General features: G+C 63.1%; 48 protein-coding genes and 1 pseudogene. 25 read left to right on the top strand and 24 right to left on the bottom strand.

Annotation, left to right across the window (positions count from 1 at the left end; all coding sequences use genetic code 11):
- From lpdA to DM806_RS24395, 7 genes are all read right to left on the bottom strand, one after another.
- On the bottom strand, positions 1–1,112 hold a 1,112-nt coding region (gene lpdA, locus DM806_RS24365), incomplete at its 3' end, for a dihydrolipoyl dehydrogenase (RefSeq protein ID WP_179042389.1).
- A 51-nt stretch (positions 1,113–1,163) separates the two neighbouring features.
- Complete coding sequence (locus DM806_RS24370; RefSeq protein ID WP_179045741.1) at positions 1,164–2,324, bottom strand: acetyl-CoA C-acetyltransferase; 1,161 nt, start codon at positions 2,322–2,324, stop codon at positions 1,164–1,166.
- A 2-nt stretch (positions 2,325–2,326) separates the two neighbouring features.
- A complete protein-coding gene (locus DM806_RS24375; RefSeq protein ID WP_256869477.1) occupies positions 2,327–2,467 on the bottom strand; it encodes a hypothetical protein in 141 nt (46 codons plus the stop codon).
- Positions 2,467–3,228 (bottom strand): SDR family NAD(P)-dependent oxidoreductase, encoded by a 762-nt coding sequence (locus tag DM806_RS24380; protein WP_179045742.1) that lies wholly within the window; start codon positions 3,226–3,228, stop codon positions 2,467–2,469. The genes DM806_RS24375 and DM806_RS24380 overlap by 1 nt, the downstream gene beginning before the upstream one ends.
- 2 nt (positions 3,229–3,230) lie before the next feature.
- The gene (locus DM806_RS24385; protein WP_372859750.1) at positions 3,231–4,124 is read right to left on the bottom strand and encodes an enoyl-CoA hydratase; all 894 of its coding nucleotides are present in this window, start codon (positions 4,122–4,124) and stop codon (positions 3,231–3,233) included.
- Positions 4,125–4,128: 4 nt separating this feature from the next.
- Positions 4,129–4,953 (bottom strand): SDR family oxidoreductase, encoded by an 825-nt coding sequence (locus DM806_RS24390; RefSeq protein ID WP_179045744.1) that lies wholly within the window; start codon positions 4,951–4,953, stop codon positions 4,129–4,131.
- A gap of 13 nt (positions 4,954–4,966) precedes the next feature.
- The gene (locus tag DM806_RS24395; protein ID WP_179045745.1) at positions 4,967–6,553 is read right to left on the bottom strand and encodes a long-chain-fatty-acid--CoA ligase; all 1,587 of its coding nucleotides are present in this window, start codon (positions 6,551–6,553) and stop codon (positions 4,967–4,969) included.
- Between the two features lie 143 nt (positions 6,554–6,696).
- Between DM806_RS24395 and DM806_RS24400 the strand changes: the two genes are divergently transcribed.
- Positions 6,697–7,650: an aldo/keto reductase gene (locus DM806_RS24400; protein WP_179045746.1), complete on the top strand. Its 954-nt coding sequence runs from the start codon at positions 6,697–6,699 to the stop codon at positions 7,648–7,650.
- Here the strand turns inward: DM806_RS24400 and DM806_RS24405 are convergent.
- The gene (locus tag DM806_RS24405) at positions 7,633–8,436 is read right to left on the bottom strand and encodes a sugar phosphate isomerase/epimerase family protein (protein ID WP_179045747.1); all 804 of its coding nucleotides are present in this window, start codon (positions 8,434–8,436) and stop codon (positions 7,633–7,635) included. The two genes, DM806_RS24400 and DM806_RS24405, sit on opposite strands and share 18 nt — an antisense overlap.
- Before the next feature lie 99 nt (positions 8,437–8,535).
- On the opposite strand from DM806_RS24405, the gene DM806_RS24410 reads away from it, so the two are divergent.
- On the top strand, positions 8,536–10,155 hold the full coding sequence (locus DM806_RS24410) for a GMC family oxidoreductase (RefSeq protein WP_179045748.1): 1,620 nt from the start codon (positions 8,536–8,538) through the stop codon (positions 10,153–10,155).
- A gap of 71 nt (positions 10,156–10,226) precedes the next feature.
- On the opposite strand, the gene DM806_RS24415 is transcribed toward DM806_RS24410, so the two are convergent.
- On the bottom strand, positions 10,227–10,985 hold the full coding sequence (locus tag DM806_RS24415) for an SDR family NAD(P)-dependent oxidoreductase (RefSeq protein WP_179045749.1): 759 nt from the start codon (positions 10,983–10,985) through the stop codon (positions 10,227–10,229).
- A 169-nt stretch (positions 10,986–11,154) separates the two neighbouring features.
- Here DM806_RS24415 and DM806_RS24420 point away from each other — a divergent pair, with 169 nt between their 5' ends.
- The 3 genes from DM806_RS24420 to DM806_RS24430 are packed head-to-tail and all read left to right on the top strand — an operon-like array spanning position 11,155 to position 13,320.
- Positions 11,155–12,138: an NAD(P)H-quinone oxidoreductase gene (locus tag DM806_RS24420; RefSeq protein WP_179045750.1), complete on the top strand. Its 984-nt coding sequence runs from the start codon at positions 11,155–11,157 to the stop codon at positions 12,136–12,138.
- Positions 12,139–12,161: 23 nt separating this feature from the next.
- Complete coding sequence (locus DM806_RS24425; RefSeq protein ID WP_179045751.1) at positions 12,162–12,917, top strand: TetR/AcrR family transcriptional regulator; 756 nt, start codon at positions 12,162–12,164, stop codon at positions 12,915–12,917.
- A 16-nt stretch (positions 12,918–12,933) separates the two neighbouring features.
- Entirely contained in the window at positions 12,934–13,320 is a 387-nt protein-coding gene (locus DM806_RS24430; RefSeq protein ID WP_179045752.1) for a Rieske (2Fe-2S) protein, read from the top strand.
- 103 nt (positions 13,321–13,423) lie between these two features.
- Here the strand turns inward: DM806_RS24430 and DM806_RS24435 are convergent, their stop codons facing one another.
- A complete protein-coding gene (locus DM806_RS24435) occupies positions 13,424–16,255 on the bottom strand; it encodes a TonB-dependent receptor plug domain-containing protein (RefSeq protein WP_179045753.1) in 2,832 nt (943 codons plus the stop codon).
- Positions 16,256–16,727: 472 nt separating this feature from the next.
- Between DM806_RS24435 and DM806_RS24440 the strand changes: the two genes are divergently transcribed.
- The 4 genes from DM806_RS24440 to DM806_RS24455 all read left to right on the top strand — a co-directional run bounded on the left by DM806_RS24440 (position 16,728) and on the right by DM806_RS24455 (position 20,157).
- Positions 16,728–18,071, top strand: a complete 1,344-nt coding sequence (locus DM806_RS24440; RefSeq protein WP_179045754.1) for an MFS transporter — start codon at positions 16,728–16,730, stop codon at positions 18,069–18,071.
- Between the two features lie 82 nt (positions 18,072–18,153).
- A complete protein-coding gene (locus tag DM806_RS24445) occupies positions 18,154–18,555 on the top strand; it encodes a nuclear transport factor 2 family protein (protein WP_179045755.1) in 402 nt (133 codons plus the stop codon).
- Positions 18,552–18,905, top strand: coding sequence for a putative quinol monooxygenase (locus DM806_RS24450; protein ID WP_179045756.1), 354 nt, complete (start codon positions 18,552–18,554; stop codon positions 18,903–18,905). Before DM806_RS24445 ends, DM806_RS24450 begins: the two co-directional genes overlap by 4 nt.
- 25 nt (positions 18,906–18,930) lie before the next feature.
- Positions 18,931–20,157 (top strand): aromatic ring-hydroxylating oxygenase subunit alpha, encoded by a 1,227-nt coding sequence (locus DM806_RS24455; RefSeq protein ID WP_179045757.1) that lies wholly within the window; start codon positions 18,931–18,933, stop codon positions 20,155–20,157.
- A 39-nt stretch (positions 20,158–20,196) separates the two neighbouring features.
- Here the strand turns inward: DM806_RS24455 and DM806_RS24460 are convergent, their stop codons facing one another.
- From DM806_RS24460 to DM806_RS24470, 3 genes are read right to left on the bottom strand one after another with little or no spacing between them, the layout of a single operon-like run.
- Positions 20,197–21,330, bottom strand: a complete 1,134-nt coding sequence (locus DM806_RS24460) for an L-lactate dehydrogenase (protein ID WP_179045758.1) — start codon at positions 21,328–21,330, stop codon at positions 20,197–20,199.
- Between the two features lie 43 nt (positions 21,331–21,373).
- On the bottom strand, positions 21,374–21,901 hold the full coding sequence (locus DM806_RS24465) for a VOC family protein (RefSeq protein WP_179045759.1): 528 nt from the start codon (positions 21,899–21,901) through the stop codon (positions 21,374–21,376).
- Positions 21,901–22,668 carry a ThuA domain-containing protein gene (locus tag DM806_RS24470; protein WP_306294799.1) on the bottom strand — a complete coding sequence of 256 codons (768 nt, stop codon included), beginning with the start codon at positions 22,666–22,668 and terminating at the stop codon, positions 21,901–21,903. Before DM806_RS24470 ends, DM806_RS24465 begins: the two co-directional genes overlap by 1 nt.
- Positions 22,669–22,800: 132 nt before the next feature.
- On the opposite strand from DM806_RS24470, the gene DM806_RS24475 reads away from it, so the two are divergent.
- The 3 genes from DM806_RS24475 to DM806_RS24485 are packed head-to-tail and all read left to right on the top strand — an operon-like array spanning position 22,801 to position 25,494.
- On the top strand, positions 22,801–24,003 hold the full coding sequence (locus DM806_RS24475; RefSeq protein ID WP_179045761.1) for an acyl-CoA dehydrogenase family protein: 1,203 nt from the start codon (positions 22,801–22,803) through the stop codon (positions 24,001–24,003).
- A gap of 23 nt (positions 24,004–24,026) precedes the next feature.
- Positions 24,027–25,160, top strand: coding sequence for an acyl-CoA dehydrogenase family protein (locus DM806_RS24480; RefSeq protein WP_179045762.1), 1,134 nt, complete (start codon positions 24,027–24,029; stop codon positions 25,158–25,160).
- A gap of 31 nt (positions 25,161–25,191) precedes the next feature.
- Positions 25,192–25,494 carry an NIPSNAP family protein gene (locus tag DM806_RS24485; RefSeq protein ID WP_179045763.1) on the top strand — a complete coding sequence of 101 codons (303 nt, stop codon included), beginning with the start codon at positions 25,192–25,194 and terminating at the stop codon, positions 25,492–25,494.
- A 1-nt stretch (position 25,495) separates the two neighbouring features.
- Here DM806_RS24485 and DM806_RS24490 read toward each other — a convergent pair whose 3' ends face one another.
- Both DM806_RS24490 and DM806_RS24495 read right to left on the bottom strand, forming a co-directional pair.
- Entirely contained in the window at positions 25,496–26,449 is a 954-nt protein-coding gene (locus tag DM806_RS24490; RefSeq protein WP_179045764.1) for an NAD(P)-dependent oxidoreductase, read from the bottom strand.
- Positions 26,450–26,457: 8 nt separating this feature from the next.
- The gene (locus DM806_RS24495; RefSeq protein WP_179045765.1) at positions 26,458–27,222 is read right to left on the bottom strand and encodes a class II aldolase/adducin family protein; all 765 of its coding nucleotides are present in this window, start codon (positions 27,220–27,222) and stop codon (positions 26,458–26,460) included.
- Positions 27,223–27,460: 238 nt separating this feature from the next.
- Between DM806_RS24495 and DM806_RS24500 the strand changes: the two genes are divergently transcribed.
- The 4 genes from DM806_RS24500 to DM806_RS24515 all read left to right on the top strand — a co-directional run bounded on the left by DM806_RS24500 (position 27,461) and on the right by DM806_RS24515 (position 31,737).
- Positions 27,461–28,432, top strand: coding sequence for a thiamine pyrophosphate-dependent dehydrogenase E1 component subunit alpha (locus DM806_RS24500; protein WP_179045766.1), 972 nt, complete (start codon positions 27,461–27,463; stop codon positions 28,430–28,432).
- 13 nt (positions 28,433–28,445) lie between these two features.
- Entirely contained in the window at positions 28,446–29,456 is a 1,011-nt protein-coding gene (locus DM806_RS24505) for an alpha-ketoacid dehydrogenase subunit beta (RefSeq protein WP_179045767.1), read from the top strand.
- Positions 29,457–29,467: 11 nt separating this feature from the next.
- Positions 29,468–30,898 (top strand): dihydrolipoamide acetyltransferase family protein, encoded by a 1,431-nt coding sequence (locus DM806_RS24510; RefSeq protein WP_179045768.1) that lies wholly within the window; start codon positions 29,468–29,470, stop codon positions 30,896–30,898.
- A 131-nt stretch (positions 30,899–31,029) separates the two neighbouring features.
- Entirely contained in the window at positions 31,030–31,737 is a 708-nt protein-coding gene (locus DM806_RS24515; protein ID WP_179045769.1) for a TetR/AcrR family transcriptional regulator, read from the top strand.
- Between the two features lie 64 nt (positions 31,738–31,801).
- On the opposite strand, the gene DM806_RS24520 is transcribed toward DM806_RS24515, so the two are convergent.
- The 4 genes from DM806_RS24520 to DM806_RS24535 are packed head-to-tail and all read right to left on the bottom strand — an operon-like array spanning position 31,802 to position 35,859.
- Positions 31,802–33,151: an aromatic ring-hydroxylating oxygenase subunit alpha gene (locus tag DM806_RS24520; protein WP_179045770.1), complete on the bottom strand. Its 1,350-nt coding sequence runs from the start codon at positions 33,149–33,151 to the stop codon at positions 31,802–31,804.
- An 18-nt stretch (positions 33,152–33,169) separates the two neighbouring features.
- Positions 33,170–33,946 (bottom strand): SDR family NAD(P)-dependent oxidoreductase, encoded by a 777-nt coding sequence (locus tag DM806_RS24525; RefSeq protein ID WP_179045771.1) that lies wholly within the window; start codon positions 33,944–33,946, stop codon positions 33,170–33,172.
- A 19-nt stretch (positions 33,947–33,965) separates the two neighbouring features.
- Positions 33,966–34,490 (bottom strand): nuclear transport factor 2 family protein, encoded by a 525-nt coding sequence (locus DM806_RS24530; protein WP_179045772.1) that lies wholly within the window; start codon positions 34,488–34,490, stop codon positions 33,966–33,968.
- Entirely contained in the window at positions 34,483–35,859 is a 1,377-nt protein-coding gene (locus DM806_RS24535) for an aromatic ring-hydroxylating oxygenase subunit alpha (RefSeq protein ID WP_179045773.1), read from the bottom strand. The genes DM806_RS24530 and DM806_RS24535 overlap by 8 nt, the downstream gene beginning before the upstream one ends.
- Positions 35,860–36,092: 233 nt before the next feature.
- On the opposite strand from DM806_RS24535, the gene DM806_RS24540 reads away from it, so the two are divergent.
- Complete coding sequence (locus tag DM806_RS24540; RefSeq protein ID WP_372859752.1) at positions 36,093–37,844, top strand: FAD-dependent oxidoreductase; 1,752 nt, start codon at positions 36,093–36,095, stop codon at positions 37,842–37,844.
- 64 nt (positions 37,845–37,908) lie between these two features.
- Here DM806_RS24540 and DM806_RS24545 read toward each other — a convergent pair whose 3' ends face one another.
- The 3 genes from DM806_RS24545 to DM806_RS24555 all read right to left on the bottom strand — a co-directional run bounded on the left by DM806_RS24545 (position 37,909) and on the right by DM806_RS24555 (position 42,853).
- Positions 37,909–39,531, bottom strand: a complete 1,623-nt coding sequence (locus tag DM806_RS24545) for a thiamine pyrophosphate-binding protein (protein ID WP_179045774.1) — start codon at positions 39,529–39,531, stop codon at positions 37,909–37,911.
- Positions 39,532–39,624: 93 nt separating this feature from the next.
- Entirely contained in the window at positions 39,625–41,892 is a 2,268-nt protein-coding gene (locus tag DM806_RS24550; protein WP_256869478.1) for an arylsulfatase, read from the bottom strand.
- Between the two features lie 556 nt (positions 41,893–42,448).
- Positions 42,449–42,853 (bottom strand): MerR family transcriptional regulator, encoded by a 405-nt coding sequence (locus tag DM806_RS24555; protein WP_179045775.1) that lies wholly within the window; start codon positions 42,851–42,853, stop codon positions 42,449–42,451.
- Between the two features lie 65 nt (positions 42,854–42,918).
- On the opposite strand from DM806_RS24555, the gene DM806_RS24560 reads away from it, so the two are divergent.
- Positions 42,919–43,575, top strand: coding sequence for a cation transporter (locus DM806_RS24560; RefSeq protein WP_179045776.1), 657 nt, complete (start codon positions 42,919–42,921; stop codon positions 43,573–43,575).
- Between the two features lie 564 nt (positions 43,576–44,139).
- On the opposite strand, the gene DM806_RS24565 is transcribed toward DM806_RS24560, so the two are convergent.
- Positions 44,140–44,331 (bottom strand): hypothetical protein, encoded by a 192-nt coding sequence (locus DM806_RS24565; RefSeq protein WP_179045777.1) that lies wholly within the window; start codon positions 44,329–44,331, stop codon positions 44,140–44,142.
- A gap of 164 nt (positions 44,332–44,495) precedes the next feature.
- Positions 44,496–45,569: a LacI family DNA-binding transcriptional regulator gene (locus DM806_RS24570; RefSeq protein WP_179045778.1), complete on the bottom strand. Its 1,074-nt coding sequence runs from the start codon at positions 45,567–45,569 to the stop codon at positions 44,496–44,498.
- A 255-nt stretch (positions 45,570–45,824) separates the two neighbouring features.
- Here DM806_RS24570 and DM806_RS24575 point away from each other — a divergent pair, with 255 nt between their 5' ends.
- The 7 genes and pseudogenes from DM806_RS24575 (at position 45,825) to DM806_RS24605 (ending at position 56,827) form a co-directional block, all read left to right on the top strand.
- Entirely contained in the window at positions 45,825–48,200 is a 2,376-nt protein-coding gene (locus DM806_RS24575; RefSeq protein WP_179045779.1) for a TonB-dependent receptor, read from the top strand.
- A 62-nt stretch (positions 48,201–48,262) separates the two neighbouring features.
- Entirely contained in the window at positions 48,263–49,969 is a 1,707-nt protein-coding gene (locus DM806_RS24580) for an arylsulfatase (protein ID WP_179045780.1), read from the top strand.
- A 71-nt stretch (positions 49,970–50,040) separates the two neighbouring features.
- Positions 50,041–51,675, top strand: coding sequence for a glycoside hydrolase family 3 protein (locus DM806_RS24585; RefSeq protein WP_256869479.1), 1,635 nt, complete (start codon positions 50,041–50,043; stop codon positions 51,673–51,675).
- Complete coding sequence (locus DM806_RS24590; protein ID WP_179045782.1) at positions 51,669–53,597, top strand: glycoside hydrolase family 3 protein; 1,929 nt, start codon at positions 51,669–51,671, stop codon at positions 53,595–53,597. Before DM806_RS24585 ends, DM806_RS24590 begins: the two co-directional genes overlap by 7 nt.
- 23 nt (positions 53,598–53,620) lie before the next feature.
- A pseudogene (locus tag DM806_RS24595) lies at positions 53,621–53,896 on the top strand (SUMF1/EgtB/PvdO family nonheme iron enzyme); the annotation flags it as partial.
- On the top strand, positions 53,893–55,536 hold the full coding sequence (locus tag DM806_RS24600) for a sulfatase family protein (protein ID WP_179045783.1): 1,644 nt from the start codon (positions 53,893–53,895) through the stop codon (positions 55,534–55,536). The pseudogene DM806_RS24595 and the gene DM806_RS24600, both read left to right, overlap by 4 nt.
- 34 nt (positions 55,537–55,570) lie before the next feature.
- Complete coding sequence (locus DM806_RS24605) at positions 55,571–56,827, top strand: MFS transporter (RefSeq protein ID WP_179045784.1); 1,257 nt, start codon at positions 55,571–55,573, stop codon at positions 56,825–56,827.
- Positions 56,828–57,671: the final 844 nt, after the last annotated feature.

Here is a 57,671-nt window from a genome sequence, read left to right on the forward strand (position 1 = left end):
TTGGCTTCGGTCAGGCCGACGCTGGCGATCTGCGGATGGCAATAGGTGCAGCCCGGAATGTTGCGCACATCCATGGCGTGCGGATGCACATCCTTGTTGCCCAGCGCCTGCGCGATCGTCTCGGCGACGATCACGCCCTCATGGCTCGCCTTGTGCGCCAGCCATGGCGGCGCGGTGACATCGCCGATCGCCCACATGCCGTCGACATTGGTGCGGCCATAGGCGTCGGTCTTGATGTGATAGCGCTGATCCGGCTCGATGCCGACATCTTCCAGACCCAGATTCTCGACATTGGGGACAATGCCGATGGCGACGATCACATGGCTATATTCGACCGTGACGTCCTTGCCGTCCTTGCCCTTGATCGTGGCGGTCACGCCCTTGTCGCTCGCGGCGATCTTTTCGATCTTCGCACCGGTCATGACGGTCATGCCCTGCTTCTTCACCGCCTTTTCGAGGAAGGCGGAAACGTCCGCATCCTCGACCGGGACGATGCGGTCCATCATCTCGACCACGGTCACGTCAGCGCCCATGTCGTTGTAGAAGCTGGCGAATTCGATACCGATCGCGCCCGAACCGACAACCAGCAGCTTCGTCGGCATTTCCGGCGGCGTCATGGCATGGCGATAGGTCCACACCCGCTTGCCATCCGCCTTCAGGTTCGGCAGGTCGCGAGCGCGGGCGCCGGTCGCGATGATGATATGCTTGGCGGTCAGTTCCTCGGTCTTGCCGTCCTTGGTGACGCTGAGCTTGCCCTTCGCCACCAGCTTGCCGTCGCCCATGTGGACGCTGATCTTGTTCTTCTTCATCAGGTGCGTGACGCCCTGATTGAGCTGCTTGGCGACGCCGCGCGAGCGCTTCACCACCGCCTCGATATCGGCGCTGATCTTCTCGGCGGCCAGGCCATAGTCGCCCGCATGCTGCATATAGTGGAAGATTTCCGCAGACCGCAGCAGCGCCTTGGTCGGGATGCAGCCCCAGTTAAGGCAGATGCCGCCCAGATTCTCGCGCTCCACGATCGCGGTCTTCAGACCCAGTTGGGCTGCGCGGATCGCGGCCACATAACCGCCAGGGCCGGAGCCCAGAACGATGACATCGTAATTCTCAGCCATGGATGCTCACATTCTCTTAGTTAATCGGATCGGTCGGGCGCGAAGCTTCGCTTAAAGCGCTTCCACGATCGTGACATTGGCGATGCCGCCGCCCTCGCACATGGTCTGAAGCCCATAGCGCTTGCCCTGCGCGCGCAGCGAATGAACCAGCGTCGTCATCAGCTTCGTGCCTGTAGCGCCCAGCGGATGGCCCAGCGCGATCGCGCCGCCATACATGTTCAGCTTTTGCGGGTCCGCACCGGTCGCCTTCAACCAAGCCATAGGGATAGAGGCGAACGCCTCATTCACCTCGAACAAGTCGATATCTTCCAGCTTCAGCCCCGACCGCTCAAAGGCGCGACGGGTAGCGGGGATCGGTTCCTCCAGCATGATGACCGGATCACCTGCCGTCACGGTCAGGTTCACGATCCGCGCGATCGGGGTCAGATTGTGACGCTTCAGTGCGGCCTCATTGGCAACCAGCACGCCCGACGCACCGTCGGTCATCTGGCTGGCATTGCCCGCCGTGATCGTCCCGCCTTCCATCAACGTCTTCAGCCCGGCCAGCCCCTCCATAGTCCCATCAGGCCGCACGCCTTCATCCTGCACGACGCTGCCGTCGGCGGTCGCGAACGGTACGATCTCCCGCGCGAAAGCGCCCGCTGCAATCGCTGCCGCCGCCTTGCGATGGCTCTCCAGCGCATAGGCGTCCATATCCTCGCGGGTGAAACCATATTTGTCCGCTATCGCCTGTGCGCCATGAAATTGGCTGAATTCCTTGACGCCATAGCGCTGCTGAATGCTGTGCGGCCATGGCCCCTCGCCCATTCCAGCCTTCGCATGCAGCGTGTAGTTCGATCCCATCGGCACGCGCGTCATACTTTCCGCGCCCGCTGCGATGATCAAATCCTGCGTGCCGGACATCACCGCCTGCGCGGCGAAATGCAACGCCTGCTGCGACGATCCGCACTGCCGATCGATGGTGACGGCGGGTACGCAGTCGGGCAGGGACGAAGCCAGCACGACATTGCGACCGAAGGCGAAGGATTGTTCGCCGCCTTGCGTTACGCAGCCCAGGATCAGGTCATCGATCGCAGCCGGATCCACGCCCGACCGGGCTATCAGCGCATTGACCACCGCCGCGCCGAGATCGGCGGGATGGACGCCAGCGAACGCACCCTTGCGCTTGCCGCCCGCCGTGCGCGCGGCTTCCACGATATAGGCCTCTGCCATGGTCATGTGCTCCTGAAATTGGCGGGACGCCTGGCGAGCAGCGCGCTCAGTCCCTCTTCACTTTCCTTGTTGACACCGGCAGCGACCATCGACCGCAATTCCCGGTCGAGTTGCACCTCCAGCCCATGGTCGAAGCCGTCCATCAGCGCGGCGCCATGCGGATGGCGCCATCCAAACGGATCACTTCACCATTCAGCATCGGATTGCGGATGATGGATTCGACCAGCTGGGCATATTCCTCCGGGCGGCCAAGGCGGCTGGGATGGGGCACCTGCGCGCCGAGCGCATCCTGTACATTCTGGGGGAAGGCCGCCAGCATGGGAGTCAGGAAGATGCCCGGCGCGATCGTCATCACGCGGATCTTGTGCTGGGCCAGATCGCGGGCAATCGGCAGGGTCATGCCGACCACGCCGCCCTTGGACGCCGCATAGGCCGCTTGTCCGATTTGCCCGTCATAGGCCGCGACCGATGCCGTGTTGATGATGACGCCGCGCTCCCCGTCGACCTCTTCGGCCGCGGCTAGGCGGGACGAGAATTTGGCGATCATGTTGAAGCTGCCGATCAGGTTGACCGTCACCGTTTTGGCGAAGACATCCAGCGAATGCGGTATATTTGCTTTGCCCACCGTCTTCACCGCAGGCGCAATGCCCGCGCAGTTCACCAGGATGCGCGCCACGCCATGCGCCGCCTCGGCAGCATCCAACCCTGCCGCGACGCTAGCGTCGTCCGCCACATTCACATTGACATACATGCCGCCCAACTCAGCGGCGGTGGCGCGTCCGGCCTCTTCATTCAGGTCGAAGATCGCGACCTTCGCCCCCTGCCCCGCCAGCCATGCCGCCGTGGCCCTGCCAAGACCCGATGAAGCGCCGGTTACAATCGCGGCTGCACCCTTGATATCCATGTCTATCCTTTTGCCTCGGTTGAGCGTTCATTTGGCAAGGGATGCTCTTTCCCCCCGGCCGCCATCGATCGCGCGTCCTGTCCGCCGATCGCGCTGCCCGTCGTCATCCGGGCATGGGCGTGAGCGAGGTGGTGGAGGTTGAACGCCGCGTCGGTGGCCACACGCTTGCCCATCGCATCCTCCGCCTGATTCAGCGCCTGCTTGGCGAGCGTCAGTCCGAAGGCGGGAAGGGCAGCCAACCGTTCGGCGATGGCGCCCGCCTCCGCCTCCAGCGCGTCGCGTTCGACCACGCGGTTCACCATGCCCAATGCATAGGCCCGCTCGGCAGGCATGCGGTCGCCCAGAAACAGAAATTCGCGCGCGGCGCGCGGGTGCATTTCAAATGCGTGGGCGAAATATTCGACGCCGGGTATCCCCATGCGCAGCACAGGGTCGGAAAAGAAGGCGTCGCGCGACGCGATGATAAGGTCGCACACCCAGGCCAGCATCAGCCCTCCGGCGATGCAGGCGCCATGAACGGCGGCGATCGTCGGCTTGGGAATGTCGCGCCAGCGGCGGCAAAGCCCGAGATAGAGTTCCTGTTCGCGCACATAGGTCGATGCGGCGCCATCCAGTTCGCTATGATCGCCCCATAGCGAATGACGCGCCGCCGCTGGCAAATCCGCGTCGCGGCCCGGCGTGCCGATATCATGGCCGGAGGAAAAATGCTTGCCTTTGCCGGTCAGGACGATCGCGCGCACCTGCGGGTCGTCGACGGCCCGCGCAAAGGCGGCATCGAGGGCGTAGAGCATCTGCCCATTCTGCGAATTGGCGAAGTCAGGCCGGTTGAGCATGATCCACGCCGTCGCATCGCGCCGTTCGTAAAGTATAGGTTCGTCGGTTTCGTAAGTCGCCACGCCTTCAGCCCTCCTGCTTTTCCCAAGGCCGCGGACGCGGCTTGCCGGTGGCGGCGATGACGGCGGCATCGACCTCCGCGCTGGTGGGATTGCCGCGCAGGGTCAGTCCGCCATTCACCTGAAGATTCTGCCCGCTCATGAAACAGCCATCGCTCGCCAGCCAGGCGACGGCGTCGGCGATGTCGTCCGCCGTACCCGCGCGGCCCAGCGGATAGTGTTTTTCATAGGTTTCCCAGACCCCCGGCACCAGCTTCGCTCCCGCGCCCATCGGCGTGGCGGTAATGCCCGGCGAGATCGAATTGGCGCGGATACCCTGCGCGCCATATTCATTGGCAATGCAGCGCACGACATGATCGATGCCCGCCTTGGTCCCCATATAGGCCGTGTGATTGTCCAGCATGATGGTAGCCGTGGCGGAGCTGATCTGAATAAGCGAACTGCCCCGCCGCATCAGCGGCAGCATAGCCTGAAAGAACTGAAACGGGCCGATGAACTGAAGATCCGTCATCCGCCGCAATTCGGCATCGGTGGTAAGCGCGAACGGCTTGAGCAACCCCCAGCCCGTCGCGTTGACGACGATATCCAGCCCATCCGCCTGCGCTCGCACCGTCTCTGCCAGCGCCGCCAGCGATGGCTGACTGGTGATGTCGCAGCTCGCGGCGACCCCGCCGACCTCCTGCGCGAACCGTTCCAGTTCCGCCGCGTCGCGGCCCACCACGATCATGCGCGCGCCCTCATCGGCCAGACGGCGGGCAATGACCTGCGCCATATTGTCGCGCGTGCCTGCGCCGATGATAAGGCCGGTCTTGCCGATCAAACTCTGGGCCATGTCTGCTTTCCTTTCATGCCACGGACCGGTCATGCCCCGTCCAATAGGGCGCGCGCAATTCCCGTTTCAGCACTTTGCCCGATGCATTGCGCGGCAGCGCATCGATGAAGTCGACCGTCTTGGGCACCTTGTAGCCTGCGATGGTGCGCCGCGCCCAGGCGCGGATCGCCTCCCCATCGGCGATTGCGCCATCGGTGAGAACCACAACCGCCTTCACGGCCTCTCCCCAAAGCGGATCGGGTACGCCGATCACCGCGACGTCGGCGACGTCGGCATGATCGCGGATCGCATTCTCCACCTCGACAGGAAAGACATTCTCGCCCCCGCTCACGATCATGTCCTTGATCCGGTCGCGCAAATGGAGATAGCCGTCTTCGTCAAGATAGCCCGCATCGCCCGACCGAAAATAACCCTGCGCGTCAAAGGCTTCCGCCGTGGCTTCGGGCAAGTTCCAATAGCCGGTCATGGCGGTCGGCGATCGGATCACCACCTCGCCGCTCTCCCCACGGCCAAGGCGACGCCCGTCGGGATCGACGATGGCGATCTCCACCCCGTCCAGCGCCCGCCCGGCCGAGGTCATCCGGGAATTGCCATTCACCTCATGATCTTCCGGCGGCAGGACCGATATGGTGCCGCACATTTCGGTCATGCCATATTGCTGCACGAAACCGCAGCGGAATATGTCCATCGCCTCGCGCAGGACATCGAGCGGCATGGGCGAAGCGCCGTAGACGATGGTACGGATACGGCCGTAGTCCACCTGCCGCACACGCGGATGCCGCATGACGAGTTGCAGGGCGGAGGGCACGGTGAACAGCTTGCTGAGGCCCTGATGCTCGATGGCGTCGAGCACCAGATCAGCGCTGAATTCCTCCGCCACCAGCCCGGTCGCGCCCGCGCATAGCGTCTGAAGGCCAAAGCCCGTGCCCCCGATATGGAATTGCGGCATGACGATCAGGCTGACATCGTCCTGCGTCCAGCGGTTCCATTCGGGCTGCGCTGCTTCGGGCAGGGACCGAAAGACCAGCAGGGCGCGCTGGCTGAGCAACGCGCCCTTGGGGCGACCCGTCGTGCCCGACGTGTATATCTGAACCGCGATCGCTTCGGGATCGCGCGCCTGCTCCACCGCAATCCCGCCGCCGGACGCCCGCCAGTCCGCATAAGCGGTGGCCGGATCGTCGCCATCCACGATCACGACCGGCGGACGGAGCGGCAAGCTTTGCGCCAGTTGCGTTATATCCTGCGCATGGTCCGGCGTGACGAAGATGATGCGGCAGTCGGCATCTTCCAATAGCCAGGCGGCTTCCTGGGCGGCGAGCCGCCAGTTGACCGGGACCAGCGTTACGCCCGCCCACGCCGCGCCGAGCAGCAGTTCATAATAAACATCGCTGTTCTTGCCGAAATAGGCGATGCGATCGCCCGCCGCGCACTCCGAAGTTTTCAGCGCGCCCGCAACGTCCCGGGCATGGCGCGCCAGATCGGCATAGCCTGTTTCCCGTCCGCGAAACCGCAGCGCGGCCTTGGTCCCGTGACGCGATGCCTGTGCCTCTATCATGTCCGCAAGGGATGTGAAGCGCGGCCGGACCAAATCGCTCGCCATGTCAGTCAAGACCATCCTCTCATCACAATTACGCAACGCGTCTTCATTTCACCTTATCGACAAAGGGGATGGCGCGCCAGAGCGATTCATGCTTCAAGGCATAAAAATAATACTCGTTATATATTGATGGAGGATCATCAGTCATGACCGGCAATCCCGCATGGACCCCCGGCCAACGGCCAGCCTTGCCCCTGATGCTGGGCGGCAATGTCTTCGGCTGGACCGCCGGCCGCGCCGCCAGCTTCGCCGTGCTGGATCGGTTCGCGGATGCGGGCGGCACGTTGATCGACACGGCGGACTATTATGCCGCCTGGGCGCCCGGCAACAGCGGCGGCGAATCGGAACGCATGATCGGCGAGTGGCTGACGGCGACGGGCCGGCGCAACGCCATGACGATCGCCACCAAAGTAGGCCTGCTGAAAGGGGCAGCGGGCAACGGCCTGACCCCGGCGCGCATAGTCGAAGCCTGCGACGAATCCCTGCGGCGCCTGCAGACCGACGTCATCGACATCTACTTCGCCCATATCGACGACCCGGCCACGCCGCTGGAGGATTCGCTCGCCGCCTTCGACGCGCTGGTACAGCAGGGCAAGGTCCGCATGCTCGGCGCGTCGAATTTCACCGCGGAACGGCTGGCCGAAGCATTGCAGATCGCCGATGCGAACGGGTTCCACCGGTTCCAGATGATCCAGCCCAAATATAATCTCGCCGTGCGCGACAGCTATGAAGGGCCGCTGGAACAGCTGGCGCTGGCGGAGGGGCTGGCGGTGGTGCCCTTTTACGGCCTTGGCGGCGGCTATCTGACGGGGAAATACCGCACGGCCGCCGACATCATGGGCACGCCGCGCGAGATGTGGCTGCGCCCCTATATGGAGGGCGACGGCCCCGCGATCCTCCAGATCATGGACGCCATCGCCGCCGAAACCGGCCTCAGCCTGCCCGATATCGCCATGGCCTGGGTACGCGGCAAGCCGGGCATATTGGCTCCCATCGCCAGCGCGACGAGCGCGGACCAGATGGAGGCCCTGATCGCGGGTACGCGGGTCGGCCTGACCGCCGATCAGATGCAGGCGCTCGATTCAGCCGTCCCGGCCTGAACGCCGGGCGAACCACGCCTCCGTCCGTTCCCGCAGATGCCGGGCGCGCTCCGTCGGGTCGGGAAAGGCCTCACGCAGCGTCTTCGACCGCAATTCGATACTGAGCGGCAGGTCCGCGGGCCAGCCGCGCAGCAAGGCATCGAGCGGCAAAACACCCTCGCCCGGCAACAGCCGACCGTCCAGCGCCTCCGCCCTGATCGCGGCGATGTCGGTCGGGTCGGGCACATCCGGGCCGGCATCGCAAAACTGGGCATAGCGCAGCAGCGTCCCCGGTATGGCCGCCGCATCCGAAGCGGTCCCGCCCGATCGCGACAGGTGCAGAGGATCGACCAGCACATGACCGTTGGGCCGGTTGGCCACGCCCACGACCGCCTGTGCATCGGCTAGGCGATGCACTGCGGTAAAAAGGCCAAATTCAAGCGCCACCGGCACCCCGGCCGGTGCAGCGCGATCGCATAAGGCCCCAAACTTTTCAGCCGTGGCCTGACGATCCGGATCGGAACTTACCGCTAGTAAATTGCACGCGCCTAGCGCCGCAGCGACATCGACCAGATCAAGCAACGCGGGATCGGGTTCACCCGGCCGAATCCACAGCACCTCCGCATCCAACAGGATGAGATCCAGTTCGGCGATCCGCGCCTTCAATGCCCCGATCCGCTCGCCCGTCCAGTCCTGTCCATCGATGCGCAGCCCAACAGCCGCAAAGCCAGCCGCCGCGCCAGCCTCCACCACCTCTTCAGGTGATTGATCCGGCAGCACGCCAGCGGCCAGAGACAATATCCGCATACCTTCCTTCTCCTTCCTACCAGAGCCTCGAAATACGGTTGCACAAAAGAATATCGTGTTATACTTTTTTATGCAATTGAGGATCGGGAGAGAAATGCGGTGACGGAAAGCTGGGACTATATCATCGTGGGCGCGGGCTCCTCCGGCTGCGTGCTGGCCGAACGGCTGTCCGCCAACGGTTGTCACAGCGTGCTGGTGCTGGAGGCGGGCGGCAATGACGACAGCCCGTTGATCCACATGCCCAAGGGGATCGGCAAGGTCGCCGCCAAACCCCGCTACGCTTGGCATTATCAGGTGGATCAGCGCCGCCTGCCCGATGTCCCCTCGACCGAAAGCTGGGTGCGCGGCAAGGGACTGGGCGGCTCCTCCTCCATCAACGGCATGATCTATGTGCGCGGCCAGCCGGAGGATTATGAGACATGGGCGCGGCGCGGCGCCACCGGCTGGGGCTGGGACACGATGAAACGCGCCTTTCAGGCGATCGAGGATCATGAGTTGGGCGCGGGCGACGGCCGGGGCGTGGGCGGCCCGCTGCACATCAGCAGCGGCGCCTATCGCTATCCACTAGCCGAAGCGATGATCCGCGCGGGCGAACAGATGGGCCTTGCCCGCAAGGAAGATCTGAACGGCGAGGATCTGGAAGGCATCGGCTATTATTCCCACAATATCAGGAATGGCCGACGGCAGAGCGCGGCGCTGGTGTTCCTGAAACCCGCCAGCCGACGCCCCAACGTCAGGGTCGTGACGGGCGCGCAGGTCGACCGCATCCGCTTCGACGGAAAACGGGCGATCGGGGTGGAGGCACAGGTCAATGGCCGTCCGACATTCTTCGCCGCGACGGGCGAGGTGATCCTGTCCGCGGGCGCCGTCGTGTCCCCGCTGATCCTGCAACGATCAGGCGTGGGCGCGGGCGGACGGCTGGCTTCGCTGGGCATCGACGTGATCGCCGACAGCCCGGCGGTCGGCCATCGCCTGCTTGAGCATCTGGGCATTTCGCTGCCCCACCGCCTGCGTGGCGTCCCGGGCAACAATCGCGAATTCAGGGGACTGCGGCTGGTCGGCAACGTGCTGCGCTATTATCTGACGCATAAGGGACCGATGGCGACCGGTCCCTATGAGATCGGCGCCTTCGTGCGCAGCCATGCCGACGCGCCGCGCCCGGACCTTCAGCTATTCTGGAGCGCCTTCACCTTCAAGCGGGTGACGAACGCCAATGCGCCGGTCCAGCTTGCGGCGGTCGAGGACGAGCCGGGGATGACGCTCTACGGTCAGCTAGTGGGCCTGACGTCGCAGGGATCGGTCGAAATCAGCAGCGCCGATCCCGCCGCCCCGCCAGTCATCCGCCCCAACTGGCTGACCACGCCGGAGGATGTAAAGACCGGCATCGCGTCCATCCGCTATATGCGCCGCATCCTGCAACAGGGGGCCATCGCGCCCTATGTCGGGGACGAATTGCTGCCCGGCCGCGCCTACGAAACGGACGCCGAGATCGAGAAGGCGCTTCGGCTGTACGGCCGCTGCGGCACCCATGCGGTCGGCACCTGCGCAATGGGTGACTCGCCCGATGCCGTGCTGGACGCAGAGTTGCGGGTTCGCGGTGTCGAGGGGGTTCGGGTGGTCGATTGCTCTTCCATGCCCGGCCTCATTTCCGGCAACACCAACGGTCCGGCCATGGCGCTAGGCTGGCATGCGGGCGAAGTGATCCAGCGCGGCCGCTGACCCGCCGCGCCAACGAAAAAGGCGCCCCACGATGAAGCGGGGCGCCTTGTCATGCGTTCAAAACAGGACGGTCAGAACTGGACGCGCTTGGTGTAGCCGCCATCCACCACCAGATTGGCACCGGTCGTGTGCGACGAGGCCGGGCTGGCCAGAAACACGATGCTGCGCGCCACTTCCTCCGCCGTGCCGAAGCGACCAGCGACCATCTTTGCCGCCGTCGCATCATAAAGCTCGGGACGGGCCGCCTTGATCTTTTCCCAGTTACCGCCGGGGAAGGAAATCGGCCCAGGCGACACGGTGTTGACGCGAATGCCCTTCGGCCCCAGCGCCTGCGACTGCTGTTTGGCATAGGTGATGAGCGCGGCCTTCAGCGCGTTGAAGGCATTGGCCGACAGGAAGGTTTCCAGCGCAGCGGTGGATGACATCAGCACGACCGACGCATCGGCGGACTTCTCCAGATAGGGTTCCAACGCCTCGAACCCGGCCACGGCGCCCATGATATCCAGCTGTAGCGTGACGTTCCAGTCGCCCCCTGCCCCAGCGCCCGATGCGCTGACATTATGGACGAAGATGTCGACCCCGCCCAACTGCTGCGCCGCCTTGTCCAGCCAGCCCTTATAGGCTTCGATATCGTCCAGGGTGAAGGCCTCGCCAAACACCTTGCCGCCATGCTGTTCCAGCACCGCCACCGTTTCGGCCACCTGCCCGGCATCGCGGGAGAAGAAAGCGACATCGCAGCCTTCCTGCGCGAACAATTCCAGCGCAGCCCGCCCCAGCCCCCGGCTGCCGCCGGTCAGGATCACTTTTTTGCCCTTCAGACCAAGGTCCATTGCATCCACTCCATCCTGCTGCGCCCAACGGCGCAATTTCCGCATCTGGAATAGGCGACCCGCCTGCCAGCGTCAACAAACTATATCGCGTAATATATTTGGAACATATGCAATTGCAGAGGAACACGCGTGATATTATGATCGCCGAAAATCATCGAATGGAGCTTTCATGACCGACCTCATGCGTGCAATCGGCGTCCGCGGCGGCACTGGCCCGGCCAGCGCGCTTTTCGTGGAGCAGCTTGCCCGTCCGATCCCCGCTGCCGGGGAGATATTGATCCGCGTCGTGGCCGCCGGGGTCAACCGGCCCGACATCTCGCAGCGGGAGGGCAATTATCCGCCGCCGCCGGGCGCGTCCCCGATCATCGGGCTGGAAGTCGCGGGCGAGGTCGCCGCGCTGGGCGAAGGCGCCAGGCGCTGGTCGGTCGGCGACCGGGTGACGGCGCTGCTGCCTGGGGGCGGCTATGCGGGCTATGCGGTGGTCGATGCGCGCCACGCCTTGCCTATTCCCGACAGCATCGGTTTCGAACAGGCAGCCGGATTGCCGGAAACCGTCTTCACCGTCTGGGCCAACCTGTTCGAACGGGGCCGGCTGATCGCGGGCGAAACCGCGCTGATCCATGGCGGCAACAGTGGCATCGGCGTCACCGCGATCCAGATGGCAAAAGCGGCGGGCGCGCGCGTCATCGCCACCTGCAGGGGGCGGGAGAAGGCCGAAAAGGCGAAGCAGGTCGGCGCGGACATCGCCATCGACGTGCGCGAACAGGATTTCGTCGCCATCGTGACGGACGCCGGGGGTGCCGACGTGGTGCTGGACATTGCCGGCGGCGCTTATTTCGAAGGCAATATCGCCGCGCTCAAGCCCGATGGCCGACTGGCGCAGATCGCGCTGCTGGATGGCGGCAAGGTAGCGTTGGACCTGATGCCCCTGCTATTCAAGCGGCTGACCATCACCGGGTCGACGCTGCGCGCGCGGCCCGCCGACGAGAAGGCGCGCCTGACCCGGGCGATCGAGGAGACTGTCTGGCCCTGGGTCGCATCGGGCCAGCTATGCCCGCCGATCAACCGTGTCTTCCCCCTGGAAAATGTGCAGGACGCGCACGAATATCTGGAAAATGGCAATCAGTTCGGCAAGGTAGTATTGGCATTGTAGCGCGCGCATGCATATGGTTATGAATGAGACAGGCCAGGACGTTGAACGAAGAGATATTAGCACCCCATCCGGAAAAGCAGCTCGTCTATTCGAGCAGCATGATCCATGAACGGCGTCAGCGCATTCTGCATGAAACGCGCAAGATGATCGTCGAGGACGGGATCGACAAGTTCAGCATCCGAACCCTCTGCCGCCGCGCCGATGTCGCGCAGCGCACGCTTTATAATGCTTTTCACAGCAAGGACCGGCTGATCGCGCTGGCCATCCGCGAAACCTATGAGGGCGTGAACAGCTATATCCGCTATCGCACATCGGCGGACACGATAGAGGGCATTGTGGACCGCCTGATTTCGGTCAACCGGCGCAACCTGAAGGCGCGCAACTATACGCAGGCGGTCACGTCCATCTATTTTTCGCCCAACACCAGCAAGGATGTATGGAACGCCTTGCGCGACATGGTTTTCCTCAATCTGCGCCAGTGGCTGGATCGCGTCGCTGCGGACGGGGAATTGCAGCCTTGGGTAAGGCTGGAGGAAGTGGGCGGCAGCTTCGCCAATATCGAATATGCGGCGATCAATGATTGGGCCTGCGGGCGGATCGCGGATGAGGCCTATTTGCGGCATCTGATCACGGCCATGCTGTCGCTGGCGTCGGGTGTCACCCGAGGCGACACACAGGCGAAGGCGAACCAAATGCTGGAGGAGATCGCCCGCACGGGCGAATTGCCGGAATTTCCCAAGCCCGTGCTCAGCCCGCCGGAGGTCAGCGACGCCGGATGAGGCGCCCCCTGTTTCGATGGCCGTAATCGTGGACGGAACGGATGGGGATGCCGACGGCTTCGTGCCGCTGATCCAGGAAGATGCGCTGGGGCTGGATCGGATCCGCGCCTTTACCGTGCGTGACTGGCCAATCATCGTGGTCCGCTCCGCCATTGGCGTCCGCGCCCTGCTCAATCGGTGCAGCCACGCTGCGGCGCCGCTTGAGAATGGCAGGATCCGTCGCGATACCATCATCTGCCCGCTGCACGGCGCGCAATTCGACCTTTCGACCGGCGCCTGTCGATCGACCGGCAGCGGCTATCTGCCGGTCCGAACATTTCCTGTGCGTATCGGGAACGGCATCATCGCCGTGCAGGTGCCGGATGGGCCGCCAGCGGTCGATGACCTACCGATCCGGCCCTGAACAAAGCTCTGCCCCCCAAAAAAAGCCCGCCGCCCATGGAGCGGAAGGCAGGGAGAGAGGAAGATTTTGGCAGGCGGCCTATCCCGGCCGCCTGCCTGAAAGTTCAGAATTCGAAGCGGAAGCCCGCCCGGATCGTCGTGCCAATCACGTCATAGAGGAAGGGATTGGTGCCCGAAGCCTGGGTATTGGCCGCATCAAGCTGCGTCACGATCGGCGGATCGGTGTTCATCAGATTGTCGACCGCCAGGAAAAACTCGCTCTTGGGCGCGAGCGAACTGGTCTTGATACCAACGTAGGCGTCGAGATAGACGATCGTGGGAACCGTGCGCTTGTCGATGACGGTCGGCCCCCAATTATCGTCGAAGACCGCTGAACCGATCAGGCGTCCACGCAGCTGCGCGGTGAAGGCGCTGCTGTCATAGGTCGCCGTCGCCGTCCCGCGCCAGTGCGGCACGCCTTCCGCCGCGCCGACATTGTTGCTGACCTCGCCCGCCCGCGTGATGACCGAGGTGGGCAGCACGATGTCGAGCTTATCGACATAGTTGGCCAGTACGCGCAGGTCCAGCGTCCCGTCGGCAACGGGCAGCGTGTAGGACACCTCTATATCGATGCCGCGCGCGCGTTCCTGCAACGCATTGAAGGGCTGGAGGCGGATGCCGGTGATCGTATTGGCGCTGTTGCGGGTGATCGCCGTGCAGAATTGCAGGTCGCCAGCCGCACAGCGATCGACGATGAACTGCGCTGAATTAGTGGCGATCGCTTCCTTGATCTTGATGTCATAATAGTCGACCGACGCACGGAAACCAGGCAGGAAGGACGGGCGCAGCACAATGCCGCCCGTCAGCGTATCGGCATTTTCAGGCGTCAGGCCCGGATTGCCGCTGACCGTGGCAAAAGCGCGAACGGGCGTATTGCCATTCGATGTGTCGTTCACCAGCGTATTGGTCACAGCGCCGGTCTGGAACAGTTCCTGGAGATTGGGCGCCCGAATGTCGCGAGAGCGCGTTACGCGGAGTTCTACCCCGTCGATCGGCTCATAACGGAAACCGGCCTTCCAGGTCTTGACCGATCCGCTGACGCTATAGTCGGTCAGACGACCAGCGACGTTAAGGTCGAGCGAACGGCCGATGGCGCTGTCCTTAAGCACAGGTATGCCCAGTTCGCCATAGAGTTCCTTGACGTTGATCTTGCCATCGAACGCCTTGAAGTTGCCGGCCCAAAAACCCGTGCGCTGGGAAATCGGATCGGCCGTCGCATGCGCCTTTTCCTCACGATATTCCGCGCCTGCCGCGAAGCTGACCGGGCCGGCCGGCAATTGGAACAGATCACCGGCGATATTGGCTGTAGCCACCTGCTGCTCATAGCGGATGTCCTGCGATGAGACGCCGATCACATTGTTGAGTACGGCCTGGCTCAGCGCCGCCGATCCGAACGGATTCATCGGCACGCAGCCATTAGTCGGATCGGTCAACGTCGAACGGCAGATCGGTTGCGATGGATTGGCTGGATTGGCGACCGCATCGGTCGCCAGATTATACTGGTCCGGGCGCGGCATGCCGGTTGCGCGGATCTTCGAATCCACCCGGCCATATTGGTAGGAAAGGCCCCATTTCCAATCATTGCCGAAGCTGCCGTCGACGCCAATCAGCCCGCGATAGTTTTTGCGGCTGTTGCCGACGCCGATCACGCCCATCTTCGTGTTCTGAATGTTGAGGCGGAGCGGGTTGGCGGCAGTCCCCAGGCCAGCGGCGGCCATTGCGTCACGTACCTGGGTAGGCAGATAGAAATTGTCGATCAGGATCGGCGTGAAGGAAGCGCCGCTACGGCCATAATTGGCGCCGCGGGTATGCGCCTTCGATGTCGCGAACGACCCTTCGGCATAGAAGCTGATGTCGTCGGTCAGATCATAGGATGTACGCGCATAGATCGACTTCTGAGTCGTGGGAATACTCGATTGGGTCAACGGAGCCTGATCATACAGACGGTCGAATACCGCCTTGTCACCGAAATAATAGGTTCCGCCGCCTGCAACGCCCGTCAACGGGAAATTGGTGCCGGCCAGATTGCCGGCGGCGTCGAAATAATAGCCCGCCAGCGGGCCGCTGGGCACCAGACCGGTCTCATTGAGGAATTGGGCAGACCAGGGTGCGGCGAGAAAGGTCGTCTGGCCGGGCTGGCCTGCCAGCGGGTTGTTGACGGTCTTGTAGGCCTTGAACCATTTGCGGCTGCCATAAGTGGCCGAACCGTTGCGGGTATATTGACCGCTGACGATGAAATGACCCTTGCCGTCCGCAAAGGCCGTGCCATAGCTTAGCGCCCCCGTCAGGTTGCTGGCGTCGCCCTCGGTCGAGATACCGGACTGAAAATTGCCCTTCAGCCCTTCATATTTGGTGTCGAGGACGAAGTTGACCACACCAGCGACAGCATCCGAACCCCAGGCGGCCGACGCGCCGCCGGTGACGATATCGACTCGCTTGACCAGCGCATTGGGCAGGGTATTGACGTCCACGGCGCCCGTCAGCGTCGTCGGCGTTACCCGCTTGCCATTCATCAGCACCAGCGTGCGCGAAACGCCCAGATTGCGCAGGTTCAGCAGGTTCGCGCCAGCCAAACCGTTGCCGATCAGCGCCTTGTTCGTGCGCGGCGTGTTGCTGCCCGAAAGCGCGGGCATCTGGTTGACGAAATCCGAAATGGTCGCCGGAGCTGCACGTTCAATCTGCTGGGCGGTGACGACACTGACCGGAGTCGGCGCATCGAATCCGGCGTTCTGAAGGCGCGTGCCCGTGACCACGATGTCCTGTGACGAAGGCTGTTCGCTTGCGCCCTGCGCCGGGCCTTCCTGTGCATCCTGTGCGGCCGCCGTCATCGGCTGCCACAGGACCAGCGCCATCAGCGATACGGCACACATGGACTGAGCGCGATTGATCCTTACCATTCGATCCTCCCCAAAATGGTGGGCACGATTTTTACATTCGATAACCCGTGTCATTTTCTTACGCTTTATCGATCGTTCCGGCAAGTGGGATTTGAGATTATAATGCGTGAGATATTTTTAAAGACTCTTCACCCGAATCATTTTCCGAAATGCGCACCTCTCGGCCGACGATCTCCCCCGAACGCAACAGCCATCATAAAGCAATTTGGATAAGGCTGTCGGCAAGCAGCCGCCCTTAACGCCAACGTTCCCGAACAGCATTTCCCCCAACCCCAGACTTGATCATCGGCTTCGAGATATCGATGCCGTGTTGCGCAAAATAGAAAGCCGTCTGCCCTCTCAAGACCCCATATCCCGACGATGCAAATTCAAACGATATAACGCGTGCGATAATTTGACTTGGCCAGAGAAGAGCTTATCATGATCCCGTTACAGAATGACCCTCCATGTGCGGGGGACGGGCGAGGTGAGGATGAAAATGAACGCGGGCGGCCAGATTTTTCAGGCGCAGACATATCCTTCACCTCGCACAAGCTGGCGCGCCGTCGCTGTCCTGACCGCACTTTACTGGTTCGGGACATTGGACCGCCAGGTGGCGGCGCTGCTGCTCCCTTTGATCAAGGCCGATCTCCAACTCACCGATTCGCAGGTAAGCCTGATTCCAGGCCTCGCTTTCGGGCTGGCTTTCATGGTGATGAGCCTGCCGATCGGCTGGCTGGTGGATCGGGTCAGCCGCCGCGCCATTCTGTTCGCGGGCGTATTGATGTGGAGCCTGGCGGCGATGGGATCAGGGGTCAGCCGCACTTTCGGCCAGCTGCTAGGGGCGCGCGCAGTGGTCGGCGGCGCGGAAGCGACGATCAACCCGTCCGCCTACAGCCTGATGAGCGACTTCTTCCCCCCCGCCAAGCTCACTCTGCCCATGTCGATCTTCACATTGGGCGGCAATCTGGGCAGCGGAACATCCTTCATGCTGGGCGGCGCGGTGATTGCGCTGGTAAGCAGCGCGGGCGGCGTCACCTTGCCCGTCGTCGGTACGCTGGCAGGCTGGCAGGCCGCCTTCGTCATCACCGGCCTGCCCGGCCTCATCCTCGCCTTCCTCGTCTGGACCTTCCCCGAGGCGCCACGGCAGAAGCCAGCGACGCCTGTCGCGGACAATGCCACCTTCGGGGAATTGGGGCAGCAGTTCCGCCGCCATCCCGGCTTCTACCTGATGCACAATCTGGCCTTTGCAATGATCATGGGTTTCGCGGTCGGCCTGCAAAGCTGGAATTCGGCCTTTTTGACCCGCCACTACGGCATGCCGCTCGCGCAGATCGGCTTCTGGCTGGGGCTGACGCAGGTATTGTCTTCCCTGATGGGCCTGTGGTTCCACGGATGGGCGGTGGACCGCCTGTTCGGCCGGGGTCGCCACGACGCGCACCTCATCTATTTCGGCGCCATGTGCCTGCTTGCCTGCCCCTTCGGCGTGGCCGCCTATCTGGTCGACAATGCCGTCGGCACCATCATCTGCTACAATATCGCTTATTTTCTGGTGATGGCCTTCGCCAGCATCGGTCCTGCCGCGCTCCAGATCGCAACGCCCGGTCGTCTGCGCGGCAAGGCGACGGCGGTCTATATGATCGTCCTCAGTCTGCTCGGCACGATATTGGGTCCGATCGTCATCGCCGCCTTCACCGACGGCCTGTTCCAGGATGAAGCGATGCTGGGCCATTCCATGGCCTTGTTCGCCGGCATCACAACCCTGCTGGGGGCGCTGTTCTGCTGGTTTGGGCGAGGGCCGATGCGCCGTGCCGTCGCGCAGCAGATGGGCGCGTGACGCACGGGACAAAACAATCCATATGGACTTTTTTAGGTCGGCAATCGATACTGCGACGGCCCCCGGAATAAAGGAGAAGAGGATGTTCGCAGGGCCGGAGCAGGACAGGCTGCTCATTCGCGAATTGATCGACAGCTATGGCGACGCCGTGATGATGCGCGATGCCGACGCCTGGGCCGCGACCTGGGCGGAGGACGCGGTCTGGCGCTTCGCCGGCCGGGAACTGCGCGGGCGCGACACCATCGTCGCCGCATGGAGCGGCGCGATGGCGGGCTATGCCACCATCGCCTTCATGGCCTTCCCGGGCGCGATGACGATAGAGGGCGACCGCGCCACGCTGCGCACCCATACGTTCGAACATCTGGTGCCTGTGGACGGCCCCACCCGCGTGCAGGCCGGTATTTACGAGGATGAACTGGTGCGCCGCGACGGCCGCTGGATGTTCGCCTCTCGCAGTTTCAATCCAAGGGAAATCAAGCAATGAGTATGATCCTCATCTGGGCGCAGATGGACCTGCCGCCCGAACATGCCCACGTCATCATCGAAGAAGCCAAGCCGTTGATCGAGGCTGCGCTGGCAGAGCCGGGTTGCGAAATCTACACCTGGTCGCATGATCCCTATGTTCCCGGCCGCGTCAACGTGTTCGAACGCTGGACCAGCGAGGCGGAACTGGCGGCGCATTTCAAGAACCCCGCCTATACCGACATGGGCAAGCAATTGCGGTCACGCGGACCCATCGTGGCGCAGAGCCGCAAATATCGCGTCGACGCCCAAGGGCCGATCTATGACGAAACGCGCACGCCCCGTGCCGATTTCTTCGATCTGGTTTCCTGACGTCAATCTTCAAGGACGAGGCCCCATGGCAGACGATATCGTCACCCTGCCCCCGCTTGGCCGACCGGATGCGGAGGCGACCGCGCGGCGGACCCAATCCCATTACGGTCTGCGCCGCCGGACGCTCGACCGGATGCGCAGCAAATCGACCGACATGGATGCAGCGCCGATGCGGATCGATCCGCGCGTCTATACCGACCCCGTTTATTTCGAGCGGGAACGCAAGACGCTGTTCCGCGAAACGCCCATATTGGCGGGCCTGTCGATGGACATCCCCGAACCGGGGAACATGATGCTGTTCGACGCGCTCGGGCCGTCCATCCTCATCACCCGGGACAAGGAGGGGAAGGTCAACGCCTTCCTCAACATGTGCATGCACCGAGCGGCCAAGCTGGTGACGGACTGTTCCAAACGCACGCGCATGACCTGCCGCTTTCATGCCTGGACCTATGATCTGACCGGCAAGCTGATCGGCCTGCCGGGCAAGGAGGGGTTCGAGGGGATCGAAAAGGCGGATCTGGGCCTGATCCCCATTCCCGTGGCGGAATGGAAGGGCTTGATCTTCGTGCGCGGCACGCCCAACGGCGCGCCGATCGACGTGGCGGATCATCTGGGCGACTTTGGCGACGAACTGGCGGCCCTGGAACTGGACAAGGCGCGGCCGATCGCGTCGAGCCGGCTGGATTGCGCGGCGAACTGGAAATATGCCTATGATACCTACGGCGAAAGCTATCATTTCGCCTCGCTTCATCCGACCACCATCGGCGCGCTCGCGATGAGCAACATCATGGTCTATGACAGGTTCGACAATGGCCATTGCCGCCTGGGCTTCCCGCGCGAAGAGTTCATGGCCTATGCCGATCAAGACGAAACCGACTGGCCGCACACCGATTATGGCGGCCTCTACATGCTGTTCCCCAATGTTTCGATCAATGTGAACAGCATGAAGGACGGCGGGCAGTTTTACGGCATTTCCCGCGTCTTCCCCGGCGAGACGGTGGATCGCAGCTATTCGCTGCACACCACCTATCAGCCGGCCCACACCAGCCGCGCGGACGAGGTGGAACGGTGGAAGGACATGCACGCCTTTATCGATCATGTGATCTCGACCGAGGATTACAGCGTCTCAGCCGACGGTCAGGCGAACCTCAACTGGGCGCCGGAGGGCTTTGCCAGCACTTTCGGCCGCAATGAAATCGCGCTCCAGCATTTTCATCGCCGGTTGGCCAATATCATGGACCATAACTGGTAAGGATATGCTCCCGCGCGCATGATGCGCGCGGGACGCCCATCAGAAACGCAGTATGTCCCGGCTGATATCCTGCACGCTCCTGCAACCGCACAGCGCCATGGCGATACGCAGTTCCTGCTCCAATATGTCGATCAGCCGCTCGACACCGGCCTGCCCGCCCGCCGCCAGCGCATAAACCCAGGGCCGTCCCAGCATCACGCCGGTCGCGCCAACGGCGAGCATGCGAAGCATATCCAGCCCCGTCCGCACGCCGCCATCGACCAGGAGCGGCAATCGCCCCTCCAGATGATCCACGACGCGCCGTAACGCCCGCACAGTCGACGCCGCGCCGTCCAGTTGGCGGCCGCCATGGTTGGATATGATGATGGCGTCAGCGCCGCCACCCAGCGCCAGCCGGGCATCCTCCCCTTCCATGATGCCCTTCACGACCAGCGTGCCGGGCCAGCGATGGCGCACCCAATCGAGCGCGCTCCAGTCGAGGCAGGCTTCCATATTGGCGCTGGTATAGGCCATGCAGTCCGCCAGCGACGCGCGCCGCCTGCCAAGATGATGGGCGATGTTGCCCAGATTATGCGGCCCGCCCGTGACACCGACCTGCGCCGCCCATCGCGGACGTGCCAGCATCTGCCCATAGCGGCGCAAGGCACCCGTCAGCCCAGCCTGATTAAGGCCCGAACGATGATCCCGCCAGCGCGTGCCCAGCACCGGCAGATCGACCGTAAACAGCAATGTCGTGCAGCCCTGCGCCACCGCCCAGTCGAGCATGTCCGCAACAAAGCCACGGTCGCGCACCATGTAAAGCTGGAACCAGGGCGGTTTGACCGCCGCGACTTCATCCAGCGGACAGACGGAGGTGGTGGACAGGGCCATGGGAATGTTGCGGCTGCGGGCCGCCTTTGCCGCCAGCACTTCGCCGCGCCGTGCAGCCATGCCGGCAAGCCCCACAGGGCTGAGCGCCAGCGGCAGCGACACAGCCTCCCCCAACAGGTGCGTGGCCGTGGAAATGCCCGAAACGTCGCACAGCACCCGCTGCCGCAATTCCATCGCGTGCAGGTCATGACGGTTGCGCTCCGCCGTCAACCCGTCAAATGCGGCGCCGTCATAATATTCGAACAGGAAATGCGGCAATTTCCGTCGGGCGCGCGCGCGGAAATCTTCAGCCGATATCATCATATGCCCATTTCCCCCGATGCCGACGAACGCCGTCAGGTGCCGCTCAGTCGAACCGGCGCACCGGATCGCTGCCGTCCCAGCCGATCGAGTCGGCCTTTATCCGGGCAAATCGGCCCAGCATGCCCGGGTTGGGCTGGACGATTTCCGTCATCGTGCCTGGACCGCCGCCGGTGTCGACATAAAGGACGCCCCAGCCTTCCGCGACGATTTCCTGCGCGACGATCATCCCTGCTTCCTCGGCGACGCGGCGCGCCTCCTCTATGTCCTCCACCATGATGCAGATATGATGCACGCCTTTAAGCCCGGCCTCTCGCCAGTCGCGGTAGATGGAGGGCGCTTCATTATGCTGTACGATCAGTTCGATCTGTATGTCGCCCCAATAAGCGATGGCCACGCTGAACACCGCGTCGGTCGGTTCGCCCCGATAGCGGAGCGTTGGAATCGACAGATTGGGCTGAAGATAGAATGGTCCCACCCCCATCGTCTGCGTCCAGAACCGGATCGCCGCGTCGAAATCTTCGGGAACATAAGCGATCTGCATCACCTGCCCCAGTTGCGCAAAACTCTTCATCACGCCTCTCCCTGCTCTGCCGGGCCATGGCTCGCCCAAGCGAGGCCGCGCCGTAGCAGTTCGTAGAATATCGGCTCCTCCCAGGAGCAGCGATCCGTGCTGGGCCAATGATCGAGCAACGGCCGCATATCGTGCGGGCCGCGGCAGTGGCCCAGCGTCAGATACAGCACCGCGCCCTGCCCCAGATGGCGCAGGTAGAAAACAGGGTGGCGCCCCGGCTCCGTCGGCGTCTGGCGGAAGCTGCCCAGCGGCCCGCCGTCATACTGGCAATCGAGCAGCGTTTCGACCGGCGCGCAGGGACGGCTGAGATAGAGTTCGTCCACCGTCTCGAACGGTTCGATGCCCTTCACCAGCGGATGGGCCGGGTCCACGACATCGACCCGGTATCGATCGATCGGCGGATGGCCGACGAACTGCGTCCCCATCAGCGCCATGAAGTCGGGCGTCTCATCGGGCGTCGTCACCGTTCCCCCCTCGATGAAGCGGAGGATGGAATTGGTCCCGTGCAGCGCGAACCAGCGGCCGCCGCGCTCGACGAAATCGATCAGCGCCTGCCGCTGATCCTGCCGCTGCGGCACACGGTCGCAGGTGTAGCTGAGCAGAAAATCCGCACCCGCGATGATATCGGGATCGGGATAATCCTCGAACACCCGCGTGCGGACATGCGGATTTTCGGCGAGCAGCTTGAGTAGTTCCAGCCGGGCGAAGTCCATGTCGTGATAGGCGCCGCCGACCACAAACAGGCAATCAATGGCCGGACGCGTCATCGCCATGCTCGTGAGCACGTGTTGCAAATTTCCATACCAGCCTCCATTCCTCTCTTCGCATCCATTGTTATTACGCGTTGCGTTTTTTGAAAAGCCTGTTTAGCATGAAGCCATGATAAGAGGAAAATGGCGATGACCGATCCTGTCGCCCAGGAGAATCTTGAATCGTTCCGGAATGAAGTCCGCGCCTTTCTGACGTCGGCGCTCACACCGGAACTGCGCGCAGCCGCAGCTGGACAGGCCGGCGTCTTTTCCGAAGGCGAGGTAGCCCGGCAATGGCACCGCATTCTCTATGAACGCGGCTGGATCGCCCCGGCCTGGCCCAGGGAATATGGCGGCCCCGGATGGTCGCCGGTCCAGCGCATGACCTTCGAACATGAATGCGCCAATGCCGGTGCGCCTACGCTGCCGGCCATGGGCCTGCAAATGTGCGGCCCCGTGCTGATCGGCCATGGCACGCAGGAACAGCGGGACTATTTCCTGCCGCGCATCCTGTCGGGCGAACATTTCTGGTGCCAGGGCTATTCGGAACCACAGGCCGGGTCGGATCTGAGCGCGCTGCGCTGCGCCGCCGTGCGCGACGGCGACGATTATGTCGTCAACGGCACCAAAATCTGGACCACCCATGCCCAATATGCCAACTGGATCTTCCTGCTCGTCCGCACCGATCCGACGTCGCAGCGTGGCGCTGGCATCAGCTTCCTGCTGGCCCCGATGGACAGTCCCGGCATCACCGTTCGGCCGATCCTCAGCATGTCGGGGGAGCATGAGGTCAATCAGCTGTTCTTCGACGATGTGCGCATTCCCGTCGCCAATCGGGTCGGCGCGGAAAATGACGGCTGGCGGATCGCCAAATATCTGCTGGAATTCGAACGCGGCGGCGGCGCTGCCGGTGGACGCGTCGCCCGCGTGGTGCGCCGCCTTTACGAAGCGGAGGCCAGCGCCCAGGGCGTGGACGCCGCCCGCTTCCACGATCCGGACTTCATCAAACGCCGCGCGGAAATCGAAATCGAACTGATGGCGCTGGAAATGACGCAATATCGCAGCATCGCCGCCAGCGAAACCGGGCGCGCCGTGGGCGACGCAGCGGCGTCCACGTTCAAGCTGGTGGCGGCCACCCTGTTCCAGAAGGCGACCGAACTCGCCATGGACGTCCTCGGCCCCGCCGCCGCCATCGACCAGCGCGCCGCACTGGAAGGACGCGGGCCGGTGATCGGCCCGGACTATGCCGCCGCGCCGACCGCCCGCTATCTCAACGCGCGCGCCATGACGGTATTCGGCGGAACCAGCGAGATTCAGCGGGGCATCCTCGCCAAGGCCGCACTCGGCATCTGAGCCTCCAAGGGGGAAGAGGGACAATGGCCATATTGGGCGAATCGCAGGAGATGCTGGCCGATCTGGTCGGTCGCTACCTGTCCGACAATTTCGATTTTGAAACACGGCGCGCCGCCTTGTCCGGCACCGGTTGGCCCGACCGGCTCTGGCAGGCCTTCGCGCAGGAACTGGGCATATTGGCCCTGCCCTTTGCCGAAGAGCAGGGCGGGCTGGGACTAGGCGCGCTGGACGCCATGGTGGTGATGGAAGCGCTGGGTCGCGGTCTTGCCGCAGAGCCGTTCCTGTCCTCCATCATCGGTTTCGGGGCGCTCGCGAACCGGGTCGACCCCGTTGCGCGTGAGGGGCTGGCGCCTTTGGTCGCGCAGGTGATTGCCGGCGACGCACGGGTCGCCCTGTGTCTGGTCGACGCCGACGGTGCGCCGGGATGCGGCAACCGTCGATTGACGGCGGAGGGTGATGGATGGCGCCTGACGGGCGACGCGTCCATCGTCCTCGCCGCGGCAGCCGCCACGCAGATCGTGCTGAGCGCGGCCATGCCCGATGGAGCGATCGGCCTGGCCCTGCTCGCGAAGGACGCACCGGGACTGGATTGGGCCGACCGGCCGCTGATCGACGGCAGCATGGCCGGGGCGCTGGCGGCTGACGTGTCCCTGTCCGGCACTGGCCTGCTCACGCGCGACGCGGGTGAACTGGTGCATGCGGTTCACGATGCCATGCTGGCGGCGCTGGGCGCGGAGATCACCGGCATCATCGCGGCGCTGATCGACATCACCGTCGATTTCGCCAGCCAGCGAACGCAGTTCGGCAAACCCATCACGAAGTTCCAGGTCATCCAGCATCGGCTGGCCGACATGTATGTGGAGGGCGAACTGGCCCGATCCATGACGCTGTTGGCGGCGCTGAAGCAGGATGGCGACCCTATCGAACGAGCGGCGGCGGCTGCCGCCTGCAAGGCGCGAACCGCAACCGCAGGGCGCATGGTGGCGCAGAATGCCGTGCAGATCCATGGGGGCATCGGCACCACGGACGAACTGATCGTCGGCCATTATTTCAAGCGGCTGCTGGCGATCGAGGCGCTGTACGGCAGCGCGGCAAGCCATGTGAAACGCTATGCCCGCCATCGTACCGATCTGGGCATGCCGGTGGCGGTGGTGTGACCGCACAGGTCGCCAAGGGCAAGATGAGCCGATGATCCTTTTACAATCCACCATTTTTGTGCGCCCCGGCAAGATGGCGATCATGCTGGATATCATCCGCAACCGCCTTGTTCCCATTCTTCAGGATGGCGCCGGATGGAAGCTGCTGGGCTGTTACGAACAGCGGGTCGGACGGCTGAACACGATCGTCGACCTTTGGGAGCTGACCGATTATAACCATTTCACGCAGGCTTTCGCAGCCTATCGCAGCGACCCCGACTATCCCGCCATCCGCATCCTGATCGACGAATGCGTCGAGCAGGAAACGCTGGTCTTTCTGGAAAAGCGCTTTTAGGTCACACTATCGCGCTGGGCAGTGGATCGCCGCGCAGGAAGGCGGACACATTGCTCGCGCACATTGCCTTGGCTTGCGCCATGCCCCGTTCGGCCCAGGCGCCGACATGAGGCGTCATGACCAGCGTGTCGAGGTCGCGCCAGAACGAACCGTCATGCGGTTCGGTGGCGAACACGTCCAGCCCCGCCCCCGTAATCCCGCCAGTTTCGAGCGCCCTGCGCAACGCAAGCTCATCCACCAGCGACCCGCGCGATATGTTGACGAGATAGCCGCGCGGTCCCAAAGCCTTCAATATCCGCGCATCGATCATCCCCTCCGTCTCAGCGGTCGCGGGAGCCGCCACGATCAGCACGTCGCTGTCCGCCGCTAGATCGGCCAATGTGGCTGCGCGAGGCCAGGGCGCATCGCCCTTCTCACGCGGCCCCCACCAGGCGATGGACGATCCAAAGCCGGTCAGCCGTCGGCCGATGGCGCTGCCGATCGCGCCCAGCCCCACGATCCCGCACCGCATGCGCGATAGCGACGGCACCATGGGGAGCAGCAATTCCCCCTTCCACGCGCCCGCACGGACCATCCGGTCGGCCTGCGGGATTTGCCGGACGGCGGCGAGCAGCAGGCCCAGCGCCATGTCCGCCACATCTTCATCATTCACCCCGCGACCGACCGTTACCCGCACTCCCCGCGCCCGCGCACGGTCGATGTCGATGCCATCATAGCCTACGCCCAGACAGGCGATCAGGCCCAGATTCTGCAAATCCCAGATCGCCTCCTCCATCGGCGTACCGCCCGCCGTGATGACGGCGCGCACGTCCCGCCCGCTTCCGCGTGCATAGGCTGACAGATCGGCAATGCTGCTACGCGGTACGAGCGTGCAGCACTGCTCAAACGCGTCAATCACCCCCAAATGCTCCAGATAGAGCAGCACCGGTTCCCTGACTTCCGTCATGACGTCCATGGGCCGCGTCAATCGCGATAATCGGGGCTGCTGCGATCCAGTTCGCGCCGCAGCGCGACCCAGTCCATCGCGCCATTGGGTTGGCCGCCATAATTATAGACCTGGCTGTGCACCAAATCCTGAAGCCGGTCGTCCAGCAGACGCACCGGCGCGCCGCCGCTCAACGCCGCGATCTGGATTTCGCAGGCTCGCTGGGTCTGCATCATCAACCAGAAGGCCTCACCCACCGTCCGGCCGACCGTCAGCAGGCCATGATTGCGCAGGATCAGCACATCCTTGTCGGCCAGGTCGCGCCGCAATGTCTCGCGTTCGGCCTCGATCAGGGCGACGCCCTCATAATCATGATAGGCAAGGCGACGGCCCACCAGCAGCGCCTGCTGGCTGATCGGCAGCAGGCCATGTTCCTGCGCCGCGACCGCGACGCCCGCAGCGGTATGGGTGTGCATGACGCAGGTGACGTCCGGCCGCGCCGCATGGATCGCGCTGTGGATCAGATAACCGGCCGGGTTGATGACCCCGCCTTCGGTGCGCACCTCGCCCTCCAGCGTGACTTCCACCAGATTGCTGGCGGTCACTTCATGAAACAAGCTGCCGAAGGGATTGATGAGGATGCGCTCCTCCTCCCCCGGCAGGCGGGCGGAGATATGAGTCGCGATGAGGTCGGTCATCTTGTGCAAATGGGCCAGCCGGTAGCAGGCCGCCAGATCCTCGCGAACGGCCCGCTCTTCCTGCGCCGTCACGCTGCCGTCATGCACATCGAATGCCGTCGCCATATCCGCTTCTCCACTCTCCGCAGGGCCGCTTTGCCGCGGCCTTAAAACAATCCATATGGCCTGTTATTATCGGATTTGCGCTGACGCGTCCATTCCCGTCCTGCAATTTTCGCCTTATTGAAGAAAAAAAGTAGCACATGTGTTTTTTTGCTTGCCGTGCGCGGCGCGTCTTGCGATTTAACCTGTATCGACGACACAGTCAGGCGCGCAGCCCCATTGCGCGAACAGGAGAGTGAAGATGCAGCTCAGCCGTGAGCGGATGTTGCAGGCCTACAGGCAGATGAAGGTGATCCGCGAGTTCGAGGAGCGCCTGCATGCAGAAATCCAGACCGGCGAAATTGCCGGCTTCACCCATCTTTACAGCGGGCAGGAAGCCGTCGCCGTGGGCGTGTGCGAGCATCTGACCGATGACGATTATATCATTTCCACCCATCGCGGCCATGGCCACTGCATCGCCAAGGGTTGCGACGTGAAGGGGATGATGCAGGAAATCTACGGTCGCGCGGGCGGGCTTTGCAAGGGCAAGGGCGGCTCCATGCACATCGCCGACGTGGAAAAGGGCATGCTGGGCGCCAACGGCATCGTCGGCGCCGGCGCGCCCATCGCCGTGGGGGCGGGCATTTCCGCCAAGCTGGACGGCAAGGGCGGCGTATCGATCGCCTTCTCCGGCGACGGCGCGTGCAATCAGGGCACGACGTTCGAGGCGATGAACATGGCGGTCGTGCTGAAACTGCCGGTCATATTCCTGTTCGAGAACAACCATTATTCGGAACATACCGGTGTCGATTATGCGGTCGGCACGGCGGGCGACATCGCCAGCCGCGCCGAAGCCTTCGGCATGAAGGCATGGCGCGGCAATGGCTGCGACTTTTTCGATACGTTCGACGTGATGCGCGACGTGATCGACCATTGCCGCGCGGGCAACGGCCCCGCCGCCGTGGAGCTGGATACCGAACGCTTCTTCGGTCATTTCGAGGGCGACCCGCAGCGCTATCGCGGGCCGGGCGAACTGGACCGGCTGCGTGCCGAGCGCGATTGCCTGACCAGCTTCCGCACCAAAGTGACAGAGGCGAAGCTGCTCGATCCGGCCGATCTGGACGCGCTGGACAGCGACGTGCTGGCCCTGATCGACGCTGCGGTGGCGGAAGCGCGCGCGGCGCCCCGGCCCGCGCCCGAAGACGTCCTGACCGACGTCTATGTGAATTATTGAGGGGGGACGGCAAATGGCGATGATGCAGTTGCGTGAGGCGATCAACCTCACCCTCCATCAAGAGATGGAACGCGACCCCAATGTGATCTGCCTTGGCGAGGATCTTGTCGGGGGCATGGGCACCGCCGGTGGCCCGGAGGCCATTGGCGGCATCTGGAAGACGACCGCGGGCCTTTACGCCAAATTCGGCGCGGACCGCGTGATCGATACGCCCATTTCCGAATCCGCGATCATCGGCGCGGCGGCGGGCGCGGCGCTGGCGGGCAAGCGGCCCGTGGCCGAACTGATGTTCGCCGACTTCATCGGCGTATGTCTGGACCAGATATGGAACCAGATGGCGAAGTTCCGTTATATGTTCGGCGGCAAGACCACCTGCCCCGCCGTGATCCGCGTCGCCTATGGCGCGGGCCGCAATGCGGGGCCGCAGCACAGTCAGGCTGCCTATGCGATGATGACCGCCATTCCAGGGCTGAAGGTCGTGATCCCCTCCACCCCCGCCGAAGCCAAGGGTCTGTTGGCCAGCGCCATCCGCGACGACGATCCGGTGCTTTTCTTCGAACCTAAGGCGCTTTACGCGACCAAGGGCGAAGTGCCGGAAGAGGAGTATCTGATCCCCTTCGGCCATGCCCGATCCGTGCGGGAAGGCGAGCACGCGACGATCGTGACCTGCGGCCAGTTGGTCGGCACGGCGGAAAAAGCGGCCGACGCGCTGGCTAAGGAAGGCATCGGCTGCGATGTGCTGGATTTGCGCACGACCAGCCCGCTGGATGAGGAAGCGATATTGGATTCGGTCGAACTGACCGGCCGTCTGATCGTCGTGGACGAAAATCCGCCGCGCTGCGGGCTTGCAGCGGACATCGCCGGGCTGGTGTCGAGCAAGGCCTTCGCCGCCCTGCGCGCGCCGATCCAGATGGTGACGCCGCCCCATACCCCGGTGCCTTTCGCGCCGGAGCTGGAGCAGGCCTATCTGCCGTCGGTCGCCCGTATCGACGCGGCTGTCCGCGCCGCACTCTCGTACCGCTGAAAGGACGCGCCATGAGCAAGCTGCGCGCATTCACCATGCCCAAATGGGGCATAGAGATGACCGAGGGGGTCGTCGCCAACTGGGAAGTCGCCGAAGGCGCATCCTTCGCCAAAGGCGCCCTGCTGACCCTGATCGAGACGGACAAGATCACCAATGAGGTCGAAGCGGAATATGATGCCGTCGTCTGCCGCCTGATCGCGCAGCCGGGGGAAAGCTATCCGGTCGGCGCGCTGCTGGCGGTGTTCGGCGACAGCGCCGCCGACGCTGCCGCAGTCGACCAGTTCGTCGCGACATTCGGCGGTTCGGGCGGTCCGTCCGCCGCACCTGCCGCGACCGAAACGCCTGCTGCGCCTGCCCCCGCATCCGCGATCGTTGTGCCGAGCGACAACAACGTCATCAGCCCCGCCGCCGCCGATCGGGCGCGGCGGGACGGCATTGACGTGTCGGTGGTCGCGGGTTCGGGCCGCAATGGCCGGATCACGCTTCAGGATGTCGATCAGGCGGGCAGAGCGCCATCCGCCTTGCCGTCCGGCGGCCCGGTGTCGATCGGCCCAATAACGGGACTCGACCAGCATTTCGCCTCTCCTCTCGCCAAGCGCGTCGCATCCCGTCATGGGGTCGATCTGGGCAAGGTCACAGGCAGCGGTCCTCGCGGACGGATCAGCAAGGACGACGTGCTACAGCATGTCGCGCCGACAGCTGCCGAGACTACTGCACCGCCCCCCTCCCCGCCCGCCCCAGCCCCAGCCCCAGCCCCAGCCGAAGGCGTGCGCGTCGTGAAAATGTCGCCCATGCGCAAGGCGATCGCCCGGCAACTGACGCTGTCCAAATCGACCATTCCGCATTTCTACCTGCGCAACAGCGCGGCGATCGATGCGCTGATGGCGATGCGCGAGCAGGCCAAGCGCGCGACCGGCGCCGCCCCTTCGATCAACGATTATCTGGTGCGGGCCTGCGCGCTGGCGCTGGTCCGCCATCCCGACATCAACGTGCAGGTGCATGGCGATGAGATTCACCAGTTCGGCCATGCCGACGTGGCCGTGGCGGTGGCGACCGACAAGGGGCTGTTGACCCCGATCGTGCGCGCAGCCGACACCAAGAGCGTCGCGGCCATCTCCGCCGAGGTGAAGGCGCTGGCCGAGCGCACCCGCGCGGGCAAGCTCGCCCCGGAGGAGTTTCAGGGCGGCAGCTTCTCCATCTCGAACCTCGGCATGTTCGGTATCGACACGTTCGACGCCATCATCAATCCGCCGCAGGGCGCGATTCTGGCGGTCGGCGCAGGTCGGCAGTCGGCGGGCGCGGCGAACCACGCGCTTCAGTTCAGCACGCGGATCCAGTTGTCGCTGTCCTGCGACCATCGCGCCATCGACGGGGCGGTGGGGGCGAAATTCCTCGCCGAACTGACCGCGCTGATCGAAACGCCAGAGGAGTTGACCCGCTGAAAATACGGGCGGGTCGCAAGAATCGCCGGAATAAAAGCTTGTCGATCATGGTGGAGCTTGTGGAATCCGCGGCGGCGTTGGATATTGCCGACGATGCATCGGCCCGAACGGGCCTGGGGAGGCGATGTCGAATGCCCGAAGTGAAGCTGGTGGACCTGTCGGAACTGGAGCCGGCCGGCATGGCGCGGCCGGACGCAGGCCTTCAACAGCGCAAGAGTTCGGACACCCGCATCGCCATACTGGACGCCGCGATCGATTGTCTGGCGGAACTGGGCTATTCGCGCACCACCAACCGCCTGATCGCCAAACAGGCCAAAGTGTCGCGCGGCGCCATGCTGCACCATTATGCGACGCGGCAGGACCTGATCGAATCCGTGATCGACTATGCCTTCTACTGTCATATGGAGGAATTCGGCCGCGCCATCCGCAGCCTGTCCGAGCATGAGCGCAAGAGCGACAACAGCGGCATCGCGCTGGATTGGGATCTGTTCCTCTCCCGCCCGCACAAGGCCTATCTGGAACTGACGATGGCGGCGCGCACGGACGGGGAACTGCGCGCCATCTTCGTGCCCAAGGCGCAGCGCCACGACCGCATCTGGTGCGACCAGCTGCTGGCGGTGTTCCCTGAATGGAGCAACGACCTTGAATTGCTCAACCGCTCGCGCCGCGTGGTGACGGCGATGATGAGCGGGATGATCCTCAACCGCGACATCTGGAACGATAGCGCGATGGAACAGACGTTGCTCCAGTTCCTGGCGGACATATTGATCAAGCTGCGCGAGGGCGACCTGGCCTTCGCGCCGCCGCCCTCGCCAAAAAGGCGCGCAAAACTGGGCTGACGACAGCGACGAAAAGGGCGGCGTTTCCGTTCGGAAGAACCGCCCTTTCCCCATCCGCCCGCCGTTATTCTACCGGTGCGTGCCGATCCAGCCAGCAGTCCAGATTCTCGTGGAAGAAGCGCACCCGCCGCTCCTGCCCCGCCAGACATTCACGCTGGAAGCCGCGCGAATGCAGCGCCTTCTGCTGCTTGCTCCAGATCGCCACATCCTGATCGATGGTCGGCCCCATCGTATAGTCGCCCGCCTTGCCCGTCTGGTGCGGCGCGGGAACGTCCAGACTGACCGTGTCGCGCAGGGTGGGCGAGTAATAGCTGGTCTGACCTTCAGGGAAGAGGTTCAGGAACCACATGTCGAAATAGCATTTTTCCGGGTCGGTCGGGTGTGGGCGCGCCCGCAGCCAGATATTGCCGTCCGGCTTCAGGCTGAGCGACAGGTTCGGAAACAGCGTATAGTGCCAGTTGTCGGTCAGCATATTGTCGTCATAGCGGGAGAAGTCATAGCCCTTCTCCTTGCCCAGCAGACGCTTCTGCTTCTGCAATGCCGCCCGCAGGTCGTGCATCCGTCCCCGGAAATCCTCCGGGTCCAGACCCCAGAATTTGAGATGCTCGCCCAGTTGACGGATCACTTCCGGCTCGCTGCCGCGCACGGTCTGGCTCGGCTGGCCGCCGGGCATCAGCATTCGGCTGTGCCCGCTCTCATACAGGTCGAACTGCGAATAGAGATAGGAAAATTCCGCGACGAACTTCAGTTGCGGATGGGCATGGAACACATGATAGGACTCGTTGAAATTGTCCTGCACCAGCTTCCAGTTGAAATCGCCCTCCACCGTGACCCACAGGGTGCGGACCATCTGGTTCATCGGATAGGCTTCCATCTGCTCGGCCACGGGCGCCAGGAAATCGCGCAACGGTCCGCAGTCGTCGTCCATGTTGAACCAGACCATGCCGCCCCATATGTCGGACCTGATCTCAACCAGCTTCTTTTCCATGCATTTGGCTTCGGCCGGGAAGTCCGGCAGGTCCGGCACCGTCTTGATCTGCCCTTCCAGGCTGAACGACCAGGCATGATAGGGGCAGGTCAGCCGCCGGGCATTGCCCGTCTCTTCGGGCACCAGCATCATGCCGCGATGCGGGCAGACATTGTAGAAGCAGCGGATTTTCTCATCCTTGCCGCGCACGGCCAGTATGACCTCCGGGCCGAACTCCATGGTCACATAATCGCCGACTTTGCGAAGCTGCTCCTCCAGCGCGACGACCTGCCACGTCTTCGTCCACATGCCTTCCCATTCGCGCTTCCAGAAGTCGCGGTCGAAATAGCGCGATGGGCTGATCGGCGCGTCGCCCAACGCGGGCTCCGGCGCCTTGCTAGCGTCTATGCCGATCCGATGGAGCGGCGCGTGCTGAATGTCGCTCATGACTACCCTGCTTCTGGTTCAGACAAAATCGCGGGCGACAGGTAGGCGGCGCAAATGCGCGCCGCCGCTGACGCGGATGGTGTCGCCGGTGGCAATGCAATCGTCGCTGGCGAGCCACAGGGCCGCCGCCGCGATGTCATCCACGGTCGAAAGGCGGCCTATGGGGATTTCCCGCTGAAAGGCGCCCACCACCTTTTCATCGGCGAAATAAGCGGCCGTCATCGGCGTGCTGGTCAGGCCGGGCGCCAGCGAGTTCACGCGAATGCCGCGATCGCCATATTCCACCGCCGCCACCTTCACGACCTTGTCCGCCGCCGCCTTGCTGCCGGCATAGGCGGCCAGACGCGGCGTCGTCAGTTCCGCCGTGACGCTGGACATGGTCATGATCGATCCGCCATTGGGCATGGATTCGGCGACCTCCTTGATGAACAGCGCCGTTCCGATGAAATGGATGCGTGCCTGGAACAGTAGCGCGTCGGCCGTTTCCTCGGCCAGCGGCGCATTGCGGTTGACGCCCGCCGCGTTGATCGCGACGTCGATTCCGCCGCCCAGCAGTTCGGCCGCCTGCCGCACGCCGTCGTGGATCGACCGTTCGTCGAGGATGTCGATCTTCACGACGCCGACCGCCTGACAGTCGTCGGCCACCGCCGCAGCCTGCTCGACATCCGGCGAAGCCAGCGCAATGATCGCGCCCTCAGCCCGGAACAGCCCGGCGATCGCCGCCGCGATGCCGCCCGGCGCCCCTGCCCCCAGAATGAAAACCCGCTTGCCTTCCAGTCGCTTGCCTGCGCTCATCGTGATCCTGTCCTTCTGCTTATGTCAATGATGCCCGGTGGGCGTAGAGGGGGTCGCCTGTCCCCCGCTCGCCGAAGACGCGCGGGCTGCCGGGCGATCGGTCCCATGTGTCGGTCCGGTCGAGATTGGCGTTCCAATCGTAGACCGCATGGCGATGGGCGATCTTCCACAAGCCCTCGCGCCGCTCGAACCGGTCGAGATAGCGGCCAGCCGCTATCATGCGGATGGGTTGGCCCTGCGCATTCTTCATGTCGTGATTGGCCATGAAACAGGCCTCTCCCACGGCATGGTCGCCTGCCACATCGATCAGCACATTGCCGATCAGATGCTGCGTGCGTTCCATAGTCGGCAGCAGCTCGACGACCCAATCGACAAACTCCGCCGCGCTCCCCTTGAACCCACCATGATCGTCGGTCGCGTCGGGATGAAAGACCGACAGCAGCATCCCCCTGTCGCACCGGTCAAGACCACGGGCTAGCGTGTAGACCAGTTCGGTACAGGCCTGCTTCGCCAGCAATATATCGAGAGCGTCCCTGTCAGGCATCGTCATCCTCGCGCGCCAGATATTTGTCGAGCGTATGCTGGAAATGACGGACCCGGCTTTCCTGATAGCGCGCCAGCCGCAGTAGACCCGTCTTCGATGCCTTCATGCCCGCCTGCACTTCCGGCAGGTTGTTCATGTCCTGCTCCAGCACATTGCCCAGCTGCCCCAGATGGTCGGCATAGCTGCCGCCTTCCGGCACCAGGATCATTTCGGGCTGCGGCGCTGCCTCGCCCGGCTGCAAACGGCCCAGCAGACGCACTTCCATCAGCGTATGATCCTGGTCCGGCCATGGCCGCCAGCGATAGACTACCGTCGGCTGGAAACCGCCCCAGGGGGAGAAATTGGGGAAGACATTGTAGGTCAGAGCATCCTGCACTTCGGAATCGCTCGCCTCGTCCAGATCGCGGCCAAATATCTTGCCGAACCGCTTGCGGTTATGGTCGCCCATGGAGGCGCGGGCAGTCATCCCCTCCTCCACCGTCAGCGTCATGCCCGGCTCCACCACGCGGCCGTTATATTTCAGGAAGTTGTCGATGATGTCCTGCTCGGTCGCCTCGCCCTCGATCTGTGGCGACAACACGCCGAACGGGGTGATGGCCAGGTTCACATGATCCCCCCACATCATATATTTGCTGTTAGCGTCGCCGGTGAAGGGCATGATCTGCGGATGAGTGGCGGATACATGATAGGCCTCCATGAAGGCTTCCGCACAAGCCTTCCAGTTCGCCTTGATGACCTTACCCACCCAGGCGGTCGTATAGGCGTCCTCATGCCGCCAGCGCGCGAAATGATCCGGCAGCGGCGCCAGATACTCCTCCAGCGTCGGCCCGCCCTCATTCTCCTTGATGAAGATATAGCCGCCCCAGACGCCCACCTGCGCCTGCGGCAGCGTCATCTCCGCATCCTGCATGTCGGGGAAGTCCCAACGGCATGGCACCTTCTTCAGCCCGCCATCCTTATTCCAGCTGAAGCCATGATAGGGACAGGTGAAATCCGTGGCCCAGCCGCTTTCGGTGCGCAGCTTGCGCCCACGGTGCAGGCATACGTTATGAAAGGCGCGAAGCGACCCGTCATCCTGCCGCACGACCAGATAGGAACGGCCCGCATTCTCATACAGGACATAGTCGCCCGGCTGGGGCATTTCCTCGACCCGCGCGGCGAACTGCCATATATTGGGCCACATTTTAGCGCATTCGCGAGCGAAGAATTCCGGCGAGATATAACGGTCCACGGACAGTTTCTCGTCGCCCAGATCCTGCCACGACTCGCCCCTCAGAAATTCGGGGACGCTGCGGCTGTCGCCTTCGGCCAGCTCATCCCATGAAGGCCCCGGCGGATCAGACCTCAGCGGTCCGTCAAAGTCGGCCACGATCGCTCTCCTGTCATTCTTTGCTTGATCCGATCATGCCACCTCACCTGCAAATTTACAAGCCATGTGGACTTTTTTATTTCCGACCACACCCATCTTTATTGCGCGTGTTAAATTTTGCGCGAGCCATTGCATCCGTGGCGATCAGGGCATATTCAAGCCATGTGACCTGTTTTAGCAGGCGGCCTAGCCGCGCCTCGGCCGGCCGATGCGTGATCGACAAGGAGAGTGGCGTGACAGGCAAGGCGGACCAGATGGGCGGCGATCTCGCCTGCGATGTGCTGGTGATCGGCAGCGGCGGCGGCGCGCTGACCGCGGCGATCACCGCGCGCAAGGCGGGCATGAACGTGATCGTGGCGGAAAAGCAGGACGTATTCGGCGGCACCACGGCGACATCGGGCGGCATGCTCTGGATTCCCGGCAACCATCATTCGCCCGCCATCGAACAAAGGCTGGGCGAACCCGACAGTCTGGAAAAGGTGCGCACTTACATATTGGAGGAGGCGGGCAATTATGCCGAAATCGACCGGATCGACGCCTTCCTGAAATATGGCCCGGAAATGATCGCGTTTCTGGAAAGGGAAACCCACGTCAAGTTCAACGGGATGGAATATCCCGATTATTATTTCAAGAATCCGAACGCAGCGAAAACCCGTTCGCTGATCGCGGCGGAATATGACGCCAAGAAGCTAGGCAAGCATTTCAAGCAGCTGAAACGCCAGCTGCCGCAACTGCTGTTTCTGGGTTTCGCGATCGGGTCATCCGTCGAAATGCAGCAATTCTTCAAGGCCGGCCGTTCGCCCAAGGCGTTCATCGCCGTGGCGGGCAAGATGGCGCTGCACCTTGTCCATACTGCCATCTACGGCGGCGCACGGCGCGTGGTGCGCGGCGGCGCGCTGATCACGCGGCTGGCCCAGAGTTGTTTCGAACTCGACATACCGATCCTGCTCAACGCCCCGGCGAAAAGCCTGATCAAGGAAGGCGACGTCGTGCGCGGCGCCATGGTCGACGGTCCGAACGGGCCACGCCGGATCATGGCGAAACATGCCGTGATTCTGGGCAGCGGAGGCTTTCCCTATGACAATAAGCGGCGTGGCGAAGCCTATCCTTCCAACGCCTTCGACGGCACGCCCCGGTCGGTCGCCAATCCGGGCAACACCGGCGATGGCGCGCGCATGGCGGAGGGCGTGGGCGGCGTGTTCGGCAATGACGTGTCGAATGCCGGGGCCTGGATGCCGACGTCGGTCCAGCCCGATATCGCCGGGCCGAAGGGCGTATGGCCGCATCTGGTCGACCGGCTGAAACCCGGCTTCATCTGCGTCACGCGCCATGGCAAGCGGTTCGGCAATGAAAGCTGCGCCTACTCCAGCTTCGTGCCCCAGATCATCGAAGCGACGCGGGGCGACGCATTCGGCTTTTGCTGGCTGATCGGAGATAAGGCAGCGATCGACAAATGGGGCATGGGCCGCGTCCGTCCCAAGCCGATGCCGCGCCAACATTATATCAAGTCCGGCTATCTGGTAGAGGCGCCGACCATCGCCGCACTGGCGCAGAAGATCGACGTCGATCCCACTGCTCTGGTCGATACGGTGCAACGGTTCAACGGCTTCGCCAAGCAGGGCATCGACCCGGACTTCCAGCGCGGCGCCGACGATTACGACGCCTATCAGGGCGATGACGAGAGTAAATGGCCCAACCCCTGCCTTGGGCCGCTGGAAAAGGGCCCTTATTATGCGATCAAGATGTTCGCGGGCGAAATCGGCACCTTTGCCGGGATCAACGTGGACAAATATGCCCGCGTGATCGATCAGGCGGGTCAGCCCATCCAAGGGCTTTACGCGGTGGGCAACGACCAGAAGAATGTATTCGGCGGCTCCTATCCCGGCGCTGGCGCGACCTTAGGGCCCAGCCTCACCTTCGGCTATGTCGCGGGCCTGCATGTCAGCAACCAGATCAAGGAAGAGCAGCAGCGCAGCGCTGCCTGAACGGACGCAAAAAGGGGGGAGCGCGCGAGCACTCCCCCCTTTCGCATGATCTTCGCCGGTGCCTTTACGGCAAGGGCGGCATGGCGTCGGGATCGAACTTCATGTCGATCAGGATCGGGCGGTCACGCGCTTCAATGGCGGCAATCGCGCGCTTCAGATCGCCGAAGGTCGTAACGGAAAAGCCCTGACCGCCCAGCGCGTCGGCCACCTTCGCAAAATCGGGCCATTCGAACACCGACAATTCTGGGTCCATATTTTTGTTACGGAACTGAATATGTTCCGCGCCATAGGCGCCGTCGTTGCAGATGACCGTGACGACGTCCAACTTGTGACGCACCGCCGTATTGAATTCGGCAAGGCCACCCAGCACGAAGCCGCCATCGCCGGTGACATGCAGGACCGGCGCATCGGGGCGGGCCAGCGCCGCGCCGATGGCATGGCCCATGCCAAGGCCGATCGATCCGAAAGCCAGCGTGATCAGGAACTGGCGCGGATCGGGCACGCGCAAATTCTTCCACGGCTCCGTCAGGAAGCGGCCGCCATCGGTCACAACGGTGCGATCGCGTGGGAAGGCGCGCTCCAGCAGCCAGATCGCGCGCGGCATGTCTACCGGCTCGTCGGGTGACGGTTCGGCCATGCCGTCCCAGGGCGATGCAGCCGCGAGCGTCGCGGCCAGCGTCTCGTCACGCGCTTTCGCGCCATCGATCTCCGCCGCGTCCAGCCATTGCACGAACAGGTCGGCGGTACGCGCCACATCACCCAGCACGCCGACGTCGGGTGTCATATAGCGGCCGAACTGCGCCGGGTCATGATCGACCTGCACGAACCGCTTGCCCTTCGCGAAGGCGCCATGGGACAGGGTATAGGGCGTCAGGCTGGCGCCGAAGGCGATGATGCAGTCCGCCTCGACCAGCCTGTCGATGACGGCCGGCTGGCTCAGCGTGCCGCAAATGCCAAGGTCGAAATCTTCACCCCGGAACAGGTCCTTGGCCTGAAGCGTGGTCGCCATGGGCGCCTCGATCCGCCGGGCGAAGCGCAGCACCGCCGCTCGCGCCTCCGGGCTGATCGCGCCTCGACCGGCCAGCACTACGGGACGACGCGCGGCGGCGATGATGCCGATGGCGTTGTCCAGATCCTCGCTCTCAGGCACGGTAAAGCGCGTATCCACCGGCTTCCAGGGCGCCTTCTCATAGCCGGTGTCCAGCCATTGATACTCCACCGGAATGTTCAGCACGATCGGCCGTCTTTCGACAAAGGCGCGGCGGATGCAGGTCGCGACATCCTGCGCGATGGTTGCGGGTGCGCGCAACTGCTCAAAGCCCGCCCCTGTCGCGACGATATGATCGCGCTGGGGCGTGTTCTGGAAATTCTCGCGATCCGCAACCGCCGTATCCCCGATTAGGAGCAGCATCGGAACCCGCGCCTTCACCCCATGGACCAATGCCGTCAGCGTATTGGTGACGGCGGCGCCATGCGTGACCGATGCGACGCCCAGACCATCCTTCACATTGCTATACCCCAGCGCCATCAGCGTGGCGCCCGCCTCATTCGCGCTGGAGATGAACCGTCCGCCGCAATCGCGCACGAAAGAGTCGACCATGTAAAGATTGGCATCGCCGATCAGGCCGAACAGCACCTCCACGCCATTGTCGCGGAGCGCCTGCGCTATGGCCGCATGCACCTTCATAACTCATCCTCACTTTTCGTCGTTGGTTAGGGAAGGAGCGCGTCACCCGAATGCATCGGAACACCCCCTTCCCGCTCACTTCAAATGGCCCGCTCACTTCAAATGGATTTTCACCTGACTGATTTTGCCCGTAAATTCTGCGGGCGACTGATAATCGGGCAGCACCGGCGACGTGGTGTCCGCCCCGACGTCCAACCCTTCGGTATGGGACAGCCAACGCGGCATGGTCTGGACGATGCGTCCCTGCGCCATCTGCTTGCCGTCGGCCGATATAGTCGCCACCCCGCCCTTGCCATTGCCGCCGCCATCATATTGGAAATCGACGACGACATGATGTTTGCCGGGCGTCAGCGCCTCGGTGGATCGCACCACCGACACATGCGGTGGCACCGCGTTGTGACCGAATATCAGCCGCCCCTCGACCATGGCGAAGCTGTAGCCGCTATATTTGCCCCCCTGCGCAATGATCGCGCCGGTGCCGCCATAGGCGGGAACGGTGATGTCCGCCTCGATCGTGAAGGACCGGTTGACGATGGGCGGCGCGGTGTTCAGCCCCACGCGGCGCACGCGAGAGCGATACAGAAACTCGGTCCGCCCCTCGGCCAGCGAGGGCCGCCCCTCCATGCCGAAGCCCGCGATGCTGTTGTGGATCGGCAGAATCTGGTTCTCAGCCGCCCGCTTCCAGAACAGATCCTGCATCGCGGCCAGACGCTGCGGTTCCTTGGCGGCCAGATCATTCGCTTCCGAATAATCCTTTGCGACATTGTAGAGTTCCCATTTACGCTGGTCGGCGGTCAGGTTGATGACCTTGCCTGTTTCCCACGCATGCCGGGCCGGAGTGGACCCGGCGAACCAGCCATCCTTGTAGATGCCGAAGTTCATCAGCATTTCCATCACCTGCTCCGTGCGGTGCGGCGGCGCCTTGGGCTGGGTGAAGGTATAGGCCATGGAAATGCCATCGATCCGTTGCTGCTTCACGCCCTCGAACTCGGCGGGGGGCGTGACCTTCGCCGCGTCCAATATGGTCGGCATGATGTCTGACACGAAGTGGAATTGCGACCGCACGGCGCTGCCCTGCTGGATATGGCCGGGCCACGACATGACAAGGCCGTTGCGCGTACCGCCGAAATGGGACGCCACCTGCTTGTACCATTGGAACGGGCTATTCATCGCCCATGCCCATGGTGCGGGCATATGGGCGTAGAGATCGCGTGTGCCGATCTTGTCGATGTTCGCCATTTTGAGTTCCATCGGCTCGGGCGTCCGGGCCAGCCAACTCTGCTCATAGAGCAGACCGTCCAACGACCCCTCCGCGCTCGCGCCATTGTCGCCCTGAATGTAGATGATCAGGGTGTTTTCATACTGACCCGTGTCCTTCAGATGCTGGATCACGCGGCCGATCTGATGGTCGGAAAAGGCCAGTGTAGCGGCATAGGCCTCCATATGCCGGGCATAAAGCCGCTTCTGATCCACGCTCAGCCCATCCCATGCCGGAATGGCTTGCGGCCGGGGCGTCAGCTTCGCATCGGCGGGGATGATGCCCATCTTCTTCTGCCGGGCGAATATCTCCTCGCGCAGCCTGTCCCAGCCGCCGTCATATTTGCCCCGGAATTTTTCGAGCCACTCTTTGGGCGCCTGATGCGGCGTGTGCGCAGCGCCGGGCGCATAGTAGACGAAAAATGGCTTGTCGGGCGCCAGCGACTCCTTCTGGTCGATCCAGCCGATGGCGTCGTTGGCAAGGTCTTCGTCCAGGATATAGTCGGTTCGTCCGGTGCCGGGATCGACCGGGGTGGTGTTGCGGATCATCGCGGGCACGAACTGGTCGGCATCGGCATTGAGGAAGCCGTAGAAATATTCGAAGCCAAGGCCCGTGGGCCAACGGTCGAACGGACCGACCGGACTCTGCTCCCAATCGGGGGTGATATGCGCCTTGCCGAACATCGCCGTGCTGTACCCGCCCGCGCGCAACAACTGGGCCACGGTCGCCGCCGATTTGGGGATGATAGAGGTGTAGCCGGGATAGGAAGTGGAATTATTGGTCACTTCGCCCATCCCCACCATATGGGGATTGCGCCCGGTCAGCAGAGCGGCGCGCGTGGGCGAGCAGAGCGCCGTGGTGTTGAACTGATTATAACGCGCACCACTTTTCGCCAGACTGTCGAAGGCCGGGGTCGGCACTGCTCCGCCAAAGGTGCTGGATCCGCCAAAGCCAACATCATCCGTCATGATCAGTAGGACATTAGGCGCGCCCTTCGCCGCCTGGGGCAGACTGGGCCATGCAGGCGGCGGCGCCCCCGCTTCCGGCGAATGAGCGGTGATCAAGGCCGAAGCGCCCTGCGCCTGCGCGTTGGGAAGGACCATTGGCGCCATCATCGCCATACAAGCGGCACCCCACAGTAGAGCTTTCTTCACCCACACCCCTCCTATCGATCCGTATTGCCATCAAAGTATCACGCGTTATACATAAAGCAATATGGTGTTTGACGCGCCTTACGGAGTTTGAGGGGCAGATACGCGCGAAGACCTGATTTCTCGAATGCCATGCTTTGGAAAATTGCTGTGTCGCTTTGCGTGCGACGCCGGTCTTTTGAAGGCGGAAAACCCCAAAAACGAACGGTCAGGGAACTGACACATGCCGTGGTTGCCTGGAAACTTTGGTCAACCTAACTTTGGCACTCGCCGCCAGAAGATTCTTCTTCACAATATCAATAAATGGCGGCTGCAGGCTGCACCATTGGAGCTTTACATGTCAGGATTGGCGCGGAACAGCCATTTCCGTCGTCGGTCCTTGTCGGTCGCTCAACCGCCATTTTTGATGCTCAGGTTCAGACCGATCGCTTTTCTTTGTGTCGCCGGCAAAACTGGTGAGGAAGGGATTGGCAGTTACTACCCCCAGAAGGGCGGAACAGCGGCATTCTCAGGTTGGCTGTGCCGGCCCAAGCGCTTCGATGATACGGCAATCGGCAACGATGCCGCCATCGCAGGAATCGATCGCCGCCTTGAGCTCCTTGCGAAGCGCGGCAAGGTCGGCCAGCTTGCGGTCCACTTCCAGCAGATGCTCCCTGGCGATCCTGTCGATACCGGCGCAATCGCAGCTGCGATCGCCCGAGATGCTCAGCAGCGCTCGAATCTGATCGAGCGAAAAGCCGAGGTCGCGAGCCCGACGGATGAAGGACAGTCGGCCAAGTTCCGCCTGCCCATAGTCCCGATAATTGCTCGTTGTGCGTGCCGGTCTGGGCAGCAGACCGATCTTCTCATAATAGCGGATCGTCTCGATCTTCGTGGCCGTCGCCTTTCCCATGTCGCCGATCGTGAATGCCATGCTCTTGACCCTGTAGTTGCTACAGGGCCTATATAGCCGGTCATCACCGAGAACAGGAGATGCATATGGCCGGCGGATGCTGTGGCGGATCACAGGACGACACGGAAAAGCTGAACGACGCGGCTTGGCGGCGCGTGCTGTGGATCGCGCTCGTCATCAATGCGGTCATGTTCGGCGTGGAGATTGTCGCCGGTGTCACCGCCGGATCCGCTTCGCTCAAGGCCGATGCGCTCGACTTTCTGGGCGATGCCGCCAATTATGCGATCAGCCTCGGCGTCGCAGGCATGGCGCTGGTGTGGCGAGCGCGGGCTGCGCTGGCCAAAGGCGTGTCGATCCTGCTTTTCGGCCTGTGGGTGCTGGGCAACACCGTCTGGATGGTGGCGCAGGGCGCTGTTCCTGCCGCCAAGACCATGGGCATCGTGGGCGTGATCGCGCTGGTCGCCAACCTCGTCTGTGCCGCGATGCTCTGGCGCCACCGCGCAGGTGACGCCAACCGGCGCTCCGTATGGATATGCTCGCGCAACGATGCGATCGGCAACATCGCCGTTGTCGCCGCCGCGCTGGGCGTGTTCGGCTCCGGCACGGGTTGGCCGGACATCGCAGTCGCGGCGATCATGGCCGCTCTGGCCTTGTCGGGCGGGTGGCAGATCATCCGTCAGGCCGGTGGCGAACTGAGAAGCGCGCCTATTCTCCACCGAAGCGGGTCCACCCCCCTCCGTTGAGGACCAAGCCATCGGTCGGTGCCCAGGCATCGACCGTCCATGCACCCGTCGCAGCCCGGCGCGGCAGGAGCAGCGGATCATATTTCGTTTGCCGCACATAGAGCAGGTTCTCAGCATTGAGGAACAGGCTCACCTTGCCCACCACCAATTTGCCCATCGCCCCCAGTTGGACATAGGGCCTGCTTCGCGTCCGATAGGGATTGTCATCCAGCGACTGCAACTATTGGGTATGGTCTATGCTGGACGCAAACAGGTTCGCCTCGAAATGCCCTTTGGCATAGCCAAAATCGATCGAGCCGCTGTTGGCTATCTCCTTGAGCTTCCCATAGGGAAGCAGGCGCGCGAAGCCGTCGGCCTCCGCTTCCTCAACAAAGGGCGCCGGCGCATAGAATCCGCGCCCCAGCGAAGCGCGGATCGTCCAGGGACCGAGCCGATCGAGCGCGGAAAACCGCGGGCTGATATGCGAGCCATAGTCGCTATGGGCGTCAGCGCAGACCGCCAGCCAGCGTCAGCCTGTCGGCCAGGTCCTGCTTGCCCTACACGAACAAGGCAGGCACGGTTTGACTATAGTCGAAGGCTGAAAGTGCTTTTGGAGCGATAGTCGTCCAGCTGGATGGCAGCCCCCGCCAACCATGTCGTCGCGTCATTCTTGCCGCCGATCGACACCTCGACGAAAGCGGTGCGGTGACGGTCATTCTCCACCGCCTCGCCAAAGACATAGCGATGCGACTGCATCTCGAGACGCAGGGCTACCACCAGGCTTTGCTGAGAGTAAGGCTGGCCGATCGGAAACAGGCAGTTTCAACTAACGAACCCGAGATGGTTGTCGTTCAGGTCAGGCGTGACTTACTGCCCTATGCGAAATCCTCACTGACAGCCAAAAGGCTTGCCCGCAAAAATCGGGCCTACACGCGGCCACGTCACATATTTTGTGCAGCGAGACTCTTATGACTACCAGTCGAACTGACGGACTCTCGCAGAACAAGTTGATGCTCAAGATATCTTACCGTCGGAAAAGGTCGGACGTTCTTTTCCTTGGCAAGCGCGATAGCCAGCATGGCTGCTTCACTAGAAATCTGCTTGCCCGGATGCTTGACAGTTGTAAGCGACGGCCAAATCTTAACCGCGATCGGCGTGTCGTCAAAGCCCACCACCGACAGGTCACGCGGCACATCCAGCCCGCGCCGATGCGCCATTGAGACGATCGCGGCGGCCATATCGTCATTGCTGGCGAAAATAGCGGTCGGCCGGTCAGGCAGGTTCAGCAGCGCCGCGCCCGCGACCAGCCCCGATTCGAAACTCATGTCGCCAGTTGCGATCAACTCCGGCCGGACTGACAAGCCCGCATCTCGCAGCGCCGCCTGATAGCCTTCGCAGCGCGTGCGGTGGATCAGATGACCGGCGCCGCCGCGAATGAAGCCGATATCCCGATGCCCCAAGCCGATCAGATAGGCCGTCATGTCGCGCGCCGCGCCATAATCGTCGATCCGCACGCAATGATCGCCCGGCAGCGCATCGCCCGGCGACAGCGCCACCACTGGTACCGGGAAGTCGCGGGTCAGGCCGTGGCGATTGGCAACCTCGCAATAGGGTGGCACGATCAGGATGCCGTGCGCGCCATTTTCTACCAGTCCCTGCATCTGCTGCTCGATTTCCTTCGGATCGCCGCTTTCCAGCGGACGCAGCAACAATTGCGCGCCGAGCCGACTGGTCGCATCCAGCGCGCCAACCAATATGGAACTGAGAAACGCATTTTCGATATTGCGGTATAACAGGCCGATCCGCGTCACGCTGGCACTGGCCAGCGAGCGCGCTGCCATGTTGGGCACATAGTTGAGTTCGCGCACCGCCGCCATGACCGCGTCGCGCGTGCTTTGTCGCACTTTTGGACTATTGTTGAGGACGTTGGACACGGTCATGGCCGACACCCCGGCATGGTCTGCGACCGTCTGAATGGTGATGGCCTGGCTGGCACGACGCCCCGAACGGGCCATGATGGACGACTCCCTGACAGGCGCACCCCGCGCCTTCGCCTGTTTAACGCTATATCGCCGGCGGTTGCAAATGGCGGGCACTGCCCCTGTGGCAAAGAATCCGCGACTTTCAAGAAAAATGTAGCGCTAAAATATTGCTATTGACATCATCGCTGCAAGAGAAGATTTAGCGCTACAACCAAGCGGCCAAACCGCTGGTGGGTATTGAGTTTGCACGACCGCGCGTCAGGACAGCCGCGGATTAGGGGAGGATATATGCGTTTTTCCAAGACCATGACGATGCGCCGCGCCGCGGTGTCCGCACTCAGCCTGGGCATCGCCCTGATGCCTGCAACTGCAATGGCGCAGGATAGCGCGCCTCAGCCACCGCAGGATGGCACCGACATTGTCGTCACCGCGCAGAAGCGTGCAGAGCGCCTTCAGGACGTGCCGCTGGCCGTGACCGCCGTGGGCGCCGATACGCTAGCCAACCGCCAGATCAACGATAGCAGTTCACTGGTGCAGGCCGTCCCCTCGCTGACCTTCCAGCAGGGCGCCACCCCTACCAACAGCAGCTTCCGCATCCGCGGCATCGGCACCGCCCTGTTCGGTCAGGGCGTCGAATCCTCCGTTTCGACCGTGGTTGACGGCGTCGTTGCCGTGCGCCAGACTCAGGGCTTCACCGACCTTGCCGATATCGAGCGCGTCGAAGTGCTACGCGGGCCGCAAGGCACGCTGTTCGGCAAGAACGCCACCGCCGGCGTGGTCAACGTCACCACCGCCCGCCCCTCGCGCGATTTCGAGGGCAAGGCCGAAGCGACCATCGCCGAACATGGCGAATATCGCGCCCGCGGCACCGTATCCGGCCCGATCAGCGACACGCTCCGCGCCCGCGTCACCGGCTTTTACAACGACGTGCGCGGCGTCGCCCGCAACATCGCCACCAACAGCTGGGACAATGGCTCGAAGAGCTGGGGCGTGCGCGGCAAGCTGGAATGGGATGCGACCGACAATCTGAACCTGCTGCTCTCGGCCGAATATCGCAAGAGCAATGCCGATTGCTGCGCCTCGACCTGGATCGCGATCACCAACCCGAACCTGCAAACGTTGGTTGGCCCGATCGATGCGACCCGCGAAAACCGCACGCTCAATGACGAAACCGTGACCCGCTCGGACAGCAAGCAGCAGACCTATTCGTTGCAGGCCGACTGGGATCTGGGCGGCGCGACGATCACCTCGATCACAGCCTATCAGAAATATTATCTGGACGTGAACCAGCCGATCGAGCGCATCAACAGCGCCGTGCCACTGTTCGTCGGCAGCAACGCAACTTATTCCTATTTCAGCCAGAATCATGGCATCGTGGACCTCAGCGCCTTCAGCCAGGAACTGCGCATCGCCAATAACGGCAACAGCGACCTCAACTATGTCGCCGGCGTCTTCTACATGCATTCGGATATCGAACGGCCGTTCGATCGCCGCCGCGCCCGCTGCACCGCCGGCACTTTCGGTGAGCCATGCGCCACCAGCAACATCATCTGGCAGTCGGCCAAGAGCGACATCCGCCTGAAACAGGACAGCATCGCCGCCTTCGGTCAGGTCGATTATCGCATCACCGGGGGCCTGAAAGCGATTGGCGGCCTGCGCGTACAATATGAAAAGGGCACCAACAGCGGCACCCGCACCGCGCCGATCGTCGCGGGTGACGTGATCTTTCCCGGCAATGCCTCGACCAGCGGATCCATCACGGCCAGCGACACCGCCGTCACCGGCAAGGCGGGTTTGCAATATGAGTTCAGCCGCAATGCGCAGGTCTATGGCAGCTATACCCGTGGCTATAAGGGGCTGGGTTACGAGATGGAAATCTCAGCCGACCTCGCCAACCAGCGCGTGCTGGAGCCCGAACATGTCAACGCCTATGAACTGGGCTTCAAGGGTCGCACCGCCGACGGCGTGTTGAGCGTCAGCACCGCCCTGTTCCTGGCCGACTACAGCAATCTTCAGGTGCAGGCGAACCGCTCCGACATTGCGTCGGGCGTGGTCCAGTTTGTGTCCACCAACGCCGGCAAGTCGCGCACCAAGGGCTTTGAAATCGAGGCCACCGTCCGTCCCGACGATCATTTCAGCCTAACCGGCGCCGTCACCTATTCGGACGCGAAGATCGATATCGACGGCCTGAACTGCCCGCAGCAGATCGCCGCCACCGCGCCGATCATGTCGGGCACGCCGGTCAATGTCTGCTACCGCACGGCGGCCGGCGTCACGCCGACGCAGAATCTGCGCGGCGCCACCCTGCCGGTCAGCCCGAAGTGGAAGATCAGCATCGCGCCGCGTTATGAGGCGCAGATTCCGGGCACCGACTATGCCGGTTTCGCGCAGGTGGGCGTCAACTTCCAGAGCGCGATGAACTTCTCGGTCGAGCAGGACCCGCTGCTGGAACAGCCGGCCTATGCGCTGGTCGACGCCAGCATCGGCGTGAAGCAGATTGACGGTCGCTACAGCCTGACGCTGTTCGTCAAGAATCTGTTCGACGAAAACTATCTGACCAGCATCGGCCACACCTCGTTCCTGGGCGGCAATTATGATCTGGTCGGCACCTTCAACAAGGATGCGGACCGCTATTTCGGCGCCACGCTCGGCGTGAAGTTCTGATCGGTCGGGCGCGGCGGTTCCTTGCCGCCGCGCCTCTATTCTTCGGGGAGGGAGCAGGACGAATGGGCAAGCGTCTCTTGATGGCGGCCACCATGCTGACGGCGGCGATTGGCGTCTCCGGTGCGCACGCAGCACCAAAGCTTGCCGCACCGGTCAAACCCAATATCGTACTCATCGTCCTAGATGATGTCGGCTTTTCGGACCTTGGCGCTTTCGGCTCCGAAATTCGCACCCCCAATATCGACGCGCTGGCCGCCGGCGGGCTGCGCTATAATCGCTTCGACAGCAAAGCGATCTGCACCGCCACACGCGCGGCGCTGCTGACCGGGCGCAATCACCAGACGGTGCGGATGGCGGACCTGCCGACCAACCAGCGCACCAATGATATGAGCCGCGACCGTGGCGAACTGCCCACCAACGCCCAGATGCTGCCGCAGGCGCTGAAAGCCGCAGGATATCGCACCTATGGTGTGGGTAAATGGCATCTCGGCCCGGAATTTGAGGACGGCACGCCCGGCAACAATGCGTCTTGGCCGCTCCAGCGCGGCTTCGACCGTTTCTATGGCTTCTACAGCGGCTGGACCGACCAATATCATCCCGACCTGATCGACGGAAACAAGGCGCTGCCCAAGCCCGACAAGCCGGGCTATCATTTCTCCGCCGACATGGCCGACCATGCCATCGCCGACATAGACGATGCGGCGGGCAAGCCTTTCTTCCTCTATTTCGCGATGGGCGCGGGCCATGCCCCGTTACAGGTGCCCCGCGCCTATATCGACCATTATCGCGAGACATATGCAAAGGGTTGGGACGCGCTGCGCGCCGAGCGCTTCGAACGGATGCAGAAAGCCGGCATCATCCCCACCAGCGCCGTCAACACGATCCGCGCCGCCGGCGACCGCGCCTGGGACCAGTTGAGCGCCGATGAGCAGGCCGTCTTCGCCCGTTACATGGCAACCTATGCCGGCTTTCTCGAACATGCCGACGCACAGATCGGCCGGGTCGTCCAGCGGCTCAAGGACAGCGGCCAATATGACAACAGCATCATCCTGTTGATCTCCGACAATGGCGCCGCATCAGAAGCCGGTCAGGAGGGCAGCTTCGAAAAGATGTACCGTCCCAACAAACTGAGCTTCGCCGAGCAGCGGGCGCGCATCGACGATATCGGCACCGACAAGCTGCAACCCGAATATCCCCGCCCCTGGGCCTGGGCCGGCGGCACCCCGTTCCGCCGCTACAAGGTGTGGCCCTATGCCGGTGGCGTCCGCACCCCGATGATCCTCTCCTGGCCGGCGGTCATCAGGGACAAGGGCGCAGTGCGTACGCAGATGGTCGACCCGATCGACCTGGCCCCCACCCTGCTGGACGCGGCTGGCACCGGCTTTGCCCGGACGGTGAATGGCGTGGTGCAGGTGCCCGTCGCCGGCCGCTCCATCCGCGCCACATTCAACAATCCGCAAGCCGCCACGCGTCCGGTCCAATATTTCGAACTGCGCGGCCAGCGTGCCATCACCGCGGGCCACTGGCGCGCGGTCGCGATGCACAAATATGGTACCGACTTCGCCAAGGACCGGTGGGAATTGTTCGACCTGTCGAAGGACTTTTCCGAAAGCACTGACCTTGCCGCCAGCAATCCCGCCAAGCTGGCGGAGATGAAGGCGCTCTGGTGGCGGGAAGCCCGCAAATACAGCACCCCTGCCTTGGCCGAGCCGCCCGAAATCTTCGCCAAGCGCGCCCGCTACGACGACGCCTTCACCGATCCGAAATGAGCAGCATCATTCCCAATCCTACTTCTTTGCTTTCACCCAGTGCCGGTCCTCTCGTCCTCTCCCCGGAGGACATGGCCTGGGTGGAAAAAACGCGCGACGCCATGAGCTTGGAGGCGCAGATCGCGCAACTGTTCGTCCTGTCCGCACGCCATGACAGCATCGCGGAAACCGACGGCCTGCTCAGCCATGCGCCGGGCGGCATCCATCGCTTCCCGACCCATGATCTCAACGCCGCCTGGGCGGCGACGCGCCATGCGGTCGAACGATCGGAAGTGCCACTGATCCTGTCGGGCGATATTGAGGGTGGCACGGTCAGCGCGCCCTTCACCACCGCCATCCCCAACCAGATGGGTATCGCCGCCTGCGACGACCTGACGCTGAGCGCCGACCTTGCCCGCATCGTCGGGCTGGAAAGCCGGGCATTGGGCTATAACTGGTCCTTCACGCCGGTGGTCGATATCAACCGCGCCTTCCGCAACGCGGTGGTCGGCACCCGCTCCTATGGCTCCGAACCTGACCGCATTCTCGCTCAGGCTCGCGCCTATGTCAGTGCGCTACAGGCACAGGGCGTGGCCGCCTGCGCCAAGCACTGGCCGGGCGACGGGCTGGACGATCGCGACCAGCATCTCGTCACCAGCGTCAACGACATGGACATGGACGAATGGCGCGCAACCTTCGGCCGTATCTTCGGCACGCTGATCGACGATGGCGTGATGACTATCATGTCGGCCCATATCGCCCTGCCCGCTTATGTTCGCGACAAGCTGCCGCAGGCCGGAGCACAGGCGTTCGAGCCGGCATCCGTCTCGCGCCTGCTAAACGAGGATCTGCTACGCGGCGACCTGGGCTTTGACGGCCTGATCGTGTCGGACGCCACCGTCATGGGCGGCCTCACCAGCTGGATGGCCCGCGCCGAAGCGGTGCCCGCCGTGATCGAGGGTGGCTGCGACGTCTTCCTGTTCAGCCGCGATCCGGTCGCCGACATGGGCTTCATGTTACAGGGCCTGCGCGACGGCCGCCTGTCGGAGCAGCGCCTCCACGATGCCGTCACCCGCTTCCTGTCGCTGAAGGCCAAACTGGGACTGCACCGCATGACCCCGGACGACCGCATCGCCCCGGTCGAGCAGACCCGCGCCCTGCTACGCCAGCCCGCCCATCTGGATCAGGCCGCCCGCGCCGCCGCCGCCAGCATCACCTTGGTCAAGGATCGCGACACGCTGATCCCGATCGTGCCGGATAAGCACAAGCGCGTACTCATCATCTCCGACGAAGGCTCCAGCTTCTTCTCCGGCGCGCCCGATCGCGATTTCACGCCGCTGATCGCGGGTCTGGAAAGCCGGGGCTTTGCCGTGCGCAGCTTCGATCCCGAAGCGATGCCGACGCCCGACGACACCGACCTCATCCTCTATCTGATCGGGCAGGAAGCGACGCCCTCGCTCAGCCATATCTTCCTCGACTTCGCCAAGCTGCACGCCAGCCCACGCAACGGAATGATCCAGTTCAACCGCGAAATCACCACGCTGCTCGTCTCCTTCGGCCAGCCCTATTATCTGTATGACGCGCCGAATTTTGCGACCTATATCAACGCCTATGCCTCGCTGCCCGATGTGCAGACGGCACTGGTGGAGCGACTGACGGGCGATGCGCCCTTCACCGGCAACAGCCCGGTCGATGCCTTTTGCGGGAAGGAACAATTGTCATGGTGAGGCGCAGGATCATAGCGGCGTCGCTGCTGGTGGTGGCGCTGGGTGGCGCGGGATCGCCACCGCCCACCGGATGGCGCGACCTCAACCATAATGGCCGGCTCGACCGCTATGAGGATGCACGCACGCCTATCGCCGCCCGGGTCGAGGATCTGCTCAAACAAATGACGCTGGCGGAAAAGGCCGGGATGCTGCTGCACGGCACCCTGCCCACGCCCGGTTCCGCCATCGGTTTTGCGGGCAAGACCTATGATGCCGACGCGACCGCGAAGCTACTCAACGATCGGCATATCACCAGCTTCATCACCCGCCTCGTCGTGGCACCATCCGAACTGGCAGCGCAGAACAATGCGGTGCAGAAGCTGGCAGAGGCGAGCCGCCTCGGCATTCCCGCCACGATCAGCACCGATCCGCGCCACCATTTCCAGGCAACGCTCGGCGCCAGCACCACCGGCGGCGGCTTCTCGCTCTGGCCCGATACGTTGGGCTTCGCAGCGCTGGGCGACGCCGAAACGGTGCGCCGCTTCGGCAATATCGCTCGGCAGGAATATCGCGCGGTCGGCATCCATATGGCGCTCTCGCCGCAGGCCGACCTTGCCACCGAACCGCGCTGGCCGCGCTTCGCCGCGACTTTCGGGTCCGACCCGGCCGAAGTATCGCGCCTCGCCGGCGCCTATGTCGACGGGTTCCAGCATGGCCGCACCGGCGTCCGTCCCGATGGCGTCGCCATCGTGGTCAAGCACTGGGTCGGCTATGGCGCCGAACCCGAAGGCTTTGACGGGCATAATCATTATGGCCGCAACGCGCCGCTGACCGACGCATCCTTCGCCCAGCATATCCGCGCCTTCGACGACAGCCTGGCCGCCCATAGTGCCGGCGTCATGCCCACCTATGTCATCGTACATGGCCCGAAAATCGCAAACCAGCCGATCGAACCCGTCGCCGCCGGCTTCAACAAGCAGATGCTGACCGGCCTGCTGCGCGGTGAGAAGGGCTATCGCGGCCTAATCGTCTCCGACTGGTCGATCACCAACGACTGCCCGCAGGCCTGCATGGCGCCCGACGCCGCCCATCCGCAGACGCCCGCCTCGATAGGCACGCCATGGGGCATGGAGACGACCGACAAGACGACGCGCTTCGCCAAGGGGCTGAATGCCGGCATCGACCAGTTCGGCGGCGCCAACGATCCCGTTCCGATACTGGACGCCGTCGCCAAAGGCCTCGTCAGCGAAAAGCGCATTGACGAGTCCGTCCGCCGCGTACTGCGCCTGAAGTTCGAGCAGGGGCTGTTCGACAACCCTTATGTCGACGAAGCCGCAGCCGCGCGGATCGTCGGCAACCCGCAGGCGCAGCAGCAAGCCGACGCCGTCCAGCGCGCCAGCCAGATCCTGCTGCGCAACGACAGCGCGACCCTGCCGGTCGCGCCGGACAAGCGCATCTGGCTGCACAATGTCGACGCCGCTGCCGCCCGGACGGCCGGCTTCACCGTGGTGGAAGACCCGGCGCAGGCCGACATCGCGCTGGTCCGCACCAGCACCCCGTTCGAAACGCTGCACCCGCATCATTTCTTCGGCGCGCGGCAGCATGAAGGGCGGCTCGACTTCCGGCCGGAGGACAAAGATGTGCAGGCCATCGCTCGCGCCGCCGCCCATGTCCCCACTATCGTCGCGGTGGAAATGGATCGCCCCGCAGTCCTGACCGCGATCGAACCGATGGCAAAGGCGATGCTGGTGACTTTCGGCGCCAGCGACGCCGCCGTGCTGGACATCGTCACCGGTCGTGCCGTAGCTCAAGGGCATCTGCCCTTCTCGATCCCCCGCTCCATGGCCGATGTCGAAGCGCAAAGCCCCGACCTGCCTGACGATGGCCCCGCCCCCGCCTACAAGCGCGGCGCCGGCATCGTCCTCAAGGCGTCTGCCCAGTGACAGACGGCATGATTCACCTGCACGGCGGCGCCATGATGGCCAATTACTGGCAGGGCGCATTCCCCTACGGCAACACGCTGGAGGACGGCTATGAGCGCACCTCCCCAGTGCGCACCTACCCCGCCACGCCTGACATCGCCATTCCGCGCAAGGTGTTGAAGGGCGGATCACATCTGTGCGCCGCCACTTATTGCCAACGCTATCGCCCCGCCGCCCGTCATGCGCAGGCGGTGGACAGTACGACCAGCCATATCTGCTTTCGCTGTATCATCCGGGACAAGAAGGGACCCCGTCCATGACCAACGCCCGCCGCGCGCTGCGCGCCGCCGCGATCGCCGCCTGCACCCTGCTGGGTCCGGGCGCCTTCGCCAAGCCGGTGAACGCGCCGCAGCCCAAGCCCACGAACATGATCTTCGTGCTGGTGGACGATCTGCGTTACGACGCGATGGGCTTCCTGACGCCGGGCCTCCAGACGCCCAATATCGACCGGCTGGCCAAGGACGGCGTCTATTTCCCCAATGCCGTCGTCACCTCCTCGCTTTGCTCGCCCAGCCGCGCGACCATCCTGACCGGCCAGACCGCGCGCAACCATGGCGTGGTGGACAATAATAACAGTTCGGAGGAAGGGCTGACCTTCTTCCCCAAATATCTGCAACAGGCAGGCTATCAGACCGGCTTCTTCGGCAAATGGCATATGGGTTTCGACACTGACGCCCCGCGCCCCGGCTTCGACCGCTGGGTCAGCTTCAAGGGGCAAGGCACCTATTTCCCGACCGAGCAATTGTCGCCCGAGAAGGTCGCGGCGGGCGAGCGGCAGATGCTTAACGTCGATGGCGCGCACGTCAAACGCACCGGCTATATCACTGACGAACTGACCGATTATGCGATGGACTGGCTGGAAAAGGGCCGCGATCAGTCCAAGCCCTTCTTCCTCTATCTGAGCCACAAGGCGGTCCATAGCGACCCGCTGCCGCCCGATCGCTACAAGGCGCAATATAGCGACCTTCGGATCAAGCTGCCCGCCAGCATGGCGGACACGCCGGAAAATAATGCGGGCAAGCCGCTCTGGGTCCGTAACCAGCGCAATAGCTGGCACGGCGCCGACTTCCCCTATCATACGAACAATCCCATGACGGAACAGGTGCGCGACTATTATCGCACCCTGTCCCCCGTGGATGAGAGCCTGGGTCGCATCCTGGCGTATCTGAAGAAGAACCATCTCGATAAAAATACGATGGTCGTCTTCTATTCCGACAATGGCTTCCTGATCGGGGAACATGGGCTGATCGACAAACGCAACGCCTATGAACCTTCGGTCCGCGTGCCGATGATCGTCTGGGCGCCCGGCATGGTGCCAAAAGGCGTGACCAACCCAGCGGTCGTGCGCAATCTCGATCTGGCGCCGACCTTCCTCGATATCGCCCATATCGCCAAGCCCGCCCAGATGGAGGGCAAGAGCTTCCTGCCCGTCGCCGAGGGCAAGATCGACGAAAAGACCTGGAACCCCGGCGATTTCGTCTATGAATATTATTGGGAATGGAGTTTCCCGCAGACGCCCACCACCTTCGCGATCGAGCGCGATCGGGTGAAATATATCCAATATCATGGCGTCTGGGATCTGGAGGAATTGTACGACCTCAAGACCGATCCGGACGAGATGCACAATCTGATCGAAGATCCCAAATGGCTGGATACCAAGATCACCCTGCGAAAGGCATTATTCGACCAGCTGGCCAATAACAAGGGCGCGCATGTCGTCCCCTACACTCGCAAGACCAGTTCCGGCCTCGTCAACCGCAATATCGACGGCCCGCATGCCGCCGACTTCCCGGCCGACTGGTATGTGCAGCCCAACCTGCCGACCAAGATGAACGACCTGTTCGCCGACAGCCCCGCCAAGGCGAAGGCGGACGCCGAAGGCAAAAGCTACCACCCCTGATCCAGCCTGCAGCCCGCACTGAAAGTTCGCGTCGATGACCGCATCCCCTTCGCCGGAAACCACCCGCCCCGCCGTGTCGCTGGGCTTCGTCGCCATCTATGTGCTGGCGCAGTTCGGCATCTGGATCGCCTTGCTGACGCCCGTGGTGATGACGCTGGCGCTGCGCGTCGGCGACATTGCGAGCGAGGCGGAAAAGGGCCGCTGGCTGGGTATCATTCTGGCGATCGGCGGCTTCGTAGCGCTGGTGGCCACACCGATTTGCGGCGCCCTGTCGGATCGCACGCGTAGCCGCTTCGGCCGCCGCCGCCCCTGGCTTCTAGGGGGGCTTGCAGTCGCCGGCGCGGGTCTGCTGCTGCTCGGCCTCGCACCCAATCTGCTGCTGCTGGGCGTGGGCTGGGTCATCTGTCAGGCCGGCTTCAACGCGATGCAGGCAGGCTGCCTGCCAATTCTGCCCGACGTCATCCCCGTCCGCTGGCAGGGCCGCGTTGCGGGCATGCTGGGCATGACGTCGACCATGGGCACCTTCGCGGGCAGCTGGATCACCCAATATACGCAGGGGTCGTCGCTGCTGATGTTCCTTGCTCCCTTCGCCATCACCTTGGCCAGTATCACCACCCTCTGTCTTATCCTGCCCGATCGGCCGGCCGACGGCAGCGATGATCGCCGCCTCGGGCCGATCGCGATGTTGCACGCGATCGGCGCGCCGTTTCGCGACTGGGATTTTAGCTGGGCCTTCGGCAGCCGCTTCCTCATCATGATGGCCTGGTCGTTCCTGCTGACCTACCAGCTCTTCTTCCTGACCGACCAACTGTCACTGGAGAAGGCGGAAGCAACGCAGGTGATGGTGAAGTCGATGGCGATCATCGCCACCGCGACCATCGCCATATCGCTGGTCGGCGGCTTCATCACCGACTGGACTGGCCGTCGCAAACCGCTGGTCTTCCTCGCCGCCGCGCTGGAGGGCGCCGGCTTCCTGACGATCGCGATGGCGCCGTCCGTGTCGCAATTCCTGGTCGGCGTGGCCATGGCGGGGATCGGCAAGGGCCTTTATTTCGCGGTGGACCTGGCCCTGCTCGCCGCCATCCTGCCCCGGCCAGAGGACAGCGCCAAGGATATGGGTGTGTTCCAGATCGCCAACAGCCTGCCCCAGTCCCTGGCACCTGCTATTGCCCCGATCGTCCTGGCGATCGGCAGCGCGCGCGGCAACGATTACGCCGTGCTGTACGTGGTCGGCTGCGGCTTCGCACTGCTGGGCGCGATAACCATCTGCCCGGTAAAGCGATCAAAGTGAGATGCAACTCGTCAGAACCTCTGAGGGACTGTGAAGCCACGTGCTGGAGTAGGTCGCTTTTTGTTGCATCAGGTCTTCAATCGGAAAGGGGCAGCCATCCCAATGGTATCACGGATCGATTCCTGGACCGAGATCGACGAAGTGGAAAGGGTATCAGCCCTCTACAAATGCGCTGCCGCGAATAAAATGCAATTGCGTTAGCTAGACAACATATCGACGTCTTCTTCTGCGAATGTCGGCTTTTGAGCATATGAAATGATCGAGGGAACGACCAAAAGTGGTGCCGAGTGGCTATTCCGACGTCGACCCTAACCAGACGCCCCGCGGCCAATTTTCGCTCCCCAAGTGCAGACTGTCAGCTATTCCGGCGGCTGTCGACCAGTTCAAGGCATCGGGCCGCACGCGTGGAAGCCCCCCTCTATCGTGGGAATGCCATGTCCAAACCAAGCATCCTGGCAAGCATGAAGGTGACAAACAGCAGGCCTAGGAGCGATAGCAATAAGATCGCGGTTATCTTTCCAACAGCTCTTAGCACCTCTCCCTTCTGTATCTTTTTATCCTGATCATAATGCCACTTGACGGCGAAGAACATCCCTGCGCCGAATGCCATAATCTTGAACATTATGAAAACAACAGGAACCCAATCCATTAACTTTAAAAGCCCTGTTCAATAATAAAATAGATCTATTAAGACTATCATCACAGCTCGAAATTATCTAACCATATACCAAGAAAGCGGCGATGAACATTGGACATAATGTCCGCCTCCAATAAGGATTCTAGCGATGCTATGGACCCCGCTCATAGGGGTTTGAGTGGCGCTAGGCGATCCTCCACCAACGCT

Origin of the sequence: Sphingobium lactosutens (assembly GCF_013393185.1) — a bacterium.
Taxonomy (GTDB): Bacteria; Pseudomonadota; Alphaproteobacteria; order Sphingomonadales; family Sphingomonadaceae; genus Sphingobium; species Sphingobium lactosutens_A.

Coding starts and splice junctions, on each gene's coding strand:
- DM806_RS24415 (WP_179045749.1), bottom strand. CDS start 10,985: ATGGACCTTGGTCTGAAGGGCAAAAAAGTGATCCTGACCGGCGGCAGC.
- DM806_RS24515 (WP_179045769.1), top strand. CDS start 31,030: ATGCCCGAAGTGAAGCTGGTGGACCTGTCGGAACTGGAGCCGGCCGGC.
- DM806_RS24380 (WP_179045742.1), bottom strand. CDS start 3,228: ATGGATATCAAGGGTGCAGCCGCGATTGTAACCGGCGCTTCATCGGGT.
- DM806_RS24530 (WP_179045772.1), bottom strand. CDS start 34,490: ATGCCTGACAGGGACGCTCTCGATATATTGCTGGCGAAGCAGGCCTGT.
- DM806_RS24455 (WP_179045757.1), top strand. CDS start 18,931: ATGGCAGACGATATCGTCACCCTGCCCCCGCTTGGCCGACCGGATGCG.
- DM806_RS24440 (WP_179045754.1), top strand. CDS start 16,728: ATGAAAATGAACGCGGGCGGCCAGATTTTTCAGGCGCAGACATATCCT.
- DM806_RS24370 (WP_179045741.1), bottom strand. CDS start 2,324: ATGGCAGAGGCCTATATCGTGGAAGCCGCGCGCACGGCGGGCGGCAAG.
- DM806_RS24590 (WP_179045782.1), top strand. CDS start 51,669: ATGGTGAGGCGCAGGATCATAGCGGCGTCGCTGCTGGTGGTGGCGCTG.
- DM806_RS24435 (WP_179045753.1), bottom strand. CDS start 16,255: ATGGTAAGGATCAATCGCGCTCAGTCCATGTGTGCCGTATCGCTGATG.
- DM806_RS24545 (WP_179045774.1), bottom strand. CDS start 39,531: ATGAAGGTGCATGCGGCCATAGCGCAGGCGCTCCGCGACAATGGCGTG.
- DM806_RS24585 (WP_256869479.1), top strand. CDS start 50,041: ATGGCCTGGGTGGAAAAAACGCGCGACGCCATGAGCTTGGAGGCGCAG.
- DM806_RS24580 (WP_179045780.1), top strand. CDS start 48,263: ATGGGCAAGCGTCTCTTGATGGCGGCCACCATGCTGACGGCGGCGATT.
- DM806_RS24445 (WP_179045755.1), top strand. CDS start 18,154: ATGTTCGCAGGGCCGGAGCAGGACAGGCTGCTCATTCGCGAATTGATC.
- DM806_RS24390 (WP_179045744.1), bottom strand. CDS start 4,953: ATGGCCCAGAGTTTGATCGGCAAGACCGGCCTTATCATCGGCGCAGGC.
- DM806_RS24525 (WP_179045771.1), bottom strand. CDS start 33,946: ATGAGCGCAGGCAAGCGACTGGAAGGCAAGCGGGTTTTCATTCTGGGG.
- DM806_RS24520 (WP_179045770.1), bottom strand. CDS start 33,151: ATGAGCGACATTCAGCACGCGCCGCTCCATCGGATCGGCATAGACGCT.
- DM806_RS24400 (WP_179045746.1), top strand. CDS start 6,697: ATGACCGGCAATCCCGCATGGACCCCCGGCCAACGGCCAGCCTTGCCC.
- DM806_RS24575 (WP_179045779.1), top strand. CDS start 45,825: ATGCGTTTTTCCAAGACCATGACGATGCGCCGCGCCGCGGTGTCCGCA.
- DM806_RS24450 (WP_179045756.1), top strand. CDS start 18,552: ATGAGTATGATCCTCATCTGGGCGCAGATGGACCTGCCGCCCGAACAT.
- DM806_RS24570 (WP_179045778.1), bottom strand. CDS start 45,569: ATGGCCCGTTCGGGGCGTCGTGCCAGCCAGGCCATCACCATTCAGACG.
- DM806_RS24395 (WP_179045745.1), bottom strand. CDS start 6,553: ATGGCGAGCGATTTGGTCCGGCCGCGCTTCACATCCCTTGCGGACATG.
- DM806_RS24375 (WP_256869477.1), bottom strand. CDS start 2,467: ATGGACGGCTTCGACCATGGGCTGGAGGTGCAACTCGACCGGGAATTG.
- DM806_RS24550 (WP_256869478.1), bottom strand. CDS start 41,892: ATGGTCCTTCCCAACGCGCAGGCGCAGGGCGCTTCGGCCTTGATCACC.
- DM806_RS24465 (WP_179045759.1), bottom strand. CDS start 21,901: ATGAAGAGTTTTGCGCAACTGGGGCAGGTGATGCAGATCGCTTATGTT.
- DM806_RS24510 (WP_179045768.1), top strand. CDS start 29,468: ATGAGCAAGCTGCGCGCATTCACCATGCCCAAATGGGGCATAGAGATG.
- DM806_RS24600 (WP_179045783.1), top strand. CDS start 53,893: ATGACCAACGCCCGCCGCGCGCTGCGCGCCGCCGCGATCGCCGCCTGC.
- DM806_RS24405 (WP_179045747.1), bottom strand. CDS start 8,436: ATGCGGATATTGTCTCTGGCCGCTGGCGTGCTGCCGGATCAATCACCT.
- DM806_RS24485 (WP_179045763.1), top strand. CDS start 25,192: ATGATCCTTTTACAATCCACCATTTTTGTGCGCCCCGGCAAGATGGCG.
- DM806_RS24560 (WP_179045776.1), top strand. CDS start 42,919: ATGGCCGGCGGATGCTGTGGCGGATCACAGGACGACACGGAAAAGCTG.
- DM806_RS24475 (WP_179045761.1), top strand. CDS start 22,801: ATGACCGATCCTGTCGCCCAGGAGAATCTTGAATCGTTCCGGAATGAA.
- DM806_RS24490 (WP_179045764.1), bottom strand. CDS start 26,449: ATGGACGTCATGACGGAAGTCAGGGAACCGGTGCTGCTCTATCTGGAG.
- DM806_RS24505 (WP_179045767.1), top strand. CDS start 28,446: ATGGCGATGATGCAGTTGCGTGAGGCGATCAACCTCACCCTCCATCAA.
- DM806_RS24605 (WP_179045784.1), top strand. CDS start 55,571: ATGACCGCATCCCCTTCGCCGGAAACCACCCGCCCCGCCGTGTCGCTG.
- DM806_RS24420 (WP_179045750.1), top strand. CDS start 11,155: ATGACCGACCTCATGCGTGCAATCGGCGTCCGCGGCGGCACTGGCCCG.
- DM806_RS24470 (WP_306294799.1), bottom strand. CDS start 22,668: ATGACGCGTCCGGCCATTGATTGCCTGTTTGTGGTCGGCGGCGCCTAT.
- DM806_RS24480 (WP_179045762.1), top strand. CDS start 24,027: ATGGCCATATTGGGCGAATCGCAGGAGATGCTGGCCGATCTGGTCGGT.
- DM806_RS24495 (WP_179045765.1), bottom strand. CDS start 27,222: ATGGCGACGGCATTCGATGTGCATGACGGCAGCGTGACGGCGCAGGAA.
- DM806_RS24500 (WP_179045766.1), top strand. CDS start 27,461: ATGCAGCTCAGCCGTGAGCGGATGTTGCAGGCCTACAGGCAGATGAAG.
- DM806_RS24555 (WP_179045775.1), bottom strand. CDS start 42,853: ATGGCATTCACGATCGGCGACATGGGAAAGGCGACGGCCACGAAGATC.
- DM806_RS24460 (WP_179045758.1), bottom strand. CDS start 21,330: ATGATGATATCGGCTGAAGATTTCCGCGCGCGCGCCCGACGGAAATTG.
- DM806_RS24425 (WP_179045751.1), top strand. CDS start 12,162: ATGAGACAGGCCAGGACGTTGAACGAAGAGATATTAGCACCCCATCCG.
- DM806_RS24430 (WP_179045752.1), top strand. CDS start 12,934: ATGGCCGTAATCGTGGACGGAACGGATGGGGATGCCGACGGCTTCGTG.